This window comes from Mycobacterium sp. NGS63 (assembly GCF_059812295.1).
This window is the reverse complement of sequence record NZ_JCALCJ010000003.1, coordinates 498393-554446: the sequence shown is the minus strand read 5'-3', so window position 1 is coordinate 554446 and position 56054 is coordinate 498393. Positions and strand designations below refer to the sequence as shown.

Annotated in this window: 59 protein-coding genes and 1 pseudogene (2 of these 60 cut by a window edge); 31 read left to right on the top strand and 29 right to left on the bottom strand. The window is 67.7% G+C overall.

Annotated features, from left to right (window positions below):
- The 7 genes from AC5Y4Z_RS09660 to AC5Y4Z_RS09630 form a co-directional block, all read left to right on the top strand.
- Window positions 1-1167: the 3' portion of an acyl-CoA reductase gene (locus tag AC5Y4Z_RS09660; protein ID WP_499963325.1), read on the top strand. It extends 234 nt beyond the left edge of the window; only the last 1167 of its 1401 coding nucleotides appear in the window; the start codon falls outside the window, past its left edge; it ends in the stop codon at window positions 1165-1167.
- Window positions 1168-1267: 100 nt separating this feature from the next.
- Window positions 1268-2224 (top strand): LLM class F420-dependent oxidoreductase, encoded by a 957-nt coding sequence (locus AC5Y4Z_RS09655; RefSeq protein WP_499962977.1) that lies wholly within the window; start codon window positions 1268-1270, stop codon window positions 2222-2224.
- A gap of 32 nt (window positions 2225-2256) precedes the next feature.
- Window positions 2257-3798 (top strand): AMP-binding protein, encoded by a 1542-nt coding sequence (locus tag AC5Y4Z_RS09650; protein ID WP_499963323.1) that lies wholly within the window; start codon window positions 2257-2259, stop codon window positions 3796-3798.
- Between the two features lie 349 nt (window positions 3799-4147).
- Window positions 4148-5239 (top strand): amidohydrolase family protein, encoded by a 1092-nt coding sequence (locus AC5Y4Z_RS09645; RefSeq protein ID WP_499962975.1) that lies wholly within the window; start codon window positions 4148-4150, stop codon window positions 5237-5239.
- 36 nt (window positions 5240-5275) lie between these two features.
- On the top strand, window positions 5276-6421 hold the full coding sequence (locus AC5Y4Z_RS09640) for an amidohydrolase family protein (RefSeq protein ID WP_499962973.1): 1146 nt from the start codon (window positions 5276-5278) through the stop codon (window positions 6419-6421).
- Between the two features lies 1 nt (window position 6422).
- Window positions 6423-6818, top strand: a complete 396-nt coding sequence (locus tag AC5Y4Z_RS09635) for a Rieske (2Fe-2S) protein (protein ID WP_499962971.1) — start codon at window positions 6423-6425, stop codon at window positions 6816-6818.
- 16 nt (window positions 6819-6834) lie between these two features.
- Entirely contained in the window at window positions 6835-7701 is an 867-nt protein-coding gene (locus AC5Y4Z_RS09630; RefSeq protein WP_499962968.1) for an alpha/beta fold hydrolase, read from the top strand.
- A gap of 5 nt (window positions 7702-7706) precedes the next feature.
- Here AC5Y4Z_RS09630 and AC5Y4Z_RS09625 read toward each other — a convergent pair whose 3' ends face one another.
- Window positions 7707-8180: a hypothetical protein gene (locus AC5Y4Z_RS09625; protein WP_499962966.1), complete on the bottom strand. Its 474-nt coding sequence runs from the start codon at window positions 8178-8180 to the stop codon at window positions 7707-7709.
- 36 nt (window positions 8181-8216) lie between these two features.
- Between AC5Y4Z_RS09625 and AC5Y4Z_RS09620 the strand changes: the two genes are divergently transcribed.
- Genes AC5Y4Z_RS09620 through AC5Y4Z_RS09610 form a run of 3 tightly spaced genes read left to right on the top strand, consistent with a single transcriptional unit; the run spans window position 8217 to window position 11005 of the window.
- Entirely contained in the window at window positions 8217-9512 is a 1296-nt protein-coding gene (locus AC5Y4Z_RS09620) for an NADH-ubiquinone oxidoreductase-F iron-sulfur binding region domain-containing protein (RefSeq protein ID WP_499962964.1), read from the top strand.
- A complete protein-coding gene (locus tag AC5Y4Z_RS09615; protein WP_499962962.1) occupies window positions 9509-9805 on the top strand; it encodes a ferredoxin in 297 nt (98 codons plus the stop codon). Before AC5Y4Z_RS09620 ends, AC5Y4Z_RS09615 begins: the two co-directional genes overlap by 4 nt.
- A 24-nt stretch (window positions 9806-9829) precedes the next feature.
- On the top strand, window positions 9830-11005 hold the full coding sequence (locus AC5Y4Z_RS09610; RefSeq protein WP_499962960.1) for an acyl-CoA dehydrogenase family protein: 1176 nt from the start codon (window positions 9830-9832) through the stop codon (window positions 11003-11005).
- Here the strand turns inward: AC5Y4Z_RS09610 and AC5Y4Z_RS09605 are convergent, their stop codons facing one another.
- Genes AC5Y4Z_RS09605 through AC5Y4Z_RS09595 form a run of 3 tightly spaced genes read right to left on the bottom strand, consistent with a single transcriptional unit; the run spans window position 11006 to window position 13680 of the window.
- On the bottom strand, window positions 11006-11962 hold the full coding sequence (locus AC5Y4Z_RS09605; protein WP_499962958.1) for a TIGR03564 family F420-dependent LLM class oxidoreductase: 957 nt from the start codon (window positions 11960-11962) through the stop codon (window positions 11006-11008).
- A gap of 12 nt (window positions 11963-11974) precedes the next feature.
- Complete coding sequence (locus AC5Y4Z_RS09600) at window positions 11975-12718, bottom strand: hypothetical protein (protein ID WP_499963321.1); 744 nt, start codon at window positions 12716-12718, stop codon at window positions 11975-11977.
- Between the two features lie 11 nt (window positions 12719-12729).
- The gene (locus tag AC5Y4Z_RS09595; protein WP_499962956.1) at window positions 12730-13680 is read right to left on the bottom strand and encodes an NAD-dependent epimerase/dehydratase family protein; all 951 of its coding nucleotides are present in this window, start codon (window positions 13678-13680) and stop codon (window positions 12730-12732) included.
- Window positions 13681-13745: 65 nt separating this feature from the next.
- Between AC5Y4Z_RS09595 and AC5Y4Z_RS09590 the strand changes: the two genes are divergently transcribed.
- The 5 genes from AC5Y4Z_RS09590 (at window position 13746) to AC5Y4Z_RS09570 (ending at window position 18606) form a co-directional block, all read left to right on the top strand.
- Window positions 13746-15401 carry a thiolase C-terminal domain-containing protein gene (locus AC5Y4Z_RS09590; protein WP_499962954.1) on the top strand — a complete coding sequence of 552 codons (1656 nt, stop codon included), beginning with the start codon at window positions 13746-13748 and terminating at the stop codon, window positions 15399-15401.
- Complete coding sequence (locus AC5Y4Z_RS09585) at window positions 15398-16297, top strand: alpha/beta hydrolase (RefSeq protein WP_499962952.1); 900 nt, start codon at window positions 15398-15400, stop codon at window positions 16295-16297. The genes AC5Y4Z_RS09590 and AC5Y4Z_RS09585 overlap by 4 nt, the downstream gene beginning before the upstream one ends.
- Complete coding sequence (locus AC5Y4Z_RS09580) at window positions 16294-17109, top strand: NAD(P)-dependent oxidoreductase (protein WP_499962950.1); 816 nt, start codon at window positions 16294-16296, stop codon at window positions 17107-17109. The genes AC5Y4Z_RS09585 and AC5Y4Z_RS09580 overlap by 4 nt, the downstream gene beginning before the upstream one ends.
- A gap of 106 nt (window positions 17110-17215) precedes the next feature.
- Complete coding sequence (locus tag AC5Y4Z_RS09575) at window positions 17216-18418, top strand: cytochrome P450 (RefSeq protein ID WP_499962948.1); 1203 nt, start codon at window positions 17216-17218, stop codon at window positions 18416-18418.
- A complete protein-coding gene (locus tag AC5Y4Z_RS09570) occupies window positions 18415-18606 on the top strand; it encodes a ferredoxin (protein ID WP_499962946.1) in 192 nt (63 codons plus the stop codon). The genes AC5Y4Z_RS09575 and AC5Y4Z_RS09570 overlap by 4 nt, the downstream gene beginning before the upstream one ends.
- Before the next feature lie 26 nt (window positions 18607-18632).
- On the opposite strand, the gene AC5Y4Z_RS09565 is transcribed toward AC5Y4Z_RS09570, so the two are convergent.
- The 10 genes from AC5Y4Z_RS09565 to AC5Y4Z_RS09520 all read right to left on the bottom strand — a co-directional run bounded on the left by AC5Y4Z_RS09565 (window position 18633) and on the right by AC5Y4Z_RS09520 (window position 27051).
- Window positions 18633-18866, bottom strand: coding sequence for a DUF1330 domain-containing protein (locus AC5Y4Z_RS09565; protein ID WP_499963319.1), 234 nt, complete (start codon window positions 18864-18866; stop codon window positions 18633-18635).
- 65 nt (window positions 18867-18931) lie between these two features.
- A complete protein-coding gene (locus AC5Y4Z_RS09560) occupies window positions 18932-19126 on the bottom strand; it encodes a ferredoxin (protein ID WP_499962944.1) in 195 nt (64 codons plus the stop codon).
- Window positions 19123-20394: a cytochrome P450 gene (locus AC5Y4Z_RS09555; RefSeq protein ID WP_499962942.1), complete on the bottom strand. Its 1272-nt coding sequence runs from the start codon at window positions 20392-20394 to the stop codon at window positions 19123-19125. Before AC5Y4Z_RS09555 ends, AC5Y4Z_RS09560 begins: the two co-directional genes overlap by 4 nt.
- A 105-nt stretch (window positions 20395-20499) precedes the next feature.
- A complete protein-coding gene (locus AC5Y4Z_RS09550) occupies window positions 20500-21024 on the bottom strand; it encodes a hypothetical protein (RefSeq protein ID WP_499962940.1) in 525 nt (174 codons plus the stop codon).
- Window positions 21021-21647: a TetR/AcrR family transcriptional regulator gene (locus AC5Y4Z_RS09545; protein WP_499962937.1), complete on the bottom strand. Its 627-nt coding sequence runs from the start codon at window positions 21645-21647 to the stop codon at window positions 21021-21023. Before AC5Y4Z_RS09545 ends, AC5Y4Z_RS09550 begins: the two co-directional genes overlap by 4 nt.
- A gap of 105 nt (window positions 21648-21752) precedes the next feature.
- Window positions 21753-22898, bottom strand: coding sequence for a thiolase family protein (locus AC5Y4Z_RS09540; RefSeq protein ID WP_499962935.1), 1146 nt, complete (start codon window positions 22896-22898; stop codon window positions 21753-21755).
- A complete protein-coding gene (locus AC5Y4Z_RS09535; RefSeq protein ID WP_499962933.1) occupies window positions 22891-23724 on the bottom strand; it encodes an enoyl-CoA hydratase/isomerase family protein in 834 nt (277 codons plus the stop codon). The genes AC5Y4Z_RS09540 and AC5Y4Z_RS09535 overlap by 8 nt, the downstream gene beginning before the upstream one ends.
- Window positions 23721-24482: an SDR family NAD(P)-dependent oxidoreductase gene (locus tag AC5Y4Z_RS09530; protein ID WP_499962931.1), complete on the bottom strand. Its 762-nt coding sequence runs from the start codon at window positions 24480-24482 to the stop codon at window positions 23721-23723. Before AC5Y4Z_RS09530 ends, AC5Y4Z_RS09535 begins: the two co-directional genes overlap by 4 nt.
- A complete protein-coding gene (locus tag AC5Y4Z_RS09525; protein ID WP_499962929.1) occupies window positions 24482-25648 on the bottom strand; it encodes an acyl-CoA dehydrogenase family protein in 1167 nt (388 codons plus the stop codon). The genes AC5Y4Z_RS09530 and AC5Y4Z_RS09525 overlap by 1 nt, the downstream gene beginning before the upstream one ends.
- A 104-nt stretch (window positions 25649-25752) precedes the next feature.
- Window positions 25753-27051: an amidohydrolase family protein gene (locus AC5Y4Z_RS09520; RefSeq protein WP_499962927.1), complete on the bottom strand. Its 1299-nt coding sequence runs from the start codon at window positions 27049-27051 to the stop codon at window positions 25753-25755.
- Between the two features lie 390 nt (window positions 27052-27441).
- Between AC5Y4Z_RS09520 and AC5Y4Z_RS09515 the strand changes: the two genes are divergently transcribed.
- From AC5Y4Z_RS09515 to AC5Y4Z_RS09480, 8 genes are read left to right on the top strand one after another with little or no spacing between them, the layout of a single operon-like run.
- The gene (locus AC5Y4Z_RS09515; RefSeq protein WP_499962925.1) at window positions 27442-27960 is read left to right on the top strand and encodes a carboxymuconolactone decarboxylase family protein; all 519 of its coding nucleotides are present in this window, start codon (window positions 27442-27444) and stop codon (window positions 27958-27960) included.
- Window positions 27961-27964: 4 nt separating this feature from the next.
- Entirely contained in the window at window positions 27965-29239 is a 1275-nt protein-coding gene (locus AC5Y4Z_RS09510) for an aromatic ring-hydroxylating oxygenase subunit alpha (RefSeq protein ID WP_499962922.1), read from the top strand.
- The gene (locus tag AC5Y4Z_RS09505) at window positions 29226-29558 is read left to right on the top strand and encodes a hypothetical protein (RefSeq protein WP_499962920.1); all 333 of its coding nucleotides are present in this window, start codon (window positions 29226-29228) and stop codon (window positions 29556-29558) included. The genes AC5Y4Z_RS09510 and AC5Y4Z_RS09505 overlap by 14 nt, the downstream gene beginning before the upstream one ends.
- Before the next feature lie 3 nt (window positions 29559-29561).
- The gene (locus AC5Y4Z_RS09500; RefSeq protein WP_499962918.1) at window positions 29562-30791 is read left to right on the top strand and encodes a metal-dependent hydrolase family protein; all 1230 of its coding nucleotides are present in this window, start codon (window positions 29562-29564) and stop codon (window positions 30789-30791) included.
- On the top strand, window positions 30763-31194 hold the full coding sequence (locus AC5Y4Z_RS09495; protein ID WP_499962917.1) for a nuclear transport factor 2 family protein: 432 nt from the start codon (window positions 30763-30765) through the stop codon (window positions 31192-31194). Before AC5Y4Z_RS09500 ends, AC5Y4Z_RS09495 begins: the two co-directional genes overlap by 29 nt.
- A gap of 11 nt (window positions 31195-31205) precedes the next feature.
- Window positions 31206-32303 (top strand): acyl-CoA dehydrogenase family protein, encoded by a 1098-nt coding sequence (locus tag AC5Y4Z_RS09490; protein ID WP_499962915.1) that lies wholly within the window; start codon window positions 31206-31208, stop codon window positions 32301-32303.
- 3 nt (window positions 32304-32306) lie between these two features.
- The gene (locus AC5Y4Z_RS09485; protein WP_499962913.1) at window positions 32307-33131 is read left to right on the top strand and encodes an acyl-CoA dehydrogenase family protein; all 825 of its coding nucleotides are present in this window, start codon (window positions 32307-32309) and stop codon (window positions 33129-33131) included.
- Between the two features lie 55 nt (window positions 33132-33186).
- Window positions 33187-33450 carry a DUF4190 domain-containing protein gene (locus AC5Y4Z_RS09480; protein WP_499962911.1) on the top strand — a complete coding sequence of 88 codons (264 nt, stop codon included), beginning with the start codon at window positions 33187-33189 and terminating at the stop codon, window positions 33448-33450.
- Here AC5Y4Z_RS09480 and AC5Y4Z_RS09475 read toward each other — a convergent pair.
- Window positions 33447-34622: an acyl-CoA dehydrogenase family protein gene (locus AC5Y4Z_RS09475; protein WP_499962909.1), complete on the bottom strand. Its 1176-nt coding sequence runs from the start codon at window positions 34620-34622 to the stop codon at window positions 33447-33449. The two genes, AC5Y4Z_RS09480 and AC5Y4Z_RS09475, sit on opposite strands and share 4 nt — an antisense overlap.
- A 219-nt stretch (window positions 34623-34841) precedes the next feature.
- Between AC5Y4Z_RS09475 and AC5Y4Z_RS09470 the strand changes: the two genes are divergently transcribed.
- The 4 genes from AC5Y4Z_RS09470 (at window position 34842) to AC5Y4Z_RS09455 (ending at window position 38631) form a co-directional block, all read left to right on the top strand.
- Window positions 34842-35492: a TetR/AcrR family transcriptional regulator gene (locus AC5Y4Z_RS09470; protein WP_499962907.1), complete on the top strand. Its 651-nt coding sequence runs from the start codon at window positions 34842-34844 to the stop codon at window positions 35490-35492.
- Window positions 35493-35700: 208 nt separating this feature from the next.
- Complete coding sequence (locus AC5Y4Z_RS09465) at window positions 35701-36903, top strand: cytochrome P450 (protein ID WP_499962905.1); 1203 nt, start codon at window positions 35701-35703, stop codon at window positions 36901-36903.
- A gap of 34 nt (window positions 36904-36937) precedes the next feature.
- Window positions 36938-37786: a mycofactocin-coupled SDR family oxidoreductase gene (locus AC5Y4Z_RS09460; protein WP_499962903.1), complete on the top strand. Its 849-nt coding sequence runs from the start codon at window positions 36938-36940 to the stop codon at window positions 37784-37786.
- 11 nt (window positions 37787-37797) lie between these two features.
- Window positions 37798-38631 carry an SDR family NAD(P)-dependent oxidoreductase gene (locus tag AC5Y4Z_RS09455; protein ID WP_499962901.1) on the top strand — a complete coding sequence of 278 codons (834 nt, stop codon included), beginning with the start codon at window positions 37798-37800 and terminating at the stop codon, window positions 38629-38631.
- Here AC5Y4Z_RS09455 and AC5Y4Z_RS09450 read toward each other — a convergent pair whose 3' ends face one another.
- The 9 genes and pseudogenes from AC5Y4Z_RS09450 to AC5Y4Z_RS09410 all read right to left on the bottom strand — a co-directional run bounded on the left by AC5Y4Z_RS09450 (window position 38632) and on the right by AC5Y4Z_RS09410 (window position 48449).
- The gene (locus AC5Y4Z_RS09450; RefSeq protein ID WP_499963317.1) at window positions 38632-39387 is read right to left on the bottom strand and encodes a hypothetical protein; all 756 of its coding nucleotides are present in this window, start codon (window positions 39385-39387) and stop codon (window positions 38632-38634) included.
- A gap of 39 nt (window positions 39388-39426) precedes the next feature.
- Window positions 39427-39993, bottom strand: a pseudogene (locus AC5Y4Z_RS09445) (PPE family protein); the annotation flags it as partial.
- Window positions 39994-40313: 320 nt separating this feature from the next.
- The gene (locus tag AC5Y4Z_RS09440; RefSeq protein WP_499962899.1) at window positions 40314-42755 is read right to left on the bottom strand and encodes a CaiB/BaiF CoA transferase family protein; all 2442 of its coding nucleotides are present in this window, start codon (window positions 42753-42755) and stop codon (window positions 40314-40316) included.
- Window positions 42752-43873, bottom strand: coding sequence for a M24 family metallopeptidase (locus tag AC5Y4Z_RS09435; RefSeq protein WP_499962897.1), 1122 nt, complete (start codon window positions 43871-43873; stop codon window positions 42752-42754). The genes AC5Y4Z_RS09440 and AC5Y4Z_RS09435 overlap by 4 nt, the downstream gene beginning before the upstream one ends.
- Window positions 43863-45041 carry a M24 family metallopeptidase gene (locus AC5Y4Z_RS09430; protein WP_499963314.1) on the bottom strand — a complete coding sequence of 393 codons (1179 nt, stop codon included), beginning with the start codon at window positions 45039-45041 and terminating at the stop codon, window positions 43863-43865. The genes AC5Y4Z_RS09435 and AC5Y4Z_RS09430 overlap by 11 nt, the downstream gene beginning before the upstream one ends.
- Window positions 45042-45112: 71 nt before the next feature.
- Window positions 45113-46174, bottom strand: coding sequence for an amidohydrolase family protein (locus AC5Y4Z_RS09425; RefSeq protein ID WP_499963312.1), 1062 nt, complete (start codon window positions 46172-46174; stop codon window positions 45113-45115).
- A 160-nt stretch (window positions 46175-46334) separates the two neighbouring features.
- Window positions 46335-47576 carry a cytochrome P450 gene (locus AC5Y4Z_RS09420; RefSeq protein ID WP_499962895.1) on the bottom strand — a complete coding sequence of 414 codons (1242 nt, stop codon included), beginning with the start codon at window positions 47574-47576 and terminating at the stop codon, window positions 46335-46337.
- Between the two features lies 1 nt (window position 47577).
- Window positions 47578-47772 carry a ferredoxin gene (locus AC5Y4Z_RS09415; RefSeq protein ID WP_067327441.1) on the bottom strand — a complete coding sequence of 65 codons (195 nt, stop codon included), beginning with the start codon at window positions 47770-47772 and terminating at the stop codon, window positions 47578-47580.
- Window positions 47773-47783: 11 nt separating this feature from the next.
- Window positions 47784-48449 carry a TetR/AcrR family transcriptional regulator gene (locus AC5Y4Z_RS09410; RefSeq protein WP_499962893.1) on the bottom strand — a complete coding sequence of 222 codons (666 nt, stop codon included), beginning with the start codon at window positions 48447-48449 and terminating at the stop codon, window positions 47784-47786.
- A 111-nt stretch (window positions 48450-48560) separates the two neighbouring features.
- On the opposite strand from AC5Y4Z_RS09410, the gene AC5Y4Z_RS09405 reads away from it, so the two are divergent.
- Window positions 48561-48806: a FitA-like ribbon-helix-helix domain-containing protein gene (locus AC5Y4Z_RS09405; RefSeq protein WP_499962891.1), complete on the top strand. Its 246-nt coding sequence runs from the start codon at window positions 48561-48563 to the stop codon at window positions 48804-48806.
- Window positions 48793-49188: a type II toxin-antitoxin system VapC family toxin gene (locus AC5Y4Z_RS09400; RefSeq protein ID WP_499962888.1), complete on the top strand. Its 396-nt coding sequence runs from the start codon at window positions 48793-48795 to the stop codon at window positions 49186-49188. Before AC5Y4Z_RS09405 ends, AC5Y4Z_RS09400 begins: the two co-directional genes overlap by 14 nt.
- Here the strand turns inward: AC5Y4Z_RS09400 and AC5Y4Z_RS09395 are convergent, their stop codons facing one another.
- Window positions 49189-50010: an SDR family NAD(P)-dependent oxidoreductase gene (locus AC5Y4Z_RS09395; RefSeq protein ID WP_499962886.1), complete on the bottom strand. Its 822-nt coding sequence runs from the start codon at window positions 50008-50010 to the stop codon at window positions 49189-49191.
- A gap of 146 nt (window positions 50011-50156) precedes the next feature.
- On the opposite strand from AC5Y4Z_RS09395, the gene AC5Y4Z_RS09390 reads away from it, so the two are divergent.
- Window positions 50157-50912, top strand: a complete 756-nt coding sequence (locus AC5Y4Z_RS09390; RefSeq protein WP_499962883.1) for an SDR family oxidoreductase — start codon at window positions 50157-50159, stop codon at window positions 50910-50912.
- A gap of 189 nt (window positions 50913-51101) precedes the next feature.
- On the top strand, window positions 51102-52682 hold the full coding sequence (locus AC5Y4Z_RS09385; RefSeq protein WP_499962881.1) for a multicopper oxidase family protein: 1581 nt from the start codon (window positions 51102-51104) through the stop codon (window positions 52680-52682).
- On the opposite strand, the gene AC5Y4Z_RS09380 is transcribed toward AC5Y4Z_RS09385, so the two are convergent.
- The 4 genes in view from AC5Y4Z_RS09380 to AC5Y4Z_RS09365 are tightly spaced (at most 31 nt apart) and all read right to left on the bottom strand, a layout consistent with a single transcriptional unit that may run on beyond the window.
- Entirely contained in the window at window positions 52670-53500 is an 831-nt protein-coding gene (locus tag AC5Y4Z_RS09380; RefSeq protein WP_499962878.1) for an alpha/beta fold hydrolase, read from the bottom strand. The two genes, AC5Y4Z_RS09385 and AC5Y4Z_RS09380, sit on opposite strands and share 13 nt — an antisense overlap.
- A complete protein-coding gene (locus AC5Y4Z_RS09375; protein ID WP_499962876.1) occupies window positions 53500-54492 on the bottom strand; it encodes a cyclase family protein in 993 nt (330 codons plus the stop codon). Before AC5Y4Z_RS09375 ends, AC5Y4Z_RS09380 begins: the two co-directional genes overlap by 1 nt.
- Complete coding sequence (locus AC5Y4Z_RS09370) at window positions 54480-55307, bottom strand: coniferyl-alcohol dehydrogenase (RefSeq protein ID WP_499962874.1); 828 nt, start codon at window positions 55305-55307, stop codon at window positions 54480-54482. The genes AC5Y4Z_RS09375 and AC5Y4Z_RS09370 overlap by 13 nt, the downstream gene beginning before the upstream one ends.
- A gap of 31 nt (window positions 55308-55338) precedes the next feature.
- On the bottom strand, window positions 55339-56054 hold the 3' portion of the coding sequence (locus AC5Y4Z_RS09365; protein ID WP_499962872.1) for an LLM class flavin-dependent oxidoreductase. 604 nt of this gene lie beyond the right edge of the window; the window shows 716 of its 1320 coding nt (coding positions 605-1320); its start codon lies off the right edge, out of view — the gene reads right to left on this strand; it ends in the stop codon at window positions 55339-55341.

Sequence of the window (56054 nt, the reverse complement as noted above, 5' to 3'; positions counted from 1 at the left end):
CGCAACCCGTACCTGCGGGAGTGTCTGGAGTACATCGCCGCGACCAACCCCTTGCCGCGGCGGGTCGTGGAAAACCTCTACCGCGAGGCGCCCTACTATCTCAACCGATCGCTGCTGGAAAGCATGGTCGACTCCAACTTCGCCAATCGCGATGCGCTCGACGGCTGGGTCGAGCGGGTCGACCCATATGGCAGCAAGTTGGCCGTGCGGGCGTTCCCGCCTCGGATCGTGCACATGTTGGCCGGCAATGCGCCCGCGGGCTGCATAGCGTCGATCGCCCAGGGCGCGCTTGTCAAGGGCGTGAACCTGTTCAAGATGCCCTCGAGCGACCCGTTCACCACCGTCGCGGTGCTGCGCACGATGGCCGATGTCGACGCGTCGCATCCCGTCGTCCGCTCGATGACCGCGGTGTACTGGGCGGGCGGCGACGAGTCGATCGAGCGCACGCTCTATCGTCCGCAGTATTTCGACAAGATCGTGGCCTGGGGCGGCGGGCCGGCGATCAACAACGTCATCAGGTATCTGGGACCCGGGATCCAGCTGGTGTCGTTCGATCCCAAATCGTCGATCTCCATGATCGGCCGCGAGGTCTTCGTCGCAGACGGCGCCGTCGACGAGGTCGCGGAACGGCTTGCGGCCGACACGACCGTGTTCAACCAGGAGGCCTGCCTGGCAAGTCGGTTCGTGTTTATCGAGGGCGAGCGAACCGAAATCGAGACGTTCTGCGCCAAGTTCGCCGATCGTCTGGGTGTGGATCGCGACTACGCATCCGCGGTGGCTCAACCGTTACCATCCGACGTCCGCGAGGAAGTCGAGGTCCTTTCGGCGATGGGCGATGTGAAAGTGTGGGGCCGCTACGACGGCAGCGGACTAGTGGTCCTTTCGGACACACCGGTGAATTTCCACCCCTCGAACAAGACGTCCAATGTCGTCATGGTCGACTCCCTCGACGACGCGGTTCGCTACGTCAACGTCGCGACGCAGACCATCGGGGTCTATCCGTTTGAGCGCAAGGCCGCACTGCGCGACCGCCTGGCCGCTGCGGGTGCGCAACGCTTGTGCCGCTTGGGAACCGCAAACGCGCACGCCCTGGGCAGCCCGCACGACGCGATGTATCCCCTGCAGCGCCTGGTCCACTGGATGGCCGACGACGACGTCAACATCTGACGGGAGACCGAATGCCAGAGAAGCGACTGTCGCATCAGCACAACTCATCTCGCCGCGTGACCATATGAACGACGCTGTGGCGTGCGGTGGTGATTGAACAGTGCGCGTCGGAGTGATGATCGGCGCTGAGCGTGGCGGCTCGGCGCGCAAGGTGTCCGGAATGCTCGACGAGATCGCGTGGGCCGAAGACGCGGGGCTCGACACGGTCTGGGTTCCGCAGGTGCCCACCGACTTCGACGCGCTGGTCGCCGTGACCCTGATGGGTGCCCACACCACCCGCATCGAGTTCCTCACCGCCGTGGTCCCTTTGCAGGCCCAGCATCCCATTGCGCTGGCCCGCCAGGCATTGTCGGTACACGCCGCCACGGGCGGACGCCTGACGCTCGGTGTCGGTCCCTCGCATCACTGGATCGTGCGCGACATGCTCGGGTTGCCCTATGACCGGCCGGCTGCGTACACCCGTGACTATCTCGAGGTCCTGAATGCCGCCCTGAGCGGCGCTAACTCCGTCGATATCGAGAACGAGGAGTTTCGGGTCCACAACCCGTTGGACCTGCCGCCGGTGTCTCGCCTGCCCGTCCTGCTCGCCGCGCTGGGACCCGTGATGCTGCGGTTGGCCGGTGAACACGCGGACGGCACCGTTCTGTGGATGGCGGACGAGCGCGCAATCGGCGAGCACGTCGTGCCGCGCATCACCAAGGCCGCCGACAACGCGGGCCGCCCGGCGCCGCGTGTCGTCGCCGGCCTACCGGTATGCCTGTGTAGCTCAGGGGAGGTCGCGGCCGCCCGCGAGCGTGCCAACCGCATTCTCGCCGAGGCCGAAACCTCGCCGAACTATCAGCGACTGTTGGAGCACTGCGACGCCAGGGACGTCGGTGATCTGCTCGCGGCGGGCGACGAGTCCGCCATCCTCGCGCGGTTCCGTCGGTTCGCCGACGCCGGTGTCACCGATCTGTGTGTCCGGTTCATGCCCATCGGCACCGGGCGCGACGAATTGCTCGCGTCGAAGCGCCGGACACAACAAGCGGTCGCCGCACTGGCCGGGCAGCTGCGCTGAGCCGACGGTGCATGACTCGACATGACGCGAATATGAGGAATATTCCGACCGGGCTCGCCGAGCGCTACGAGCGAGAGGGTTGGTGGACGCCGGACACGGTAGGCCAACTGCTGGCCGGCGGGCTCCGGACCCATTCCGATATCCCGTTCCGGGTCCATTCCGCGGTGCGGCCGTGGTCGGGGACGTTCTGTGACGTCGAGCGAACCGCACGCAGGCTCGCCGCGGGATTGCGGGCACGCGGCGTCGGTCCCGACGACGTGATCGCATTCCAGTTGCCCAACTGGATGGAAGCCGCCGCGACCTTCTGGGCATCGGCGTTCCTCGGCGCGGTGGTGGTTCCGATCGTCCACTTTTACGGCCGAAAGGAATTGGCGCACATTCTGGCGACGGTGCGCCCGAGGGTCTTCGTCACCGCCGAGAAATTCGGCCGGATGTCGTACGCCGGCGACCTGTGTTCGCAGGTGCCGATCGTCGGGGTGGTGGAGCAGGACTTCGATGATCTGCTTGCCCCCGAGCCGATGGCGAACACCATCGCAACCGACCCCCGCAATCCGGCGCTGATCGCGTTCACGTCCGGCACCACCAGCACGCCCAAGGGCGTCATTCACAGCCATCAGACGCTGTGCTGCGAGGCGCGGCAATTCGCCGGCGCGCTGCCCGCCGACCGCGGCAGGCAGCTCACCGTGGCGCCCGTCGGGCACTTCATCGGCATGGTCAACGCTTTCCTGCTCCCGGTGCTCGAGGGCTCCCCGGTGAACCTCGCCGATACCTGGGATCCGACCCAGATGCTGGAGCTGATGGACAGCGATGGCCTTTCCGTCGGTGGCGGGCCGCCCTATTTCATTACGAGCTTGCTCGACCACCCCGATCTGCGGCCCGAGCACCTGCAGTACCTGAAATACGCCGGACTCGGCGGGTCGGCGGTGCCTGCCTCGGTCGCCCGACGGCTAACCGATCTCGGCATCACCGTGTTCCGCGCCTATGGCAGCACCGAACACCCATCGATGACTCGTTCCGCGCACACCGCGCCGGAGCACAAGCGGCTGTTCACCGACGGCAAGCCGGAGCCCGGCGTGGAGATCCGATTGGAATCCGACGGCGAAATCTACAGCCGCGGACCGGATCTCTGCGTGGGCTACACCGACGAGGCGTTGACGCGTGGCGCGTTTGACGACGAGGGCTGGTACCGCACCGGCGACGTCGGCGTGATCGACGACGACGGCTACCTGACGATCACCGACCGGAAGGCCGACTTCATCATCCGGGGCGGCGAGAACATCAGCGCACTGGAAGTCGAGGAAACGCTGCTGGCGATGCCCGCGGTCGCGGAGGCAGCGGTCGTGGCAGTAGCCGACCCACGTTTGGGCGAACGTGTCGCGGCCGTCCTGCGCATCAAGCGCGGCGACGCCATGCCCACGCTGGCACAGACCCGCGCCCACTTCGGCCGACTTGGTATCGCCAGGCAGAAGTGGCCGGAGGAACTTCATCAGGTCGACGAATATCCGCGCACAGCCAGTGGCAAAATCCAAAAGCACCTGTTACGCAAGGCGATTGCCTCTCGGCCGCCGCTTTGACGGTTTTGGTGGCATGAGGGACAGATCGGCGGCACTCGGCATCGGCCGTCGCGCCTAGGTCCCCGGGCGACGCGGCTCCATGCCGAACGCCGGCCCCGTCTGGGCAATCGCCCCGCGGCGTCGCGCCGATTCTCCCGCCGCGGGCGGCGCACATCCCGGAGAATGATATTATCGCTAGACAAGAACGGCACTTGCTTTTTCGTTCCGAAAACCAGCGACTACCAGGCGCGATGACTAATCGAAACGCTTACCGAAAATCCATTGATCGGCCCCCGACGAGAATGTTAGATTATCTATCCGATGGCCCGGCCGGGGTCGCTTTGGCTGCCGGGGCCGAAGGGTGGCATTCGTGATCGAACACGCTGACGGAACCCGCACGCCGCTGATCGACGCCAGCGTGCACATCTTCTGTCGGTCCAACAAGGACCTGCGCTCGTTTTTGCGTGAGCCGTTCAAGAGCCGCGGCTTCCCCGACTACGAGATGGACTGGTACGGCGCGCCGGGCGGCGAGTACGCGCCCAACACCGAGGGCCCGGACCGCCGGTACCCGGGGTCGGACCCGGAATTCGTTGCCGAGGAACTGTTTTCGAAGCGCGGCGTCGACGTGGCGATCCTGCACCCGATGGGCCGCGGCATCATGCCGGACCGGCACCTGGGCAGCGCGCTGCACGCCGCCCACAACGAGATGATGGTGTCGCGCTGGCTGGACTCCGGCGAATTCGGTACGCGGTTCCGCGGCACCATCCGGGTCAACCCCGACGACGTCGCCGGCGCGCTGCGCGAGATCGATAAGTGGCGCACACACCCGCGGGTGGTGCAGATCGGCGTCCCGCTGCAATCCCGCGAGCTGTACGGCAAGCCGCAGTTCTGGCCGTTGTGGGAGGCCGCCGCCGAGGCCAACCTGCCGGTGGCCGTGCACATCGAGACCGGCGAGGGGATCGGCTTCCCGCCGACGCCGTCCGGGCACACCCAGACCTACGAGCAATACGTCGGCTTCATGGCGCTGAACTACCTCTACCACCTGATGAACATGATCGCCGAGGGCGTGTTCGAGCGGTTCCCGGCGCTGAAATTCGTGTGGGCCGACGGCGCCGCCGACTTCGTGACGCCGTTCATGTGGCGGATGGACACGTTCGGCCGGCCCCACCTGGAGCAGACGCCGTGGGCGCCCCGCATCCCCAGCGACTACCTGCCCGACCATGTGTATTTCGTCCAGGGCAGCCTCGACGGTCCGCCTGACGCCGACTTCGCCGGCGAGTGGTTCGGCTTCACCGGCAAGCAGGACATGGTGATGTTCGGCTCCAGCTATCCGCACTGGCAGTGCGGTGACGCCCGCAAGCTGCCCGGCGCGCTGTCCGCCGAGCAGCGCGACAAGCTGTGCTGGCGCAACGCGGCCGACCTGTACGGGATCGACATTTCGGTCGACCTCGCGGCGGGCTAGTCGCAGAATGAGGAAAGGGACACTGAGGAGGTCGAGATGACGCTCACCCACATGCAGGAACGGAAACCCGCCGCCGAGCGGATCGCCGTCCGGTGCGTCGACTCCGACGTGCACCCGGTGCCCAAACGCGGGGAGATCGCCCCGTATATCCCCGAACCGTGGCGGAGCAAATTCTTCCTCGACCACCGGGTCGGCGAACTGATCTACTACGACGCCCCCGACTACGCGCACGCCTTCGCGATGCGCACCGACACCTTCCCGCCGGACGGCGAATTCCCCGGCAGCGACCCGGACATGGCGTTTCGCCAGCTGATCATGGAGGCCGGCTCCGACATCGCGATCCTGGAACCCGCGGGCCGCACACCGCGGATCGGGGAGGCCCACCAGGCGTACTGCAGCGCCCTCAACGACTGGCAGGACAACCACTGGCTGGACAGCCACAACAACTGGCACGAGCGCTGGCGCGGTTCGATCTGCGTCGCGATCGAGGACCCCGAGGGCGCCGTCGAGCAGATCGAGAAGTGGGCCGGGCACCCATACATGGCCCAGATCCTGGTCAAGGCCGAGCCGCGGCCGTCATGGGGCCACCCGAAATACGACCCCATCTGGGCGGCGGCCACCAAGCACGACATCGTGGTGAGCTGCCACCTGTCGCGCAGCTGCTACGAGATGCTGCCGACGCCGCCGGTCGGCTTCCCCAGCTACAACCACGACTTCATGGTCACCTACTCGCTGCTGGCCGCAAACCAGGTGATGAGCATGGTGTTCGACGGTCTCTTCGACCGGTTCCCGACGCTGCGGATCGTGTTCGTCGAGCACGCGTTCACCTGGATCCTGCCGCTGATGTGGCGGATGGACTCGATCTACGAGGCCCGCAAGTCGCGGATGGAGATCAAGCGCAAGCCCTCGGAGTACGTCAAGGAACACATCAAGTTCACCACGCAGCCGCTGGACTACCCAGAGGACAAGACCGAGCTGACCCGCGCGCTGGAATGGATGGAGTGCGACAAGATACTGCTGTACTCCTCGGATTACCCGCACTGGACGTTCGACGACCCGCGCTGGCTGGTGAAGCACCTACCGAAGGCGGCGCGGGACGCGGTGATGTACAAGAACGGCATCGCGACCTATCACCTGCCGGAGACGGTTCCGGTGCTCGAGGGACAGGTTCGGGTGCTCTGAATTGGCGGAACAAACCCCGAAGCGGCCCCGCCTCGCCCAGGGCCGTGAGCACGCCGTCGCGACCGTAGACGAAATCCCGCCCGGCACACACAAGTTGGTGCCGATCGGACGGCACGGCGTGGGCGTCTATAACGTCAACGGCACCTTCTACGCCATCGCCAACTACTGCCCGCACCAGGGCGGCCCGCTGTGCTCGGGCCGGCCGCGCGGGCGCACGATCGTGGACGAGACAGCTCCGGGTGACTCGGTCATGGTGCGCGACCTGGAATACATCTATTGCCCGTGGCACCAATGGGGTTTCGAGCTGGCGACCGGCACGACCGCGGTCAAGCCCGAATGGAGTATCCGTACCTATCCGGTGCGCGTTGTCGGCAACGACGTTTTAGTACAGGCCTAACCACAGGAGAAATCGGGTGCCTTCTATTGAGATCAACGGGGGAAACGTTGTTTACGAGATCCTCGGTGACTCGGGCGATCTCATCGCCTTGACCCCGGGTGGCCGGTTCAGCATGGAGATCCCGGGCCTGCGCCCGCTGGCCGACGCGCTGGTGGCCGGTGGTTACCGGGTGCTGCTGTGGGACCGCCCCAATTGCGGCGCCTCCGACGTGCAGTTCTACGGCCAGAGCGAGTCGCACATGCGCGCCGAGACGCTGCACAAGCTGGTGACGGGGCTGGGCTTCGAGCGCTGCATTCTCGCCGGAGGATCCGGGGGCGCAAGGGATTCCATGCTGACCACGATGCTCTACCCCGAGATGGTCACCAAGCTCGTGGTGTGGAACATCGTCGGCGGCATCTACGGCACGTTCGTGCTCGGCTCCTTCTACATCGTCCCGAGCATTCTCGCGGTCCGCGGCACCGGAATGGACGGAGTGGTCAAGGTCTCGGAATGGCGTGAGCGCATCGAGGAGAACCCGAACAACAAGCAGCGCTTCCTCGACTTCGATCCTGATGAGTTCCTCAAGGTCATGCTGCGCTGGCTCAACGCGTTCGTGTCCAAGCCCGGGCAGACGATTCCGGGTGTCGAGGACGAGATGTTCGACCGGATCAAGGTCCCCACGTTGATCATTCGTGGCGGCGAGAACGACATGGACCATCCCAAGCGGACCTCACTGGAGGTCAGCTGCCTGATCAAGGGGTCCAAGCTCATCGACCCGCCCTGGCCGGAGGACGCCTGGGAGCGCGCATCGGAGGACCGCGCGGCGGGCAGGGTGCAGCACTTCAACATGTTCGACACCTGGGTGCAGGCCGCGCCCGCCATCCTGGAGTTCCTGGGTTCGTGACGGCGCTACCTGGTGCGAATATGGACCTCGCAGTTGAGCGAGGCCTCCAGGGCCGTGTGCACGCGGCTTTGAGGAATGCGTTCGAGGTCTTCCTCGCGCAGCGTCACGTATACGACGTCGAAGCCGTCGTCGCCGGGCAGCCGCTCGATGTCACCGGTGAGCCCGAACCCGGACAGCACGCCGTGCGCGTCGTCGTCGGTTCCCCGGCTGATGAACGTGACCACGCCGGGGACCGGGCTGGTGCCGAACACCTTGGCGCACAGCTCGATTGCGGCCCTGGTGGCCGTGGGGGCGTCGTGCGCCGGGATCAGCAGTTCGACTTCGCGACGGCCCTGGGGCCTGGCCGCGAGGTCGTTGTCGACCACCCCGGCGCCCGCACCGCCGGCGAGCTCGAGGAGCGCGGCCATGCCTTCTCGTAGTTGCGCCGGCGTGCACGCGCCCTGCGGGTCGACGTTGACGCGCACCACCGCAGTTCGCATGGGCGCCAGCCTAACCAAGACGACGGCGGGTCGGCCTTGAGCACCACGCAATCCACGACCATCAGCACCGGCACGGCGCCCGGGTGCCAAACCCGGCTGCTGCACGACCAGCCCGAGGACTTTGGGGCCTATCGGCGGTTTGGCGGATACCGTCCGCTCGCCGACCCCGACGGATTGCTGGGCGAGGTCGAGTCCAGCGGGCTGGTCGGCCGCGGCGGCGCCGCCTTTCCGCTGGCGGTGAAGCTCCGCGCGGTGCGCGACAACGGTCGCCTGGCCGGCGGCGCGGTCGTGGTCGCGAACGGCGAGGAGGGCGAGCCCGCGTCGATCAAGGACCGGTGGCTGCTGCGCAACCGGCCGCACCTGGTGCTGGACGGGCTGCGGCTCGCCGCCGCGGTCGTGGCCGCCGACCTCGCCTACGTCTACGTGTCGGACGCGGAGTCGGCGCACAGCGTCGAAACCGCGCTCGCCGAGCTCGATTCGGACGCGCTCGGCGGCCTCACGGTGCGCCTGTCGACCGTGCCGTTCGGCTACGTGGCCGGCGAGGAGACCGCGGCGGTCCGCGCGATCAACGGTGGCCCGGCCAAGCCGACGGACAAGCCGCCGCGCCCGTTCGAAGCGGGCGTCGACGACCGTCCCACCTTGGTGAGCAACGTCGAGACCCTGGCCAACCTGCCCTACCTGCAGGGCCAGGGCTCGGCCGCGTTCCGGGGCGAGGGCACGGCGCTGTCGCCCGGGACGTTCCTGGCCACCATCACCGGCGCCGGCCGGCCGCCAGTGCTGTACGAGCTTCCGCACGGCCTGCCCTTCACCGAACTGCTTGCCCTGCACGGTGTTTCGCCCGACCGGGTGCGCGGGGCGCTGATGGGCGGCTATTTCGCGGGCCTGCTCAATCGCACCGTGCTGGAGACCAGGCTGGACCACGAGACTTTTCGCGGTCTCGGCAGCGGCCTGGGCTGCGGCGCGATCTCGGTGATCACCGACGAGTGTCCCGTCGCCGTGGCGGCGTCGGTGCTGGCCTATTTCGACCGGGAAAACGCCGGTCAATGCGGTTCGTGTTTCAACGGAACGGCCGCGATGGCCGCCGTCGCCGGCGCGCTGCGCGACGGCGCCGCGACGACCGAAGACATCGACCGGCTGCGGCGCTGGTCGGTGGTGCTGCGCGGGCGCGGCGCGTGCGCGACCCTGGATGCCGCCACCAACGTGGCCGCCAGCCTGCTCGACCAGTTCCCGGACGACGTCGCCGCGCATCTCGACGGTCGTTGCCCGGACTGCGCCCGCGGCGCGTTCCGCGCCGATCGTCCCTACGAGGCCGAACCGGTGAGGCACGCATGAAAATCCGTTTGGACCGCACCGTTTGCGACGGTTTCGGCATCTGCGCCAAGCACGCACCGAAGTACTTCTCGCTCGACGACTGGGGCTACGCGTGCGTCATCGGCGACGGGACGGTCGCCGACGAAGACCGCGACGACGTCATGCGCGCGCTGCTGGACTGCCCGGTGCACGCCATCGCCGAGATCGGCGATCGCACGTCCCGTGCCCGTCAGCTGCCGCTCGCCGACGCCGAGGACCCCGCCGAACATCTCAAAACCGAAGAGAACGAGGCGGAGTGGGGATTCACGCGATGAGCCGTCCCCGCTCCGGTTTGCGCCGTGCAACTCACCTTTGACGCCGAGGTCGAAGCCTTCCGGGCGGAGTTCGTCAGCTTTCTGACCGAGCACCTGCCCCCGGAGGCGCAGGCCACCGAGCGGCCGTCCTCGACGTCGCACGTGCCCGAATGGTCGCGCCGCTGGCAGGCGCTGCAGTTCGACCACGGGTGGCTGCTGCCGGGAAACCCGCCGGAATTCGGCGGCCGCAACGCCAACATCCTGCAGCAGTTCGTGCACCGCGAGGAGCTGTCGCGGCGGCGGATCTATCACTGTTTCAATCCCCAGGGCGTCGGCATCATCGCCGCCTCGCTGCTGTCGTTCGGGACCGACGAGCAGAAGCGCCGCTGGGCGGTGCCGATCCTGCGCGCCGAGCTGACCGCGTCGCTGGGCATGAGCGAACCGGGTGCCGGCTCCGATCTGGCCGGGCTGTCGACCAGGGCCGAGTCGGTCGGTGACGAATTCGTGGTCAACGGGCAGAAGGTGTGGACCTCCGGCGCCCACGACGCCGACGTCATCCTCACGTTCGTGCGCACCGACCCAAACGCCCCCAAGCACAAGGGAATCAGCGCGCTACTCATCCCGACCGACACGCCCGGCGTGGTGCGCCGGCCGTTCGCATCGGTCTACGACCGCGACGACCTGGACTTCAACGAGGTGTTCTTCACCGACGTGCGGGTGCCGGCGGACAACCTCGTGGGCCCGCTGAACGGCGGGTGGCGCGTCGCCAGCGGCTCGCTGGGTCACGAGCGCACCCTGATGTGGATGGCCTTCGCCAACCGGCTCGAGCAGCTGCTCGAGGACTACCGGCCGGCGGACGCGATGAACCGGGACCGCTACGCGACCATCGTGATGGACCACCACGCGCTGCGGCTGCTCGGTTCTGCGGCGCTGGGCCGCGCGGCCCGCGGCGACGTGGACGTGGCGGGCCTGTCCGTGCTGAAGGTTCTCGGTTCGGAAGCCGAACAGAACGCGCTGCGCCATGCGCTGGACGCGGCCGGCTGCGACGGCCTGCGCGACAAGGCGCTGACGGCCGCGTACAACCCTTATGCCCCAACCCTGTTCACCGCGAGCTGGTTCAGCCGATACATCAGCTCCTACGCGGGCACGATCGCGGGCGGCACCTCGGAGATCCAGCGCAACATCATCGCCCAGCGGGTGCTGGGCCTGCCCGCGCGCTGATCACAAATCGGGGCACAGCGACGACAGGAACTCCTGGGTCCGTTGCCGCGACTCGCCGCGTTCCGTTGCGTCCTTGCCCAACGGGACAATTCGCGCCGCCAGGTCGGTGGCGCCCGCATCGCGGTAGCGGCGCAAGCGGGCCAGGATGGCCGCCTCGTCGCCCGCGGCCATGGTGTCGCCGACGTCCTCGGCGTCGCCGTGCTCCAGCAGTCGCACATAGTTCGGGGAGAAGTCCGCGTGCCCGAGCACCTCGCTGGCGTAGGCGCGGGCGGCGTCGGTCTCGCCGTTCGAGCAGAGGGCGACCGGAACACCCGCGACGATCCGTGGCGCGGGCCGCCCGGCCCGGCCGGCCGCCGCGGTAATGCGTGGGGCGACGTGGTCGCCGATCGCCCGCTCGTCCGCCATCCACAGGATGGTGCCGCCGGCTCGCTCGCCCGCGAGCTGCAGCATCGTCGGCCCGAGCGCGGACAACAGGATCGGAACCCCGTGTGCGTCAGTCACATCCACCGGTGAGTGGACGCAATAGTTGGCGTTGTCGACATCGACGGTCCCCGGCCCGGAGAACGATGCGTCGAGGACGTCGAGATAGTCGCCCATCAATCGCGCGGGCCGATCGTAGGGCAATCCCAGTTGGCCGTTGACGATCCAGTGGTGCGAGGGACCGATGCCGAGCGTGAACCGTCCGCCGCAGGCGACCTGGGTGGTCAACGCCTGCTGCGCCATGATCATCGGGTGGCGGGTCTGGATCGGGACGACCGCCGTCCCGAGTTCGATGCGATCGGTGGCCTGCCCGATCAGCGTGACGGCCGTCATCGCGTCGAGGTAGCCGGGGACCTGGGGCATCCAGAACGTGGTGAAACCCGCGCGTTCGGCGGCGACGCCATCGGCGACCAGCCCGGGCAGCCGGTCCCCGCGCGGGCGCTCCTTGTCGGAGCCCACCATCACGCCGACGCGCATGTGTCCCGGTCCCTAGGGGACATACCGGTCCCATTCGTACGGCACCACCGCGAAAAACGGTGCGGCGAAGACGGGTTCGAAGCCCGCCTCGCGCCACCGGTCGGCCAGCACGGGCCGCAGCCGTTCGGCGGTGGCGACCGGGTCGTCGTCGAGGAAGCAATACGTGATCGACTGTCCCCCTTGCGCGCTGGCCAGGCTCGCGTCGACCCGCCGCGACACGGCCGACCAGACACCGGCGACGCCGTCGACCGCGACGAGCGAGTCCACCGGCGCCGAGCCCCGCTCCACGATCAGGAACGCGCCCCGCACCGGCAGCCACGGCAGCACGTCCGACCCGACCTTGACCCGCGCCGCGGCCGCCTTGCTGCGCACCTCGTACACGCCCCGTTCCACCGGCGGCAGCAGCGGCAGCTTGCGGCCGGCGTCGCCGAGCGCCGTGGACAGCTCGTTGAACCCGCGCAACCCGGCCGCGTCGGTGAAGAAGTACGTCATCACGTGGTCGACCGCGTCCAACGGCCCGTCGGTGACGGGACGCGCGGCGCGGCAGGCCGGCGTGGACACCAACCGCAACGAGGCGCGCACCGCGGCCAGCCGGTGTTGCTCCGGGCGGTGGTCGAGGGTGTGCCAGCGCAGGTAATCGGCGTCTATCCCGTCGGGATGGCGGGTCGCCATGGACACGAACAGCGTGGTGATCTCGCCGCGCCCAACGGCGAGGACGCCGGGGACCTCGTCCGATGGCAACCCGGGAAGCTGCATCGCATCCGTCCTCATCGTGTCGAATCGTGTTCGGCCAGCGGTATTTCGGGGTGGCGGGCCGCGATCATGCGCCGGAAGCCTTCGCGCCACGGGACTTTCGTGGTTCCGAGGACGTCGTGCATGTGGGCGACATCCGGCCATAGCGGGGTGTGCGCGTCGGTCGTGTATTCGAACACCGGCTCGACCCCGACAAGACGGCCCATGAAGGCGCAGTACTCCTCGACGCTGACCGTCTCACTGCCGGCCCAGTTCACCACGACCGGCGGCACCGCGGCGACTTCCATGGCGCGGATACCGAGTTCCACGTAATCGTCCTCATAGATCGGGTTGTAGTTGTTCGGCTTGTCGGGATGCAGCCGAATCGGCTTGCCCGCCAACATCGCATCCAGCCGATCGGCGGGCGCGCCGCCCTCCGGCCCATACGTCGAACAGATCCGGATGATGGTCAGCGGAATCCGATGGTGCCGCGCGATCCACGTGCAGACGGCCTCCGCGGCAACCTTCGAGAAGCTGTAGTTCGCGCGCAACGGCGCCCCCGGCGGATCAGTCTCGGTCAGCGGCCGCTGGCCCTGGTAGGCGTAGATCGACCCGGTCGAGCAGAACACGAAACCCTTTGCGGCGCGGCAGTGGTAGAGCAGTTCGCCCGACATCTGCGCGTTGGTTTCCACGCACCGGCCCCAGTCGTCCGTGCCCGCGTCGACGGCCGCATGAAAGACATAGTCGAAGTCGTGCGGGAGGTCGGCGAAGTCACCCGCGGCGATGTCGAGAGCGACGGGTTTGATGCCCGCGCCGACGAGGCGTTCCCGCGCCGCGGGATCTTTCAGGCGGGCCGCGCCCCACACCTCGTTTCCCGCCGCCGCCAGGGCCCGCGCGATGGGGAACGCGATCTTGCCCGTCGCCCCGGTGACGAGGATCTTCTGTGCGTCGAGCAACCAGCCCTCCCGGTCGACGGCCTGGATCATGCCTGCTTGCGGATGATAACGTAATTCTCCGATTTGTATAACGGGCCTACCGGCCAGGAGGTGACGTGTCCGCAGCACCGGGACGACCGCTGCCCCTGATCACGCTGGACAACGAATTCTTCTGGACCTCGGGGGCCGACGGCACGCTGCGGTTCCAGGAATGCACGAGCTGCCAATCGCTGATCCACCCGCCGGCCCCGGTGTGCCGGTACTGCCGGTCCCAAGACCTGGGCGTGCGGGCCGTCTCCGGCAAGGCGACGCTCGCCGGGTTCACCGTCAACCACCGATTCAGCCTGCCTGGGATGCCCGCGCCCTACGTCGTCGCGCAGGTGGCGATCGCCGAAGATCCGCGGGTCCGCCTGACCACCAACATCGTGGAGTGCGATCCGGACCGGCTCGAGCTCGGCCAGCAGGTGGAGGTCACCTTCGAGCAGATCGAGGACGTCTGGCTGCCGCTGTTCCGGCCGGTTCCGGGTGCCGAGCCCGGCCCGCTGCCGGCCGACGAGATCGCGCCGGAGCGCTTCGGCGAACACGTCCGGCCCATGCTGACCGCGGAGAAGTTCGAGGACAAGGTCGCCCTGACCGGAATCGGCATGTCGCCGATCGGGCGGCGGCTGATGCAGCCGCCGCTGGCGCTGACGGTGCAGGCGTGCGAGGCGGCGATCGCCGACGCCGGCCTGACGTACGCGGACATCGACGGCCTGTCCACCTACCCCGGCGCGATCAACGTCGCCGGCTTCGGGGAGGGCGGCGTCACCGCGCTCGAGGCCGCGCTGGGCATCCGCCCGGCGTGGCACAACGGCGCCATGGAGACGTTCGGCCCGGGCGGCTCGGTGATTGCCGCGATGCTCGCGGTCGCCTGCGGGCTGGCGCGTCACGTGCTGTGCTTCCGGACGCTGTGGGAGGCCACCCACGGCGAGCTGATGAAGCAGGGCAAGATCGCCCCCTCGATGGGCCGCACCGCCGGGTGGACCTTCCCGTTCGGCGCCACGTCGGCCGCGCACACCCTGGCGATGAACGCGCAGCGGCACTTTCATCGCTACGGCACGACGAAGGAGACGCTGGGCTGGATCGCGCTGAACCAGCGCGCCAACGCCGAGCTGAACCCGTCGGCGATCTACCGCACCCCGATGACGATGGACGACTACCTCAGCGCGCGGCCCATCACCACCCCGTTCGGCCTCTACGACTGCGACGTGCCGTGCGACGGCGCGATCGCCGTGATCGTCTCCGCCGTCGACGCCGCCCGCGATCTGGCCAAGCCGCCCGTACTGGTGGAGGCGGTCGGCACGCAGATCGTCGAGCGGATCGACTGGGACCAGAGCACCCTGACCCACGAGCCGCAGGTGCTGGGCCAGGCCGCGCACGTGTGGACGCGCACCTCGCTGCGGCCGGCCGACGTCGACGTCGCCGAGCTGTACGACGGGTTCACCATGAACTGCCTGTCCTGGATTGAGGCGCTTGGCTTTTGCGGGATCGGCGAGGCGAAGGAGTTTCTCGACGGCGGCAAGAACATCGCCCGCGACGGGCAACTGCCGCTCAACACGCACGGGGGCCAGCTGTCGCACGGCCGCACCCACGGCATGGGCCTGCTGCACGAGGCGGTCAGCCAGCTGCGCGGCGAGGCCGGCGACCGGCAGGTCGCCGGCGCCCGCGTCGGCGTGGTCAGCAGCGGGGGCCTCACCCCCAGCGGCGTGCTCCTGCTGCGGGCCGACACATGACGGTCCGGCCCCGGCTGGTGATCGTCGACGGCGTGCCGATGTCGGCACTGGTCGCCGAGGCGGACAATCCGAGGGCCGTGATCGTGGCCATCCACGGCGGCGGCACCACCGCGGTCTACTTCGACTGCCCGGGCCACCCGTCCTTCTCGTTGTTACGGTCCGGCGCGGCAGCGGGATTCACGGTCGTGGCCCTCGATCGTCCCGGCTACGGCAGCTCCGCCCCGTATCCCGAGGCGATGGCCCGGCCCGAACAGCGCGTCGATTTGGCCTACGGCGCGGTGGATCGCATCCTCGGGCAAAAGCCCCGCGGCGCCGGCCTGTTCGTGATGGGCCACTCGGGCGGCTGCGAGCTGGCGATGCGGATGGCCGCCGACGAGCGCGGCGCCGACCTGCTGGGCGTCGAGCTGGCGGGCACCGGACGGCACTACCACCCCGCGGCCCGGGAAATCCTGAAAACCGCTACCCGGGAACGCCGCCCGGCGGGCCTGCGCGAGCTGTTGTGGCACCCGGAGCGGCTGTACCCGCCCGAGGTCCTCAACGGCGCCACCGTGTCCCCGACGGCCCCCTCGTACGAAGACCAGATGGTCTCGGATTGGGCCCGCCACACCTTCCCGACGCTGGCCCCCGCGATCCGCGTCCCGGTGCACTTCAGCATCGCCGAGCACGAAAAGGTCTGGCAGACCGACGATTCGGCCATGGACGAGATCACGGCACTGTTCGCCGGCTCGCCGCGGTTCACCGTCCACCGGCAGGCCGGAGCGGGACACAACGTCAGCCTCGGGCACAGCGCCTTGGACTACCACGCGGAGATCCTGTCGTTCGCGGACGAATGCGTCGCCGCCCGAGCGAACCCCGCTGAAACCGAAGCCGCAGCGGGCGACCTGGAGACCGGGTGAAAGTCGGATTCATCGGGCTGGGCAGCCAGGGCAGCCCCATGGCGCGGCGGATCGTCGGGGGCGGCTACCAGACCACGCTGTGGGCGCGCAGACCCGCGACCCTCGAGCCGTTCGCGGATACCCCGGCGGCGGTCGCCGCGTCACCGGCCCAGCTCGGCGCGTCCAGCGATCTGGTCTGCCTGTGCGTCGTCGGCGACGCCGACATCGAAGAAATCACCGGCGGCGAGGACGGGCTGCTGGCGGCGATGAAAGCCGGCAGCATCATCGCGATACATAGCACCGTGCACCCCGACACGTGCCAGAAGCTGGCGAAAAGGGCTAAGCGCAAAGGCGTTTCGGTCGTCGACGCGCCGGTCAGCGGCGGTGGCCCGGCGGCACGCGACGGCCGGCTGCTGGTGATGGTCGGCGGCGACGCCGACGCCGTCGAGCGCTGCCGTCCGGTCTTCGAAACCTACGCCGACCCCGTCGTTCACCTGGGCGGGGTGGGAACCGGACAAACCACCAAGCTGCTGAACAACCTGCTGTTCACCGCCAACCTGGGCACGGCGGCCGCCGCCCTGACGCTGGCCGATTCGCTGGGCATCGCCGCGGATCGGCTGGTCGAGGTCGTCTCGCGCGGCAGCGGGAACAGCTTCGCGCTCAACGCGCTTGGCGGGGTCGGCGGCCTGGATCGCCTGGCCGGGTTGGCGGGCACGCTGCTGCGAAAGGACGTCCGGTTGATCGCCGAGCTCGCCGAACGGGCCGCGACGAACCCGGGGGCCGTGCTCGACGCGGCCGACGCGACGCTGGCGTCGATGGGTCACCCACGATGAGATGACAGCGTTTCGGTCTTTTCGCCCCGTCATGAAACCGCTACCGTTAGCGTTACAGTCAGGCAATCCGCTGTAACGGTTCCAGCCCGCCGCCGAGGAGGATGCAATGACCAGAGCCAAGGTCGTCTTCGATCCGTTTTCCCAGGAATTCTTCGATGGCGCGTGGGACACGTACCGGCGGATGCAGGAAGAGGCGCCGGTCTATTACAGCGAGGAATACGACTTCTATGCGCTGACTCGGCACGACGACGTGGCGGCGGGCCTGAAGGATTTCGAAACCTATTCGTCGGCCTACGGCATCGACCTGTCGATGGTGCGCTCCGGGGAACGGCCCCCGCAGTCGATCATCTTCATGGATCCCCCCGACCATCGCCACATGCGCAGCCTGCTCAACAAGGTCTTCACGCCGCGGGCCATCGAATCGCAGCGGCAGATGGTGACCGAGAAGATCGAGAAGTACCTCTCCGCGGCCGATCCGGACCGGTTCGACGTGGTGCAAAACTTCTCCGGCCCGTTCCCCGTCGAGGTGATCACGACCATGCTGGGGGTGCCCGAGGAGCACGCGCAGCAGGTGCGGCACTGGATCGACGAGGGATTGACCCGCGAACCCGGCCAGGTCGAAGTCGGCGAGAAGGGCATGCAGGCCAACATCAACACCGCGATGCTCTACTACGACCTGCTGATGCAGCGCCGCGCCGAGCCGCGCGACGATTTGTTCACCAAGCTCATCGAGGCGGAGATGGACTGCGAGAACGGGGAGAAGCGGAAGCTCGACGACCTCGAAATAGCCGGTTTCGCAACGCTGTTGGGCGGCGCCGGCGCCGAGACCGTCACCAAGCTGGTCGGCAACGCACCCGTCGTCTTCGCCCGCTTCCCCGAGCAGTGGCAGAAGCTACTCGACGACCGCAGCAAGATCCCCGCCGCGGTCGAGGAGCTGCTGCGCTACGAGGCACCGTCGCAATACCAGGTCCGCCGCTCGATGAAAGACGTTCACCTGCACGGCGTCACGATTCCGGCCGGAAAGCCGATCTTCCTCATCAACGGCGCGGCCAACCGCGACCCCGACGCCTGGACCGATCCCGACAAGTTCGACATCGATCGCGACCGGACCGAGGCGCAGAACATGGGCTTCGGCTACGGGATTCACAGCTGCCTGGGCGCCGCCCTGGCGCGCATGGAAAGCGCGATCGCGCTGGACAAGCTGCTCGACTTCATGCCGCGCTACGAAGTGGACTGGTCGGCATGCGAACGCGTCCAGATGCAGAACGTCGCAGGATGGAAACACGTACCGGTGAGGGTGCTGCCATGAGAATCGAAGTGGACTGGGGTCTGTGCGAGAGCAACGGGGTGTGCATGGGCATCAATCCCGAGGTCTTTCATCTCGGTGACGACGACATGCTGACCGTCTTGCAGCCGGAGGTCACCCCGGAGATCGAGTCGGACGTGCGCGAGGCCGTCCGCCAGTGCCCCCGGCAGGCGATCTCGATCGTCGAGTAGCGATTCAGCCTCTGGCCGAGGGCATTTCAAAACCCGCTGAGGATGACCGCATTGCAGTCGGCCGCGGCCTGCCGCAGCTTCGCCGCCTTCTGGTAGGCCTCGGACTCGTACCACGCACGGGCCGCGTCCACGGATTCGAATTCCAGCACCACGGTCTGGTCGCCGTGCCAGCCGCCCTCGAGCACCGCGGGCTTGGTGTCCACCGCGAGCACCTTGACGCCGCCCATCGCCGCGCCCGCCGCCTGGGCGTAGGCCTTCATGCCCTCGGGATCCTTGATCGCCTCGGTCAGGATGACGTAGCCTTTGGGCACTCGAATCTCCTTCGCTAGCTGGGTTTCTCGCTGATGGCCTGCTCGGGGCAGCACTCGATGGCCTCGCGGGTCGCGGCCTCGAACTCCGGCGGCACATCGGTGTCGATCGCCACCGAGTAACCGTCTTCAGTCAGGGTGAACACCTCCGGGCACAACGTCACACACACGCCGTGGCCGCGGCAGCACTGATCGTCAACCCAGACCTTCATGCCGGAGTGAACTCCAGGTGCAGCTCGGTCAGGCCGCGCAGGATGTACGTCGGAACGTATTGGTAGCGGCGGTCATTCGCCGGACCGTGAACGTTCTCGTCGATCCTGATGTCGGACGTCCGGTCCAGCAGCCGCTCGAGCGCCACCCGGGTCTCGGCGCGCGCCAGCGGTGCGCCGGGGCAACTGTGGATTCCCCGCCCGAACGAGATGTGCTGGCGGGCGTTCTTGCGGGCCGGGTCGAACGTGGCGGGGTCTTCGAAGCGGCGCGGATCCCGGTTGGCGGCCGCCTGCACGATCATCACGGTGGTGCCCGCCGGCAGGTCGACCCCACCGACGTTGACGGGCACCCGGTTCATCCGGAAGTCGCCCTTGACCGGGCTCTCGTGGCGCAGCGACTCCTCGATGAAGTTCGGCAGCAGGCCGCGGTCCTTGCGCAACCGCTGCTGGATGTCCGGCCGCTCCGCGATGGTCTGCAACGCGGCGCCGAGCAGCCGCACGGTGGTCTCCTGGCCCGCGGAGAAGACGTTGCTGGCGACTCGCGCCACGTCTTCGACGTCGGGAATCGTGCCGTCGGGAAAGGTGGCGGTCGCCAGGCCGGTCAGCACGTCGTCGCGGGGCTCGCGGCGGCGGTCGCGGACGTAGTCGGAGAACAGGCCGTAAAGGAATTCCAGCGGGCTGTGGGCCAGCGATCCCTTGGTGCCCCCGATGCCGCCGCCCGCATGCTCGGCGATGCCCTTGACGAACTTGTCGCGGTCCTCCATCGGCACTCCGAGCAGGTCGGCGATGACCAGCAGCGTGAACGGGCCGGCGAAGCCCTTGATCCATTCGCCGCGCCCGGGCGCCAGGAAGTCGTCGAGCGCCTGGTCGGCCAGTGCCCACATGGCGTCCTCGTTCTCCTTGAGGCGCTTGGGGGTGATCAGCCGCATCATCAGCGAGCGGTGGTTGGTGTGGGTCGGGGGGTCGAGCGTGGGCAGCTGGTCGCTGAACGGAAGTTCGTCGCGGTGCTTCTCGATCAGCTCGGTCACGTCGTCACCCTCGAGGGGCACCGGAAAGCCGGGGAACGGGCCCGTCACCGAGATGCACGAGGACCATGTCTCAGCGTCGTTCAGCACGGCGCACGCCTCGTCCCAGCCGGTCACCATGGTGACCCCGTGGTGGGCTTCGGGGGTCACGGGGCACCGCCGCCGCAGCGCCTCGTAGTAGGGGTAGGGGTCTTCGATGAGCTCGCTGCCGCGGAAGAAGTCCATCTCGGTGAAATCGTTCACCATCTAGCTCCGTTCGAATCTCTACTAGTGAGAATGTGCCTCTCAGAGATGAGTATTACATTTTCACACGCCGTCGCCGGCGTCAACGAAGGGGGTGGCTGCGGCTACCTACCCGGCCGGAACCAGATCCGCGGCGACCGACGGGCGCGCCAGCAGTCCGCTCCGGAAGCTTTCGGCGTCCCCGATCGAACCGAGCGGCACCGCCTCGACGCCCAGGGCGGCGGCGAGCGCCCGCGCTTTGAAGTTCTTAGCGGCCATGCTCAGCCGGTGCTGCACCAGGCCGAGGCTGTCGTCGAGCTCGGCGGGCCACGTTTCGCCCCACAGCGTGACCTCCGTGGCGCCCTGATCGAGCGCCTGCAAAAGGCCTTGGCGCACCCGCGGGTCGCAACCGAACAGATCCGCGGCGGCCGCCAGCGCCTGGGGACGGGGACGGGATTCCGTCGCCGCCAGGGCGTCCTCCAGGTGGAGGGTCCGGGCGCCGAGGATCTGCAGCGGCCGGGAGTCGGAACCGTCGGCCTCCGTCAGCAGCACGGTGACGTCCCATCCCGCCATTGCCCGGTCGAACAGCCAGCCGCCGGCGAACCGCACCACGTCGACGACGCCGGCGGCGACGACGTCGAGCCGGTACCTCATGTCTGCGTCCCCGTCGGCCCCATCGTCCCTGGCGTCGCGAAGTCCCGGGCCAGCGCCTCCGCGTACTCCTTGAACACATCGCTGAGGGGTATCGAAGGGTCGAGCAACCATATTGTTTCCATTCCGTGGACGAAGGCGAGAATTTCCAGCGCCTTGACGGCGGGCTCGATGTCGGTGCGGTACCGGCCGTCGGCCTGACCGCGCCGGATGAGCTCGGCGACGATGTCGATGGCTTCCTGCTGGCGCGACAGCATGCGGTCGTGCAGCGGAGCGTCCGGGAGGATGTTTTCGACCAGCAGCACCGTGAAGGTGCCCACCATTTCGGGCGCGCGGTTGAAGCGATCGGCGACCCGGGCGATCTCTACCAGGAGGTCGCCGGTGCGGTCGGCATGAGAGTCGTCGTCGAGGTCGCGCGCGTCCAGCACCGCGTGCAGCAGCTGCTCCTTGGATTCGAAATGGTGCAGCAGCCCGGCCGGGGTGACCCCGGCCTCGCCGGCGATCTGGGCCAGGGTGGTGTTGCGCCACCCGTTGCGCGTCAGCAGGCGCTGCGCGACGTCCAGGATGCGCTGCTTGCGGTCCTCACCCTTAGCGAGAAGCGTGTCGTATCGCCGTGCGACGGCCACCGGACTCCTTGTCGATTGGCGGCGTGAACCAACCTAGTGAACACACAGTAGGTTGGTTTGACCGCTGTGACAAGGGTCTCAGGGACGCCGTTTTTGCGGCGGGGGTCAGCCGACGAGCTCGACCAGGGTGGCGTTGGCCGTGCCGCCGCCCTCGCACATCGTCTGCAGGCCGTAGCGGATCCCGTTGTCACGCATGTGGTGCGCCATGCGCGTCATCAGCACCGCGCCGGAGGCGCCCAGCGGATGGCCCAGCGCGATGGCGCCGCCCAGCGGGTTGACCACCCGCGGATCGGCCCCCGTTTCGGCCAGCCAGGCCAGCGGGACCGGGGCGAACGCCTCGTTGACCTCGAAGACCCCGACGTCGGCGAGCGAGACGCCGGCCTTGGTCAGCACCTTCTCGGTCGCCGGGATGGGCCCGGTGAGCATCAGCACCGGGTCCGCGCCGGTGACGGCGCCGGCCCGATAGCGCACCAGCGGCGTCAAACCCAGCTCGACGGCCAGCTCCGAGGTGGTCACCAGCAGTGCGGCCGCGCCGTCGGAAATCTGCGAGGAGTTGCCCGCGTGGATCACGCCGTCCTCGACGAACGCCGGCTTGAGACCCGCCAGCTTCTCGGCCGTGGTGCCCCGGCGCACGCCCTCGTCGGCGACCACGGTGCCATCGTCGGTGAACACCGCGACGATCTGATCGGTGAAGGCGCCGGCGTCCTGGGCGGCCGCCGCGCGCTCGTGGGACTGGACCGAGTATTCGTCGAGCTGTCCGCGGGAGAAGCCCCACTTCTTGGCGATCATCTCCGCCGACAGGCCCTGATTGAAGGAGAAATCGTCATAGCGCGCAAGGACTTTCGGCCCGTAGGGCATGCCGGTCGCCCGGGCGGCGCCCAACGGGACGCGGCTCATCACCTCGACACCCCCGGCGACGACGACATCCTGCTGGCCCGACATCACCGCATGCACGGCGAAATCGAGCGCCTGCTGACTGGAACCGCACGCCCGGTTGACCGTGGTCCCGGGGATGGTTTCCGGCCAGCCGGCCGCCAGGACCGCGTAGCGGCCGATGTTGCTGGACTGGTCGCCGACCTGGGACACGCACCCCCAGATCACGTCGTCGACGACCTCCGGTCCGACTCCGGCGCGTTCCAGCAGTTCGTTGAGCACGACCGCGGACAGGTCGGCGGCGTGCATGCCGGACAACCCCCCGTTGCGCTTCCCTACTGCCGTCCGTACCGCCTCGACGATGACTGTCTCACGCATCCGTACTCCGATTCCCTTCGCTGGGTCTTGGAACCGCCCACCGACCAGTAAACGACGGCTCCCGTCGCTCGGCGAAGGCGGCATAGGCGGCCGCGGCGTCCGCGGTCGCGAAGTTGCCGACCTGGGCGCGGGCCTCGTTGGCCAGCGCGTCGCGCATGGTGCGGTCGGCGCCCTCGTTCAGCAGGGCCTTGGTCTGGGCGAGCGCGAACGGCGGGCCGGCGGCCAGCCGGTCGGCGACTTCGTCGACGAACGCGTCGATCTCCGACGCGGACACCACCCAGGTAACCAGGTTCAGGGCCTGGGCTTCGGCGGCGTCGATCGTCTCGGCGAGCAACGCGAGCCGCTTCGCCTGTTGCAGGCCAACGAGTTTCGGCAACAGCCACGAACCGCCGAGGTCGATCGACAGGCCCCGCTTGGAAAAGATCTGGCAGAACGTCGATTCCGGGGTCGCCACCACCAGATCGCAGCCCAGCGCCAGGTTCCATCCGGCGCCGACGGCCACCCCGGTCACCTTGGCGACCGTCGGGATCGGCAGCTCGTGCAGCGCCAGCGCCACGTCGGTGAGGCGCTGCAGCTTGTGTTTCGGATGCACGTCGTCGGGCACCGAGATGTCGGCGCCGGAGCAGAAGCTCCCGCCCGCACCGGTGATCACCAGCGCGCGCACGCCGCCGTCGCGGCCGGCGTCGTCGATCGCATCGCGCAACACGATCCACAACTCGGGGTTGATCGCGTTCTTGCGGTGCGGACGGTTGAGGGTCAGCGTCCGAACGCCGTCGCGGTCGTCGGACAGCAGGACCGGCCCGTCGGTCCCGGGCGGTGGCGTCACATCACCATGCCGCCGTCGACCGGCAACACCTGCCCGGTGATGTACGACGCGGCATCGGAGGCCAGAAAGACAAACGCGCCCGCCACCTCCTCGGGTTCGGCCCAGCGCTTCAACGGAATTCGGGTCATCATGTTGGCGGCGAACTTCTCGTTGGTGCGGATGGTCTCGGTCATGCGCGTGGCCGCCAGCGGCGCCAGCGCGTTGACCAGGATGTTGTTGCGCGCCATCTCCCGCGCCAGCGACTTGGTGAACCCGATGATGCTGGCCTTGGCCGCGGAGTAGTTCACCTGGCCCAGGGTGCCGGTGATCCCGGCCGACGAGACGACGTTGATGATTCGGCCGGTGCCGTCCTTGGGCAGGAAGCCCAGCGCGGCCTGGGTGCAGTGAAACGCGCCCATGAGGTGGATGTCGAGCACCCGGTGGAAGCTCTCGTCGGTGAGGTCGGCGAACATCGCCGGGGCGGTCACGCCGGCGTTGTTGACCAGGATGTGCAGCGTCCCCTCGGTGAGCCCGGCGGCGCGTCCGGCCGCGGCGTCGGCCGCCTGCCGGTCGCGCACGTCCAGCGCGACTCCGTCGGCCTTGCCCCCGCTGTCGCAAATGGCTTGCGCGACAACCGAAGCCGCGTCGCCGTCGACGTCGGTGACCAGCACCGCCGCGCCGGCGTCGGCCAACGCCCGCGCGACCGCCGCCCCGATCCCGCTCCCGGCCCCGGTCACCAACGCCGATCGGCCGGTGAGGTCGAACAGCGGATTGGTCATCAATAGCTCCTCGGCAGTTTCAGGACGTTAGCTCCCAGGAAATTCAGAATCATCTCCTGGCTGACCGGTGCGATCTTCATCAGCCGGGCCTCGCGGAAGTAGCGCGTGATGTGGTACTCCTCCGCGTAGCCCATGCCGCCGTGGGTCTGCAACGCGCGGTCCGCGGCGGCGAAGCCGGCGTCGGCGCACAGGTATTTGGCGGTATTGGCCTCGCGCCCACAGGGTTTGCCGTTGTCGTAGAGCCAGGTGGCCTTGCGCAGCATCAGCTCGGCGGCGTCGAGGCGGGCCAGCGAGTCGGCCAGCGGGAACTGCAGGCCCTGGTTCATGCCGATGGGCCGGCCGAAGACCTCGCGCTCATTGCCGTACTTGACCGCCTTGTCGAGTGCCACCCGCCCGATGCCGAGCGCCTCGGCGGCGATCAGCATCCGTTCGGGGTTGAGACCGTCCAAAATGTACTGAAATCCCTTGCCCTCCTCGCCGATTCGATCCTCGACGGGCACCTCGAGGTTGTCGATGAACAGCTCGTTGGAGCTGACGGCGTTGCGGCCCATCTTGCGGATCGGGCGAATGTCGACGCGGCTGCGGTCGAGGTCGGTGATGAACAGCGTCATCCCGTCGGTCTTCTTGGTGACTTCCTCATAGCTCTGGGTGCGCGTCAGCAGCAGGATCTTGTCGGACTCCATGGCCTTGGAGATCCACACCTTGCGGCCGTTGACGATGTAGCGGTCGCCGTCGCGTTTGGCGAACGTGGTGATGCGCGACGTGTCGAGCCCGGCGCCGGGCTCGGTGACCCCGAAGCAGACGTGCACCTCCCCGGTAGCGACCCGGGGCAGGGTGCGGGCCTTGAGTTCGTCGGAGCCGTGCACCACCACCGGCTGCATGCCGAAGATCGACAGGTGGATCGAGCTGGCCGCGTTCATCGCGCCGCCGGACTTGGCGACCTCCTCGAGCAGGATGGTGGCCTCGGTGATCCCGAGGCCGTGGCCGCCGTACTCGGTCGGGATCGTCATGCCCAGCCAGCCGCCGTCGGCGATGGCCTTGTAGAACTCGGTCGGAAACTCGTGTGCCTGGTCTTTTTCCATCCAGTACTGGTCGTCGAACTTGCGGGCCAACTCGGCGACAGACCGGCGGATCAGCTCCTGGTCCTCGGTCAGCTCGAAATTCATTCCACCCACTGGTGGCACCTTTCTTCCTCAGCGCGAGCAGACGCAAAAGCACCTAATCCGTTGGCGTGTCGGGTGCTTTTGCGTCTGCTCGGCGCCAGTGTTGCTCAGTCTGTGTTGCCGGTGAGCGCTTTCGCGTTGGCCGCGAAATCCGCGAACGACGCGCCGCCTCGGCTGTCCTTTTCGTGGCCCTGCGCCTTGATGGACACGTCGTGCCCCTCGGCGGCCTTGCGCAGCGCACCGACGGTCGCCTGTTCGCGCGAAATGTGAGTGAACGGGTCGAACGAGTACCACCGCATGGCGTTCTCGTAGGTCATCTTCTTGATCTCGTCGTCCGGCACGTTGTTCAGCGACAGGACGTCCCAAAGTTCTTCGGGCGCACCGGGCCACATGGAGTCGCTGTGGGGGTAGTCGGCTTCCCAGCAGATGTTGTCGATGCCGATCTCGTTGCGCAGCGCCACACCGACCTTGTCGCTGATGAAGCAGGTCAGGAAGTGGTCGCGGAAAACCTCGCTGGGCAGCTTGCCCTTGAAGTCCTGATGCGTCCAGGCGGAGTGCATCTCGTAGGTCCGGTCCGCGCGCTCCAGGAAGTAGGGGATCCAGCCCGTTCCGCCCTCGGAGAGCGCGATCTTGAGGTCCGGGTACTCCTTGATGGGCCGCGACCACAACAGGTCGGCGGCGGCCTGCACGATGTTCATCGGCTGCAGCGTGATCATCACGTCCATCGGCGCGTCGGGTGCGGTGATGGCCAGCCGGCCCGAGGAGCCGATGTGGACGTTCATGACGGTGTCGGTGTCCACCAAGGCCTTCCACAGCGGGTTCCAGTACTCGTCGTGGAAGCTGGGATATCCCATCGCGGCCGGGTTCTCGGTGAAGGTCAGCGCGTGCACGCCCTTCTTGGATACCCGGCGCACCTCGGCGGCGCACGCCTCGGCATCCCAGATCACCGGGATCGCCATCGGAATGAACCGCGCCGGGTAGGCGCCGCACCATTCGTCGATGTGCCAGTCGTTGTAGGCCCGCACCAGCGCGATCGAGAAGTCGTTGTCTTCGGTGGCGAACAGCCGCCCGGCGAAGCCGGGGAACGACGGGAAGCAGATCGAGGCCAGGATGCCTCCGGCGTTCATGTCCTTGACGCGCTCGTCGACGTTGTAGCAACCCGGCCGGATCTCGTCGAGCCCGGTCGGCTCGATGCCGTACTCCTCCTTGGGCCGCCCGGCGACCGCGTTGAGCGCCACGTTGGGGATGACGGTGTCGCGGAACTTCCACATGTCCGAGCCGTCGGGGTTGTGCACCAGCCGCGGCGCGTCGTCCAGGTACTTCGATGGCAGGTGGTTCTTGAACATGTTCGGCGGCTCGACCGTGTGGTCGTCCACGCTGATCAGGATCATGTCCTCTTTGTTCATGGCATTCCTCTCCAACTGGGACGCGCCGCTCCCGCGCGGCCTCGGCGAACCACCGCCCGGCGCCAAGATCACTATTTTGAAAACTATCTTCTCGCGGAGCGAGAATCAACATCCATCGGCGCCGCCGGCCCACGACGCGAGCCTGACCAGCGACGACGGCGACCAGTCGGATTGCGGGGCCCACGCAGGGACTACGGCGACAAACGCGAGCGGACGCGCGCCTCCGCGCGGCCGTGCAAACATGAACGCTCGCCGCGCGGCCCCCGACGGCCGCCCCAGCCCGCCGGCATTGACCAGGCGAGCGAATCGTGCAACTCTATTGGTTGGAAATGAGAATATGATTCTCTTTCACCGAGAGCTAGTCGAGAGTACGCCGAGAGGAGCCCGTTGATGCGGTTGCAGCCGCTACCCGCTGAGCGGTGGGACGAGGCTACCCAGCAGGCGCTTTCGGCCATGCGGAACGCGGACACCAACAACGCCCTTTCCACGCTGGCGCACCACCCGGCGCTGGCCAAGGCGTTCCTTCGATTCAACGTCCACCTCTTGATGTCCTCGACGCTCCCGACGCGCATCCGTGAACTGGCCATCCTGCGGGTGGCGCATCTTTGCGACTGCGCCTACGAGTGGACCCACCACGTGGCGATGGCCAAGGACGAGGGGATCACCGACGACGAGATCGCCGCGGTGCAAAGTGGTGGCGACCATTTCGACACGTTCGAGCAAGCGGTGCTCACCGGCGTCGACGAACTCATCGACAAGTCTGTGTTGTCCGACGAGACCTGGGCGGCGCTCGGCGAGCGCCTGGACGACCGCCAGCGCATGGACTTCGTCTTCACGGTCGGCTGCTACACCCTGCTGGCCATGGCCTTCAACACTTTTGGCGTACAGCTCGAGAACGAGAAAGGTTAGAGCCTTGCCCCACTTCCCGAAGCCGGCCGCCGGCAGCTGGACAGAGAACTATCCCGAACTGGGCACCGAACCGGTCGACTACAGCGACTCGATCGATCCCGCATTCTTCGACGCCGAGCGCGAGGCGGTCTTCAAGCGCACGTGGCTCAACGTCGGAAGGGTCAACCGGTTGCCCCGCACCGGCAGCTACTTCACCAGGGAACTGCCCTCGGCGGGTCCCGGCACGTCGGTGATCATCGTCAAGACCAAGGACGGGTCGGTCAAGGCGTATCACAACGTCTGCCGACATCGCGGAAACAAGCTGGTGTGGAACGACTTTCCCAACGAGGAGACCTCCGGTACCTGCCGGCAGTTCACCTGCAAGTACCACGCCTGGCGCTACAGCCTCGACGGCGACCTGACCTTCATCCAGCAGGAAGAAGAGTTCTTCAACGTCGATAAGGCCGACTACGGCCTGGCACCGGTGCGCTGCGAAGTGTGGGAAGGCTTCATCTTCATCAACTTCGACGACAACGCGGCGCCGCTGGTCGACTACCTCGGACCGCTGGCCAAGAGCATCGAGGGCTATCCCTTCGGCGAGATGACGGAGACCTACTCCTACCGGGCCGAGGTCGGCAGCAACTGGAAGCTGTTCATCGACGCCTTCATCGAGTTCTACCACGCGCCGATCCTGCACCAGGGGCAGTACACCAAGGAAGAGGCAGCCAAGATCCAGAAGTTCGGCTACGAGGCGCTGCACTACGAGGTGGCCGGCCCACACAACCTCCAGTCGACCTGGGGCGGTCAGGCACCGCCTTCGGACATGTCCATGGTCAAGCCGATGGACCAAGTGTTGCGCAGCGGGCTGTTCGGCCCGTGGGACAAGCCGGAGATCATCGAAAAGCTGGAGCTGCCACCGGGTGTCAACGTGAAGAAGGTGCCGCAGTGGGGTATCGACTCGTGGCTCTTCTACCCGAACTTCATGCTGCTGATCTGGGAGCCGGGCTGGTTTTTGACCTATCACTACTGGCCCACCGCCGTGAACAAGCACATCTTCGAGTGCACGCTGTATTTCGTGCCGCCGCGTAACGCGCGGGAGCGGCTGGCCCAGGAGCTGGCCGCGGTCACGTTCAAGGAATACGCGCTGCAGGACGCCAACACGCTGGAAGCGACCCAGACCATGATCGGCACCCGGGCCGTCAAGGACTTCCTGCTGTGCGATCAGGAGGTCCTGATCCGCCACTTGCACAAGGTCAACAGGGACTACGTAAAGGAATTCAGCCACAATGGCCACAACTAGTTTGCCCGGCGAATTTGCCGACCTGGAACCGTATTTGGAGTGGGACCTTGCCACCGAACCCGAACGCTACGCCAAGCGGCTGGCGTCTACGATGGCCGAGATGCAGGCGTTCTATGACGTGGCGTTCCCCCGCCTCAACGACGCCATCGCCTACTGCGACAAGTTCCCGCTCGACGACCTGCCCGACGACGCGCGCACACTGATGCACATGATGCAGTCGCTGGTCATGGTCTCGTTTCCGATCGAGGCCTGGAAGCAGCCGCGCGTGCCCGACAGCGGTGCGGCGTGGGTGGAACTGATTCGGGAACCGGTGATTTAAGAGGTGGTAACGCTCAAGGCCGCCGGGCTGCTCGACGTCGACGCCGGCGAGATCGTGCGGCCCGGCATCGTGCGGGTCGACGGCGACCGGATCGTCGGTGTCGGCGAATCGGGCCCCGACGACTCCGCCATCGATCTGGGCGACGCGATCCTGCTGCCGGGCCTGATGGACATGGAGGTCAACCTCCTGATGGGCGGGCGCGGGGAAAAGCCCGGGCTGTCCCAGGTTCAGGATGACCCGCCGACGCGGATGCTGCGTGCGGTCGGCAACGCCCGTCGCACGTTGCGCGCCGGGTTCACCACCGTGCGCAACCTGGGCCTGTTCGTCAAGACCGGCGGCTACCTGCTGGATGTCGCGCTGGGTAAGGCCATCGACGCGGGCTGGATCGACGGGCCCCGCATCGTGCCCGCCGGACACGCCATCACCCCCACCGGGGGGCATCTGGACCCGACGATGTTCGCCGCGTTCGCACCGCACGTCTTGGACCTGACGGTCGAGGAGGGCATCGCCAACGGAATCGACGAGATCCGCCGGGCCGTGCGTTACCAGATCAAGCACGGCGCCGAGCTGATCAAGGTCTGCTGCTCGGGCGGGGTGATGTCGCTGACGGGCCCCCCTGGCGCGCAGCACTATTCGGACGAGGAACTGCGCGCGATCGTCGACGAGGCGCACCGCCGCGGCCTGCGAGTCGCCGCGCACACGCACGGCGCCGAGGCGGTCATGCACGCGGTCGCGGCCGGTATCGACTGCATCGAGCACGGGTTCCTCATCGACGACGACGCGATCGCCAGCATGGTCGAGCACGGCACCTTCTTGGTGTCCACCCGGCGCCTGGCCGAGGGGATGGACGTCTCGCACGCTCCGCCCGAACTGCAGGCCAAGGCCGCCGAGATGTTCCCGAAGTCGCGCACCTCGATACTGGCCGCCTACGAAGCCGGCGTGAAGATCGCGGTCGGCACCGACGCGCCCGCGATCCCCCACGGCCGCAACGCCGACGAGCTGGTCACCCTCGTCGAGTGGGGCCTGCCGCCGTTGGCGGTGCTGCGCGCGGCGACGGTGACCGCCGCCGAGCTGATCAACGCGACCGACCGCGGCCGACTAGCGCCGGGCCAGCTTGCCGATATCATCGCGGTGCCGGGAAACCCGTTGGACGACATCACCGTTACCCGCAACGTCAGCTTCGTCATGAAAGGCGGCAAGGTCTATGTCGACGGATCAGCCAAGCAGGACTGACGACCTCGTCGAGATCCAGCAGCTGCTCGCCCGCTACGCGGTGACCATCACCCAGGAGGACATCGACGGCCTGATCGGCGTGTTCACGCCGGACGGAACCTACAGCGCCTTCGGCGACACCTACCGGCTCGACCGGTTCCCCGAGCTGGTGGCCGCGGCGCCAAAGGGCTTGTTTCTCACCGGAACTGCGCTGGTCGACATCGACGGCGACGCGGCGAGCGGCACCCAGCCGCTGTGCTTCATCGACCACGCTACCCACGACATGCGCATCGGCTACTACCGCGACACCTACGCCCGCACCGCCGACGGGTGGCGGCTGAAGACCCGTGCCATGACGTTCATCCGCCGCAGCGGCGTGCACGATTCCGGCCGCCCGCACGCCGTGGGCCGTCCGCAGCCCTGAAAAGCCGAGCCGTGGATGTCGAGGAGTTCCGGACGGGCCTGCGGGCGTGGCTCGATCAGCACGACCTGACCCCGGGACCCGACCACTCGCTGCAGGACCACATGCGGCAATTCGCCCGGGTCAGCCGGGCGCTCTACGACGCCGATTGGATGCGCTACGGCTGGCCCGTCGAAGTCGGCGGGCTGGGCGGGCCGGCGCTGCTTCGCGCGATCGTCGGCGAAGAGGTGGTCGGCCGCCGGCTCGCCGAGCCCGGGCCCTATTCGATGCTCGAGGTGCTGGCGCCCACCATGATCGACTACGCCCCCGCCGAACTCGCCGCCGAGATGGTGCCGCGCCTGCTCAGCGGTGAGGAGCAGTGGTGCCAAGGGTTTTCGGAACCGGGGTCGGGCAGCGACCTGGCCTCGCTGACGACGCGGGCGGTCCAGGACGGCGACAACTGGATCGTCAACGGGCAGAAGGTCTGGACCAGCTTCGCGCAGTTTTCCACGCGCTGCGTCCTGCTCACCCGTACCGCGCCCGGCCACGACGGGATCACCGCCTTCTTCGTCGACCTGGACACGCCCGGCATCACCATCCGGCCGCTGCGCACGATGCACGGCGTCGACGAGTTCTGCGAGGTGTACTACGACGACGTGGTGATCCCCGCGAGCCGGATGCTCGGCAAGCCGGGAGACGGCTGGCGGCTCGCGATGGACCTGCTGCCCTACGAGCGCTCCACCTGCTTCTGGCAGCGCATCGCCTACCTGTACTCCCGCTTCGACGAACTCATCAGCGAAACTTCAGCAGCGTCCGACCCTGACGAATCCGCCCTGGGCTCCGCCTATCTGGCGCTGCACACGCTGCGCTGCCGATCCCGCGACACCCAGCACCGGCTGGGCGCCGGCGCCCGACTGGGGCCCGACACCTCCATCGACAAGGTCTTACTCGCCAGCGCCGAACAACGGCTCTACGACACCGTCCGTGACCTGTTGCCCGGGACGCTGGAGCTCGACGACACACCGTGGCGTTCGGAATACCTGTACTCGCGCGCCTCTACCATCTACGGCGGCACCGCCGAGATCCAGCGCAACATCATCGCCCGCCGGCTGCTCGACCTCGGGAAGGAGTGAACCGTGGACCCCTCGACCGATCCTGAGTCACTGCGCCTGCTGGCCGATTCGCTGCGCACCACGATGACCGACGTCGCCTCCGGCGCCAAGCTCGACGCGGCGCTGACCGAACTCGGCTGGCACGACATGCTGGACGAAATACCCGACATCGCAATCCCTTTGGTGTTCCGACTGCTCGGCGAGACGGGCGCGCACGCCGGCGTGCTCAACGACGTGGTGCTGCGCGCGAACGGAGAGACGCCCGGGGGCGCCGCCACGCTGCCGTTCGCCGGCGGCTCCTGGGTGGTGTGGGAGCGCGGCGACGGCTGCGACTCGGCGATCGACGACCTGCTGCCGATACATCGGGTGGCGCAAGGCAATCCGCTGGCACCGGACGCGCTGCACGCGGGGCGTCGGGCGCTGGGCTGGTGGTTGGTCGGCGCCGGCCGCGCGATGCTGTCGCTGGCGCGCCAGCACGCCCTGGACCGCGTCCAATTTGGCAGGCACATCAGCTCGTTTCAGGCGATCCGGCACCGGCTGGCCGAAACACTCGTCGCCATCGAGGGCGCCGAGGCGACCCTGAACGCCACCACCAGCGTCCCGGACGACGCCGACGGGCTGGCCTCACTGCTCGCCAAGGCCGCGGCCGGGCAGGCGGCGCTGACCGCCGCGCGCCACTGTCAGCAGGTGCTCGGCGGCATCGGGTTCACCGCCGAGCATCCGCTGCACCACCACGTCAAGCGGTCGCTGATCCTCGACGGGCTCCTGGGTAGCGCGCGCGAACTCACCCACCAGGCCGGAGCCACGCTGCGCGCCAAGGGATTTGCGCCGAGGCTGGCGCAGCTGTAACGGAGGGGCCCGACCGCACGCGTAGACTCGTCTGCAACTACGAGGATGGGACGCGATGAGTCACCCCGGCACGCCCCGAAACGAGGTCGGCGTCGCCTCGCTGCTCGTGGGCCTGGTCGCGCTGCTCACCTGCTGGCTGCTGATCGGGGTGCCATTCGGCATAGCGGCGGTGATCACCGGCGATGTCGCCCGCAGGAGGGTGCAGCGTGGCGAAGCGAACAATCCGCGAATCGCAATGGCCGGCATGGTGTTAGGGGCGGTGTCGATCGCGTTGGGGCTCGTCGCGATCGGCTATTACGCGTGGTCGGACGCCCGCTAGTTGCGCGGCAGGCCGAGCACCCGTTCGGCGATGATGTTCCGCTGGATCTCGGACGTGCCGCCGGCGATCGTCGCGGCGAAAGTCCGCGCGTAGCGGTCGAACCAGCTGCGGTAGTGGCTGTCCAGGTTCAGCGCGGCGAACGGGGCGGTGACCGCGTGGTACTCGAGACCCTCTGGGCCCGCGGCGTTGAGCGCGTCCTCGCAGGCGCGTTGCAGCGCCTCCGAACCGAGCAGCTTGAGCACCGACTGGGCGGGCACGTCCTCGTCGCCGCGGGCGGCCCGGGCCAGCGTCGCCGATCCCATCAGCTTCACCGCGTAACAGTCCATGACCAGGGTGGCGTAGCGATCCCGCTGCACGGCCCCCGACGGGCCGAAGTCGACGGTCATCGCGTGCAACATCTCGGCGTAGTCCATCCACAGCATCGCGCGTTCGTGCCCCAGCGAACCCGTCGCCACCCGCCAGCCGGCGTTGAGCTCGCCGACCAGGTTCTCCGCCGGCACACGCGCGTCGGTGAAGAACACCTCGTTGAAGTCGACATCCTCGCGGTCGGACACCGAGGCGAACGGGCGGCAGACCACGCCCGGGGTGTCGGTCGGAATGAGTAAAACGCTGATGCCCTTGTGTTTTGGGGCTTCGGGGTCGGTGCGCACGAAGGTCAACAACACGTCCGCGTCGTGGGCGCCCGACGTCCACACCTTCTGTCCGTTGACGACGAAGTGGTCTCCGTCCAGCACCGCCCGTGTCTTCAGTGACGCCAGGTCCGATCCCGCGCCGGGCTCGCTCATTCCGAGTGACGCGGTGATCTCGGCCCGCAGAATCGGCACCGCCCACCGCCGCTTTTGCTCCGGGGTGCCGAACGTCAACAGCGACGCGGCGATGATGCCCACACCCTGGGGATTGAAACTCTGATAGATGCGCCGCCGCCCCAACTCCTCCATGTACACGTACTGCTGTAACAGCGTGGCGTTGCGGCCACCGAATTCGGGCGGGTTTCCGGGCAGCAGCCACCCGGTGTCGAACAGCAGCCGCTGCCAGCGCCGCGCCCAGTCCGGGATGTGCGAGCTCGAGCGCGGTCGCTCGAGGGCCTCGGCGTCGGAGGGCAGGTGGGCGTCCAGAAACGCCACGAAGTCGGCGCGGAACGCCTCGACGTCGGCGTCAAACGTCAGCTGCACAGCGCTCCTTGCGGGGTGGTTTCCGGATTCTCCGGGATGGCGCGTTCTGCTCTTGCAGATTTCGCTTCCATACACACGTGTAAGAGAATAGTATTCTCGTCGTGAGAAAGTTACAATCTCCGACACGACGTCCATAGGGGGTCGAGCGCACCGATGGCACGGCGTTCTCCGGTAGAGTCCAACCATGTTCTCCCCACGCGGCAATCGTCCGAGCCGCCTGTGACCAGCCCGAGCGAGGAACCGGCCTGGAAGCAACGGGCCGTCGAAAGATCCATCAAGACCGCGAAATTGCGCGCCGCGCAGCGCGTTCAGCGCTTCCTCGACGCGGCGCAGGCGATCATCATCGAGAAGGGCAGCACCGACTTCACCGTGCAGGAGGTCGTGGACCGGTCCCGGCAGTCGCTGCGCAGCTTCTATCTGCAGTTCGACGGCAAACACGAGTTGCTGCTCGCCCTGTTCGAGGACGCGTTGAGCCGGTCGGCCGACCAGATCCGCGCCGCCACCGAAAGTCACAGCGACCCGCTGGAGCGGCTCAAAGTCGCCGTCGAGCTGTTGTACGAGGCTTCGCGCCCCGACCCGAGCGCCAAGCGCCCGTTGTTCACCGACTTTGCGCCACGGTTGCTGGTCACCCACCCCGCCGAGGTCAAGATCGCCCACGCACCGCTGCTGGCGTTGCTCACCGAGCTCATGGAGGCCGCCGCCGCCGGCGGGAAGCTGCGCGCCGAGATCAACCCGAAGCGGGTGGCCGCCATGACCATGCAGACGGTCATGTTCATTGCGCAGTCCAGCGGCGGCTCCGACGACGCGACGGTGCACCCCATCACCGCCGACGAGGTGTGGGACTTCTGCTCGCGCGGATTCGTCGGCTAGTTCGTTCGCTGCGCCGCTCGCCATCGCTGAGCTGAGCAAATAGCGCACGGCGGTTGCCTCACGAGAATCATATTCTCTAATATCTAGAACCAGAACTAGCCGAAACGGATTCGTCGTTGACACCTGTTGGTGACCGATGACAGAGTTCACAGGCGGCACGATCCGCGATCCCGGGCGAACGCGGTTCCCGAGAGGTGATTGATTACCCGTGACAGTGAGCGCGGCCAGCGAAATCTACTTCGATCCGTACGACGTGGGACTCAACGCCGACCCGTATCCGATGTTTGCCCGGCTGCGCGAAGAGTCGCCGCTGTACTACAACGAGCAGCACGACTTCTACGCGCTGAGCCGGTTCGACGACGTCGACGACGCGTTGGTCGACTACCAGACCTTCAGCTCGGCCAAGGGCGCGATCCTGGAAATCATCAAGGCCAATATCGACATCCCGCCGGGCACCGTCATTTTCGAGGATCCTCCGATCCATGACATCCACCGCAAGTTGCTGTCGCGGATGTTCACCCCGCGCAAGATCAACGAGCTCGAGCCCAAGATCCGCGAATTCTGCGCGCGTAGTCTGGATCCGCTGATCGGCGCGGACCGGTTCGACTTCGTTGCCGACCTCGGCGCGCAAATGCCCATGCGGGTGATCGGCATGTTGCTCGGCGTTCCCGAGGAAGATCAAGAAGCCGCACGCGATTTCGCGAACGCGCAGATGCGCACCGAGGCCGGCAAGCCGATGGATACCAGCGCCGAGGGCATGGTCAACCCCGAATTCTTCGGCCAGTTCATCGATTGGCGCGCCGAGCACCCCTCCGACGACATCATGACGGAACTCCTCAACGCCGAGTTCGAGGACGAGACCGGGACCGTTCGCAGGCTAACCCGCGACGAACTGCTCACCTATGTCAGCGTGGTGTCCGGCGCCGGCAACGAGACCACGACGCGCCTGATCGGCTGGACCGGCAAGGTGCTGGCCGAGCATCCCGATCAGCGGCGTGCCCTGGTGGAAGACCGATCGCTGATTCCCGCTGCCATCGAGGAGCTGCTGCGTTTCGAGCCGCCGGCCCCGCACGTGTCGCGCTATGTCACCCGCGACATCGAGTACTACGGCCAGCGGGTGCCCGAAGGCAGCGTCATGATGATGCTGATCGGAGCGGCCAACCGCGACCACCGCCAATTCCCGCCGGACGGCGACGTTTTCGACATCCGCCGCGAAGCACGCCAACACCTGACGTTCAGCCTCGGCACCCACTACTGCCTCGGCTCCGCGCTCGCGCGCCTCGAGGGCCGCATCGCCCTCGAAGAGATCCTCAAGCGCTTCCCCGAGTGGGACGTCGACCTCACCGAGGCCAAGCTCTCCCCGACGTCCACCGTGCGGGGCTGGGAGTCAATGCCGGCCGTTCTGCGCTGAACGTGCCGGTTCGATCAACGAATTGAGGTAGCCAATGACTGGACGTGTTGAGGGCAAGGTCGCTTTCATCACCGGGGCGGCACGCGGTCAGGGCCGCAGCCACGCGGTGCGGTTGGCAGAGGAGGGCGCCGACATCATCGCCGTCGACATCTGCAAGCCCATCCGTGAAGGCCTCACGGACACGGCGATTCCCGCGTCGACGCCCGAGGACCTGGCGGAGACCGCCGACCTCGTCAAGGGCCACAACCGCAGGATCGTCACCGCCGAGGTCGACGTGCGTGACTTCGCCGCGCTGAAGGCCGCCGTGGACAGCGGCGTCGAGCAGCTGGGCCGGCTGGACATCATCGTGGCGAACGCCGGCATCGGCAACGGCGGCGAAACGCTGGACAAGACCAGCGAAGAGGACTGGACGGAGATGATCGACGTCAACCTGTCCGGAGTGTGGAAGTCCGTGAAAGCCGGTGTCCCACACATTCTGGCCGGTGGCCGTGGCGGGTCGATCATCCTCACCAGCTCGGTCGGCGGACTCAAGGCCTATCCGCACACCGGCCACTATGTCGCGGCGAAGCATGGGGTCGTCGGGCTGATGCGGGCCTTCGGAGTTGAGCTGGGGCAGCACATGATTCGCGTGAACTCCGTGCACCCCACGCATGTGAGCACGGCGATGATCATGAACGAGGGCACGTGGAAGATGTTCCGGCCCGACCTGGAGAACCCCGGCCCGGACGACATGGCGCCGATCTGCCAGATGTTCCACACGCTGCCGGTCCCGTGGGTCGATCCCATCGACATCAGCAACGCGGTGCTGTTCTTCGCCTCCGACGAGTCCCGCTACGTCACCGGCGTCACCCTGCCCATCGATGCGGGCAGCTGCTTGAAATAGGGTTCCGTCCTATGGACGGTTTTGCAGGGCGCGCGGCGGTGGTGACCGGCGGAGCGAGTGGCATCGGCTTGGCCACCGCCACCGAGTTTGCCCGCCGCGGCGCGCGGCTGGTGCTCGCCGACGTCGATCAGCCCGCGCTGGAACAGGCCGTGGCACGGCTGCGCGACGAGGGTTTCGACGCGCACGGCGTGATGTGCGACGTGCGGCATCTCGAGGAGATGGCGCACCTCGCCGACGAGGCGTTCCGCCTGCTGGGCCAGGTCGACGTGGTCTTCAGCAACGCGGGCATCGTCGTGGCCGGCCCGATCGCGCAGATGACCCACGACGACTGGCGCTGGGTGATCGACATCGACCTGTGGGGCAACATCCACGCCGTCGAGGCGTTCGTGCCGAGGCTGCTCGAGCAGGGCACGGGCGGCCACATCGCGTTCACCGCGTCGTTCGCCGGTCTGGTGCCCAACGCCGGGCTCGGCGCGTACGGCGTGGCCAAGTATGGCGTTGTCGCCCTGGCCGAGACGTTGGCCCGCGAGGTCAAGGACAGCGGCATCGGCGTATCGGTGCTGTGCCCGATGGTCGTCGAGACCAAGCTGGTGTCCAACTCGGAACGCATCCGCGGCGCCGACTACGGGCTGGCCTCGACGCCCGACGTCACGGCGGGCTTCGGCCTGCCTGCGCAGGACGACAGCGTCGGCGTCGACGACGTCGCCCGGCTGACGGCGGACGCGATCCTGGCGAACCGGTTGTACGTCCTGCCGCACGAGGCGGCCCGGGGCTCCGTCAAGCGCCGCTTCGAGCGGATCGACCGGACGTTCGACGACCAGGCCGCCGAGGGCTGGCGGCACTAGCTAATAACTAGGCTCGGGCTTAGCGGTGGGCGGCGGGACGATCCCATCCTGGTTCCCCAATTGCGCAGCCAACTGCGCGAGTTGCTCCTGCAGCCCCGGCGGCAACTGCGAATATATCGTCATCAGCTCTTGCACCAGCGCCGGATTGTTCTGCGCCAGGTTCACCAAGTCCTGCACTAAAGCCGGATTGTTCAGCAACAACGTCGATATGTCATTGAAGACCACGGGATTTTGCAATAGCCCCAATGCGCCGGCCAATAGCGTGTGATTGCCCGCGACCGTCGTCACCAGGTTGTTCAAAACCGCGGGATTGCCCGCGAGCAACGTCACGACGTCGTTCAACACGGTCGGATTGGCCGCAACCGTCCCTATCGCGTCGACAAACGCCGTCGGATTCCCGGCCAGCGCCACGATTCCCTGGGCCACCACGCCGTCGGCGGCCTGCCCGACGGCCGCGGTCGCGCCGTCGACCGCATGCGCGACGGTCGCGACGGCGCCGGTGGCGACCTGTCGCATGGCCGCCACGGCGGGACGGACCGCGGTCTCAACCTGTTTGGCGCCCGCGGCCATGGCCGCCCCGACCGGAGTTTCCCTCAGCGCTTTGACCGCGGGCGCGGCGGCCTTCGCCACCTCGCCCGACGCCGTCGTCGCCACCTTCGCGACCGCTGCGGTGCCGGTGGACATGGTGGTGGCGACCGTGCCGAGCGTGGTCGCGAGCTGCGCGCCCATCGGCTTGACGGCACTGATGATGGTCACGGAAATGAGGGACGCGATCAACCCGTACTCGATCGAGGTGGCCGCGGGGCTGGCCGCGGCCGCCGCCGTCACCTGACCCGGCAGGGCTTGCAGCGCCTGCTGCCAGGGCGACAGCTGCGCGGCGGCCGCCGACGCCCCGCCGTGGTAACCCACCATCGCCGCCACATCCTGGGCCCACATCTGTTCGTATTCGGCCTCTTTCGCCGCGATCGCGGGGGCGTTGAACCCGAACAGGTTCGACACCACCAGCGACACCAGCTGATTGCGGTTGGCCACGACGGCGAGCGGATGCACCACCGCGGCGCGCGCGGCCTCGAACGCGGAGACGACGGCTTTGACCTGGGCGGCCACCCCTCCGGCCTGGGCCGCGGCGACGCCGAGCCACTGCGCGTACGGGGCCGCCGCGGCCGTCATCGCCTGCGAAGCCGGCCCCTGCCACGACGCACCCACCAATCCCGAGGTCACCGACGAGAACGAGTCCGCCGCCGAGCCCAGCTCACCGGCCAGCCCATCCCAGGCCGCCGCGGCGGCCAGCATCGGCCCCGAGCCGGCACCGGAATACATCTGCGCCGAATTGATCTCCGGCGACGACGTCAAGAAACTCATCACGCCCGTCCTTTCCCTGTTGCATTTCTCGGCCCCGCTCGCCGAGAACCCTCGGCGCCCGGTCGACAATTGACGCACCAGATGCCAAGAAACTGTATGAGACCCGTGTCGAATTGTCAGGATTTTTCGCGAACGTCATTTACGTATTCGCGGCACTGAAAAAGCGGCGAATTGCGCTGAGTTAGGCGGAAATCGGGGCCAAATCGATACCGCAAGTTATCGCATCGCCGCGCAAACCATCGCAAATGCCGCCCACTCGCCCGCCGCAACAAACTCGGGGCCAAGTCAACCCCGGGTGCTGCGGCGCCACACCGAGCCCGTCAGGTGGGCGCGCGCATGGCCGGTGCGCTGCCGATCACGCCGTCGGCTTCCAGGCCCGCGATCTCCGCGGGGCTCAGGCCAAGCTCGGACAGCAATTCGTGGTTGTGTTGCCCGAGGGTCGGGGCGGGACTGGCGTGGAACAGCGCCGGGCCGCCGGAGAGTCGCATCGGGACGGTGCTGAGCCTCGCCTTGCCGCTCAGCGGGTGGTCGACTTCCTCGAAGAAGTTCCGGTACGCGAGCTGCTCGAGCTCGGTTTGGCGGTGGGGTTGCATCACCTTGCCCACCGGTACGCCCGCGCTCCACAAGGTGGTCACGACGTCGTCAGCGCTGCGGTGGTCACACCATGCGGCGAGCCGTTCGTCGATCAGGTCCTGACGCGCGCGACGTCCGGCCTCGGTCGACAGCGCGGGATCCGTTGCCCACGAGGGTGATCCCAGCGCGTCCCCCAAACGTTCCCACTGGCTGTCGGATTCCACCGCGATCGCGACCCAGCAGTCGACCCGGCCGAATTCGTCGACGTCGGAGGTGCGGTAGAGGTTCTGCGGCGACGCGGTGGGTCCGCGGTTGCCGGCGCGTTGCAGCACCGCGCCGTACGCGGTGTGCTCGATGATCTGCTCGGCGGAGATGCTCAGCGCGGCATCCACCATCGCCGCCTCGACCAGCACCCCCTGCCCGGTGCGACGGCGGTGCTCCAGCGCCAGCATCAAGGCGTTGAGCGCGTGCACGCCGGCGTTGGGGTCGCCGATCGAATACGGCTCGTAGGGCGAGCGGTCGGGATACCCGGTCAGCCAGCTCAGGCCCGACGCCGACTCGATCGCGTACGCGAACGCGGGGTTGTCGCGCCACGGCCCGTCGAGCCCGAACCCGGGCATGCGCAGCATCACCGCGTCGGGCCGAACCGCTTGGACCGCCGCGAAATCCAACCCGACCTGGTCCAGCACCCGGGGGGTAAAGTTCTCGACGATCACATCGCACGTCGCGATGAACCGCAGCAACAGCTCCCGCCCCCGCGGCTTCTGCAGGTCCAGCGCCAGGCCCCTCTTGTTGGTGTTCAGCGCCGCAAAGATCGGCGACTTGTCCCACCATTGCCTTTCGCTGACCGGTATTCCGGCGATCAGCCGGGTGCCGTCCGGGCGGCGGGCCGACTCCACGTGGATGACGTCGGCGCCGAGCATGGCCAGAAAGTGCGTGCAGCACGGCCCGGCCCAGAACGTCGTCATGTCCAAGACCCGAAGACCGCTGAAGGGCAATCGGTCCGGTGATTCGGGGGCCGTCGGTGCGGGGCGCGGCGACGGCTGCGCGTCGCGGTGCAGGGCGGTGTGTTCGCCCAGCCGCGGCGCCGGACCCGGTCGGCGCAGCGCCGCGGGCCGCATCCGGTAGGGGTGGTTGGGCTGGTGGAAGTCTCCGCGAGGGTTGCGCACGAACGAGCCGCGTTCGGCGAAGTGATCCAATGACGCGATATTGGCGCCGTTGGCGACCGGTGCGTTGGGAATGCGGAACGCCGTTGCGAGGTCGCGGATCTCGTCGACCAGGTTGGCCTCGACCCAGGCGTAGATGTCTTCGGCGTGGACGTTGGCCTGCTCGGTGATCGTCAGCGGTGATTCCTCGTCGATCCACTCGGGGTGACCGACCATCGCGCACAGGTCGAACCATTGCTGCGCGGTGCCGCAGCCGAGGTCGACCAGGCCGTCCTTCGCCTGGGCCACGCCCGGCACCGTGAGCCGCCTCGCGTCGCGCCACGGCCGACCGAGCATTTCGAAGTAGGTCACCGGATAGTAAGTCAGGCAAAGGATTTGGGATTCCAGCATCGACAGGTCTATCAGTTCCCCTGGTTGCGTCGCATCACCGCGACCGAACCGCGAGGCCATGATCGCGGCGCTCGCGTAGGCTCCCGCCATGTACTCGCCGACGCGCCCGCCGACGAAGACGGGCGCCCGTTCGGGCAATCCACGTCCCAGCCCGACGATCCCGCCCGACCACGCCTGCAGCGTGAATTCGGTTGCCGCCCGGTCCTTCCACGGACCCTCCAGCCCGAACGGCGTGATCGAGGCGACGGTCAGGTGCGGGTGGTCACGGTGGATGGCGGCGGGGGTAATTCGCGCGTGTTCGGCCAGCATCGAACCCCGCGTCCAGACCACCGCGTCGGCCGCGGCCAGCAATCGGGTGACCATCTCGAGGTCTTCGCCGAGGTCGGGGTCGGCGACCACGCTGTGCTTGGATCCGGACAGGTAGCTGAACAGCGCGCCGTCGGCGCCGGCGGGGATGGCGGCGCCCGACGCGGACCACCGCCGCAGCGGATCACCCTCGGGCGGTTCGACTTTGATGACCTCGGCGCCGCCGTCGGCGAGGAGTTTGGTGCAGTAGGCGCCCGCTATTCCGGTGGACAGGTCGACCACCGTGTAGCCGGTCAGGGGTGGATCGACGCGCGGCCCTTCACTCATGCCTGCCATGACGGGCTCGAGGTCAGCACTTCCGGGCCGTCGGCGTTGATCAACACCGCTTCCCGGCCGAAGACCGCGCCGACGCCCTGTTCCCAGACGTAGCCCGTCACCGCCAGCACCATTCCCGGCTCCAATCGCTCGGCCGCCGCGCTCCGGGGCAGGTGCTGGGTGACGACGGGCGGGTCGAAGCCCATGCCCAGGCCGCGGGCCACCGGCATCGGCGGCGCGGGCTCCCCCACCGCCGCGTAGGCGGCCAGCAGCTCGTCGGCCGCGGCGCCGGGCCGGCAGGCCGCGAACAGGCTGGCCCACAACCTATCCCAGCGCCGGTAGAGGGCGGCCCCGTCGGCGTTGCCCACCGGCCAGGTCCGGCCTACCTCGCCGACGTAGCCGCCCGCCAGCACGCCGGCCGAGAAGGCGACCAGGTCGCCTTCGCCGACGCGGCGGTCGCCGCCACGCCGGGCGACGCGCCATGGGTGTTCATGCGAAGTCACCCACGCGACATCCTGATTCGACGGGGTGCTCACCCCGCCGGCCGCCACCGCTTCCAGCAGCACCCCGGCCAGCAGCTGTTCGCTCACGCCGGGCCGCAGCTCGGATACCGCGGCGGCCAGGCCGGACTCGGCGACCGCGATCGCCTCCCGCAGGGCCCGCACCTCGTCGGCCGTCTTGACGCGCCGGGCGGCGCGCATGGCGAGCTCCCCGTCGACCAGGTCGGCGTTCGGGAATGCCGTCGGCAGCAGTTGCGCGAAAGCCGGTGACAGCGCGTCGGTCCCGACACGGCGCGCGGTGGGCGCGCCGTCGATGCGCTGCAGCGCGGCGATGGTATTCATCGGGTTCCACGAGATGCCGTACAGGTTCTCGTGGGGGATGTCGTCGGGGACGCCCTCGTCCCACGTGCTGAGCAGATGGATCGCGCCCGTTTCGCGCACCAGCACGCAGGTCGGCCCGAAGGGCCGGGTCCCGGCGACCCACAGCTGCGGCACGCCGGTCACGTACCGGACGTTGGCCTGCCGGCCGAGGACCAGGACGTCGAGGCCGTGCGCCGCCATCTGCTCGAGGGCCCGCTGGCGGCGCCCGGAGCGCAGTGTGCGATCGTCTGGGCGAACCTCAACTGACATGGTGGCCATAGGGGTTGTACGGGTAGTCGGTCAATTTGATCCAGCCGTCGTCGGTGATCACCAAAACCTCTTCGCTGCGGTAGCCGCCGGTGCCGTCCTCCCACACCACGGGCTCGAGAACGAGCACCATCCCGGATTGCAGGACAAAATTCTCGTCGAACTCCTGGCCGAGATCCGTTCCGATCATGGGCATTTCGGCGGCGTTGACGCCGATGCCGTGGCCGAGGTAGAAGTGCGGCAGCCACGGCTTGGTGCCGCCGTTGGCCTTGATTGCGGCCCGGCCCAGATCCGCCGCGGTGGCACCGGCCTTGGCCACGTCCAGCACGGCGGTCATGATCTCGAACCATTTGTCGAACTGCGCCTGCTGGCGCGGCGATGGGTCGCGGCCGACGATCCAGGTGCGCCCGAAGTCCGAGCAGTAGCCGTGATAGGTGATGCTGACGTCGGTCCACAGCACGTCGCCTTCGGCGAGTTCGCGTTCGGTGCTCAGCAGCGGCAGCGCCAGGTCGCCGTGCGTGGTCCACACCCCCTCGGCCTTGCTCGGCGGCATGACCTGCCAGATGGGTTCCAGCATGCTGGCTGTGGCGCCCAGTTCGAACGCCCGCCGCAAAAAGCTGGCCGACAGGTCGATCTGGCGGATGCCGGGGGCCAGCGCCTGGTAGACGTCGACCATCGCCTCGTCGGTGATCCGGATGGCGGTGCGCATGCACGACAGTTCGTCGGGCGTCTTGATCCCCTTGGCGGCGGCGACGACGGCGCTGGCGTCCGCGGGGGCGCCGCCGGGGAACAGCACCTTGTGGGCGCGGGACATGGCGCCGGTGAACTCGTCCACCGCGACCTTCGCCCCGGCCGGGATCAGGTCGGCCAGTGTGCGGGCGAAATTCTCGACGCCCTCGTCGAATTCGAGGTAGACCGGCCCGTGCAGGTGATCGGTGGGCAGGTCCGACTCCAGCGAAGCACCCTCGCGAAACGGCAGGAACAAATGCGGCGACTCGTCGCCGGCGACCACCACCGCCACGGGCCGCTCGACGTAGGACAGCCCGGCGTCGCCCAGCGGCCAACTGGTACCCGTCGCATACACCACCGCGTTGTTGCCCAGCAGGACCATCGCGTCGATGCCGCGTTCGGCCATCGCCGAACGCAGCCGCGCCCCCGTCTCGCGGCGCATGCGCGCCAGGTCGGGCGTCTCGGGAATCACCAGCGCACTACTGGTGGCGCCACCCGGCTGAGCGAAAGTGGTCACAAGCCAAGGAATTCCGTGATGTTGCCGCTGACGACCCGTGCCGCGTCCGCCGGCCCGAGGGCCTCGACGACGGCGGCCAGGGACTTCTCCGAATAGCCGTACGTGCTCTCATTGTGCGGGTAGTCGCTGGACCACATCACCTTGTCCACGCCGATCTTGTCGATCAGCTGCAGGCCCAGGGGGTCGACCATGAACGAGGCGCTCATGTGCGTGTCCCAGTAGTAGCGCACGTCGTGCTCCAGCGGCCGGTTGAACATGTGCTGGTAGGAGGCGACTAGGTGCTCGGCGTCCTGCAGCGCCCACGGCACCCAGGAGATCCCGCCCTCGAACCAGCCGATCCGCAGGCCCGGGTGGTCGTCGAGAATGCCGGTGAACAGGTACTTGGCGAATTGTTCGCGGAAGCCGTCGATGTTGATCATCATGCCGACCACCACGCTGTTGTACTGGCACGGGGTCTTCGGCGGGGTTTCGCCGATGTGGTGGGCGATCGGGAGTCCGGCGGCCTCGATCTCGTCCCAGACCGGCTTCATCGCGGCGCTGCCGTAGTCGATGATGTTGCCGTCGTCGTCCTTGCCGGGATTCAGCGGCAGCAGGAACGTCTTGAGCCCCAACGACTTCAGCTCGTCCAGCGTGCGCCGCGTGCCCTGCGGGTCCCACCAGTTGATCAGCCCGGCGCCGTAGAAGTGGCCGTCGGAGCGCTCCTGGAGCTCGGCGATGTACTCGTTGTAGATGCGGAACGCGAGTTCGCGAAGCTTCTTGTCGGGGTAGTGGAACAGCGCCAGCACCGCGTTGGGGAAGGCCAGTTCCTTGTCCACGCCGTCGTCGTGCAGCTCCTGAATCCGGGCCTCGATGTTGGTACTGGCGGCGCCGGGCAGGTCGTCGTACTGCATCAGCACCGCGCTGAAGTCACCCGGCAGGAACGACTGGCCCTTCCGGCCGACCTGATACGCGCCTTCCTCGTACCAGATCCGCGGCGCCTTCTCCTTGAGCTCGTCCGGGAAACGCTCGTAGAAGATGTCCGCGGCGAGCGAGATGTGGTTGTCCGCGGAGAAGACCACGGTGCCGTCGGGCAGTCCCACGTTGCTGCCGCTCGCGTGCCCACGGCGATCCTTCGGCGCGCCAAAGCCTCCCGGCGGATAGAGCGAAACGGTGCTTGCTTGAGTCGTCATGATTGACCCTCCATTCGGGATCGGCTTCTTCGAGAGTAGTCAGCCTGCGTTACCAGGTCACCGGAAGTTCGTAGACGCCGTAGGCCAACCGGTCGTCCTTGAACGGCACGTCCTCGATCGGGATGGCCAGCGCCAGCGTCGGGATGCGGCGGAACAGCGTGCGGTAGACGATTTGCAGCTCCGCGCGCGCCAGCTGCTGCCCGACGCATTGGTGCCGGCCGTAGCCGAACGCGACGTTGCGGTCCGCCCCCGACCGGTGCACGTACAGCCGATCGGGCTCGGTGAAGGCGTGCCGATCCCAGTTGGCGGGCGCCAGGTCGATGATGATGCCCTCGCCGGCCCGGATGACCTCGCCGGCGATGGCGATGTCTTCGAGGGCGACGCGGCGCTGCCCGTTCTGGATGATGCTCAGGTAGCGCAACAACTCCTCGACCGCGTTCGCCACGATCTTGGGATCTTCGGCGTCGCGGATAACGGCCAATTGGTGGGGATTTTCCAGCAACGCCAGCACGCCGAGCCCGATCATGTTCGAAGTGGTCTCGTGCCCGGCGATCAGCAGCCCGGTGCCCAGCTGCGCGGCCTCCTTCACGCTGAGCTCGCCGGCTTTGACGCGCTCGGCCAGGTCGGAAACCGCGTCCTCAGCGGGGTTTTCCATCTTGGCCTCGACCAGCTGCGCGAGGTACTTGTGCAGGCTCATCGCGCCTTTGACGGTGTCCTCACCAGTGGCGTAGCGCGCCAGCCCGACGTTGGCGTGGTGCTGGAACATGTCGGCGTCTTCGTAGGGCACGCCGAGGAGCTGGCTGATCACCAGCGAGGGGACCGGCAGCGCCAGCGCGGTGACGACATCGGCCGGTTGCGGCCCGGCGAGCATCGCGTCGATGTGCTCGTCGGTGAGCTGCTGGATGGTCGGCCGCAACGCTTCCACGCGTTTGAAGGTGAAGGGCTTGGACAGCATGCGCCGGAATCGGGTGTGCTCCTCGCCGTCGGAGGTGAAGACCGACCGCGGCCGCTTGTGCACGGTGGACAACATGCCGGCGTTCCAGTGCGGGAACCCCGGCGTCCGGTCGTCGACGCTGACGCGGGAATCCGAAAACAGCTCGCGCACTTGCTCGTAGCCCGTGATCAGCCACGGTGTGCTGCCGTCCCAGATCCGAACCCTGGACAGTGGCCTGGCCTCGGCGAGCGCCATGACGTCCGGCGGTGGGGCGAAGGGGCAGCCCGCATTCCGGGCCATCGGGTAGTCGGGGATCTCGGCCTCGGTGGTGGTGATGCTCGTCAACGTTTCCGACATGTCATTCCTCGATGTGGATGGCCAGGGCGGGGCACGCCGCCGCCGCGCGGCGCGCGCCCTCGGCCTGCTCGGCCGTGGGATTCGGATTGAGCAGGACGACCACACCGTCGTCGTCGCGCTGGTCGAACACCTCCGGCGCGTTCATGACGCAGTTCCCCGAGGATGCGCAAATGTTTTGGTCAACAGTCACTTTCATCTGCAGACGTCCTACTCGTACGGCGTCACGGGCGCCAGCCACAGGCCCACGATCGCGTCGATCAGGCCGGAAGCGGCCGCCCGCCAGGACGATTGGTGCATCGATGAACCCGTCACCAACGCGCGTTCGCGGTCGGCGCAGGTGTGCATCAACAGGTTGCGGGCCATGATGTTGCGTTCGAAACGCACCTCGGCCGGCAGGTTGGGCAGGCAGCTGTTGATGCCGTCGACGACCTGAACCAGCGACGGGGAGCTCAGTGCGCCCTTGACGATGATGTTGTAGTACGCCGGATCGGTCATCGCCTGCGCCGCGAAGCGCGCATACCAGGTTGGGTTACCCAGGTCGGCCAGATGGTCGGTGAGGGGCCGCACCAGGCAGGCCACCCAGTCGCGCATCTCGACGGGACCGCCGGAGTCCACCAGCTCGGCCACCATCTGTTCGCGAAGCCGCTCGACGGGGCCCCGGTGTTTCTGCTCGATGGCGCGCACCAGGTCGGCCTTGGTGCCGAAGTGGTAGCCCACCGCGGCGTTGTTGCCCTGCCCGGCGGCCTCGCTGACCTGCCGATTCGACACCGCGAACATGCCGTGCTCGGCATACAGGCGCTCGGCCGCCACCAGGATCGCCTCCTGGGTGGAGCTGGCCCGCTCGGTGCGGACGGCCCGGCCTGCGGTGGTCATTCCGCTAGTCAACCGCGGTGCTCGCATTAAGTCAAGCGCTTGATTTAAAGTGCCGACAGCCGGCATCGATAGCGCATGTAGAGTTGCATCTACGCATGATACGATGCGGTTATGCCCAAAACGGTCCAGATCCGGGACCTCGACGACGAGGTGTACGCGGCGTTGGTACGGCGCGCGGCAGAAGAGGGCATTTCGGTTCCCGAGCTGCTGCGCCGGGAGGCTGCCCGGTTGGCCGCACGGCCGTCGGTTGCACAGTGGCTGGCGCGCACCGGCCGCCGCCCGTCGGCGGTATCCACATCCGAGGTGCTGGCGACATTGGACGAGTGGCGGGGCGACTGGCCCGATGCTGGTCGTTGACGCATCTTGCCTGTTTGAAGTCGTCGCGGACACGCCGCGGTCGGGTGACATCGCGGCCCGCCTGGCAACCGACGTCGACCAGGTAGCGCCACACGTAATCGACGTCGAGGTGATGGGCGTCATCCGCGCTCAGCACTTGCGCGGACAGTTGGACGGCACAGCCGCCGCGCAGGCGGTCGCCGATCTGCGCGACTGGCCCGGAGAGCGATTCGGCCACCGTCCGCTGTTGGAGCGCGCGTGGCAGCTGCGCGACTCGGTCCGAGGCTGGGACGCGTTCTACGTGGCATTGGCCGAAGCTTTCGACGCGACGCTCCTGACGCTCGACGCGCGCCTGGCCCGTGCGCATGGGCCGGTCTGCCAGATTGAGGTTCTCGGACCCTGATCAGCCAGCGTTGCGTGACTCGCTGCGACGGCGGATCGGCTTGCCGGCGACGGTCCCGCCGTCCACCGGCAGCACGGTCCCGGTGACGTAGCGCGACCGGTCGGTCGCGAAATACAGTGCCGCCTCGGCGATGTCGTCGGGCGTGCCTTCGCGCTTCAGCGGGCGGTCGTCGCGCATCGTCTGACGAATCTGCGCCTCGAACCGCACGAGTTGCTCGGGATCCATGTCCAACGCCGACTTCGACACGATCGGCGTGGGGATGTTGCCCGGCGCGATGGCATTGACCCGAATCTCGTAGTGCGCGAATTCGATTGCCGCGCACTTGGTGAACTGGATGACGGCGGCCTTGGATGCGCGGTACGTCATCACGCCGGCGCCGGCCTGGATCCCGCCGATCGAGGTCACGTTGATGATCGATCCCCCACCGTGTTCGGCCATGTGCCGGCCGGCTTCTCGGGTGCCCGCCATCACGCCGAGGACGTTGACCCCCATGACGCGGTGAAAATCGGCGAGGTCGTCGTCGAAGAACCGGCGATGCATCTTGCTCGAGACCCCGGCGTTGTTCACGATGACGTGCAAACCACCGAACTTCTCGACGGTCGCCGCCACCAGCGCGCTCACCTGTTCGGGATCGGACACGTCGGTACGGCGGAAGCAGGCGTCGGCCCCCAGTCCCGCCGCGAGGGCTTCACCCTGATCGGTTTCGACGTCGGCGATGACGACACGCGCGCCCTCGGCGACGAATCTCTCGACCATGCCGCGGCCCAGACCGGACGCACCGCCGGTGACGACGGCTACCTTGCCCGCGAGTTCGTTGACCACACGACGAGTTAATCGGTGGCGGCGGCGTTAAGTCAAGCAGTTGATTTAAGCTGGCGGGCGCGCCGTCTTCCACCCCGGTTCCATTGCCGGGGCGCCGGGGACGATGCTGTGATGGCCAGTCATCACACAATTCGGGAGGCTCGATAGTGAAAATTCTGGTCGTCGGCGGCACCGGACTCATTGGCTCGCAGGTCATCGCCAATCTGGCGCAGCTGGGGCACGAGGCCCTTTCGGCCTCACCGCGCTCGGGTGTCAACAGCGTCACCGGCGAAGGCCTCGCCGAAGCGGTGGCGGGCGTGCACACGGTGGTGGACGTGTCCAACTCGCCTTCGTTCGACGACGAACCCGTGCTGCACTTCTTCACGGCGTCGACCAAGAACCTGCTCGCCGCCGAGGGCGTGGCCGGCGTGCGGCACCACGTCGCGCTCTCGATCGTCGGTGCCGACCGTGCCCCGGACAGCGGCTACATGCGGGCCAAGGTTGCCCAGGAGAAGTTGATCGAGGAATCGGCGATCCCCTATTCGGTCGTGCGGGCAACGCAGTTCTTCGAATTCGTCACCGCCATCGCCGATTCGGCCACCGAGGGCGACACGGTCCGCCTGCCGCAGGGGGCGTTCCAGCCCATCGCCGCCAAGGACGTTGCCACGGCCGTCGCCGGCGCGGCGATCAGCGGTCCCACCAACGGCTTCACCAATATCGCCGGCCCCGAAAAGCGTGGCATGGACGAGTTCATCCGCGCGGCGCTCGCCGCATCCGGCGATCCACGCCGAGTGGTCGGTGACCCCGACGCCCGCTACTTCGGCACGCGGCTCGATGAGCACACCATCGTTCCGATCGAGGGCGAGGACCCGACGATTTACCCCACCCGCTTCAACGATTGGCTGGCCTCGCAGAACACGTAGCGCCGCGCATTCGACGGCGCCGTCTCGATTCGGGTCGACGTCACTGTGCCCGAGGGCATCTCGGATCCCCTCCGCGGCGAGCAATGCATAGCCATGCGATGTTTGGCCGTGCCGGTGCTTGCCATCCGGCGAACGGCCCTGCACGGTGTAAGGCGCGGGGGCGAACCGACCGGAGACGAGGAGTGTTGAATGCCTGTGCAGCCCGCGAGCGGCGCCCCCTTCGACCGGGCGCGTCTCACCCGGCGCGGCTTCCTGGCCGCCGGAGTGGCCGGCGGGATGGCGCTGGCGGCGTGCGGCCAATCGAAGTCCCAGGTATCCGGCGTCTCCGCTCAGCTGGCCGCCGCCATCGCGGCGGCCGAGGCGGCCCGGCCGCACAGTGGGCGCACCGTGACCGCCAGCCTGACGCCGCAGCAGGCGCAAGTCGACCTCGGTGGTCCGGTGGTTCGTACGTTGGCCTACGGCAACAGCATCCCGGGACCGCTGATCCGCGCCAAGATCGGTGACGAACTCGTCGTCACCGTCTCGAACCGTCTCGACCATCCGACGTCGGTGCACTGGCACGGCGTAGCACTGCGCAACGACATGGACGGCGCCGCGCCCGCCACCCCGAACATCCCGTCGGGCCAAGACTTCACCTACCGCTTCTCCGTCCCGAATGCGGGCACCTATTGGGCCCATCCGCACACCGGCCTCGACGCGGACATGGGTCTGTATCTGCCGGTCGTCGTCGACGACCCGACCGAAGGCAACTACGACACCGAATGGATTGTCGTCCTCGATGATTGGACCGACGGCGCCGGAAAAAGCCCGCAGCAGCTCTACGACGAACTGACGAGCCCGAACAAGCCGAGCATGTCGAGCATGCCCGCGCCGACGACGACACCGAGCTCGCCAACCTCGTCGACCACTGCGCCGTCCGGGATGCCCGGGATGTCCGGGAACGGCGGCGGCAAGAGCGAGCTGCTCGGCGGCGACGCCGGCGACATCGACTACCCGTACTACCTGGTCAACGGCCGAATTGCGGCGGCTCCCACCACCTTCAACGCCAAGCCGGGCCAGCGCATCAGGATCCGCTTCATCAACGCCGGCTCGGACACGGCGTTTCGCGTCGCGCTGGCCGGCCATTCGATGACGGTCACCCACACTGACGGCTACCCCGTGGTGCCCACTGAGGTCGACGCACTGCTCATCGGGATGGCCGAGCGCTACGACGTCATGGTTACCGCCGCCGACGGCGTCTTCCCGCTGGTCGCGGTTGCGGAAGGCAAGAACGCCGTGGCGCGCGCGCTGCTGTCAACCGCCGCCGGGAGCTCGCCCGACCCCGATTTTCAGCCGGACCAGCTCAGCCAGCGGGTGGGCACCGTGGAAATGTTCACGGCCACAACGCCGGTCAACCTGGGTCGCCCGCAGCCGGGCCTCGACCTGCCCGTCGTACTGGGCGGCAACATGGCGCAATACAACTGGACGATCAACGGCAAGGCCTACAGCAGCAAGGCTGACCCGCTGCATATCCGGCAAGGCGAACGGCCCACCATCACCTTCGACAATCCGACGATGATGTACCATCCAATTCACCTGCACGGCCACACTTTCCAAGTGATCAGGGACGACGGCGGTCTCGGCCCGCGCAAAGACACCGTCATCGTGCTGCCCAAGCAGCGGATGCGCGCGGTGCTAGTAGCCGACAACCCTGGCCTGTGGATGTTGCACTGCCACAACACCTACCACCAGGAGGCCGGGATGCAGACCCGGCTGGACTACGTGTTCTGAGCCGTCGCGAAAAAGTCGAGCAGCAACTCGTTGACCGTCGACGACTGCTCGATCTGGGGGCAATGACCGGCGTTGTCTACCACCACCGAGCGACCACCGTCGATCTGTTTGGCGATCGATGCGGCCCAGCCGGAGGGAAGGAGCTTGTCCTCGCCCCCTTCGACGACCAGGGTCGGCACGCCGATGCGCTCGTACGCCCGGCTGCTCGGCGGGGTCGCGGACGCCGTCGCGCCGGGGCGGCGAAAACGCGCCGCCGCCACCGCTTCCCACGCGCCGGGCGCGGTGCTCGACGCGTAGCGGCGCCCCACGTAGTCCTCGTCGGCCGGGTAGCCCGGATCGTGGAACAGCGCCTCGACGATGCGCCGCATCCCCGGCAGCGTGGCGTCGTACTGCTGCAGCGCGTCGAAATGCCGGTTCTGCTGGATCTCGCCGCCGCCGCAGATCAGCACCAGGGTGCGTATCGGCAACAGCGGGGTGTCGGATGTGATGTCGGTGAGTAGGTTGATGGCACCCATCGAATTGCCGACGAAGTGCGCCGAGTCGATGCCGAGCGCCTCGCAGAACCGCGCCACGTGTCGAATCCGCATGCCGCGGCCGTCGACGAAGTCGATGACCTTCGCCGACTCGCCGAATCCCAGCTGGTCCGGCGCCAGCACCCGGTGGCGGGTGGCGAGCGCGGCGATGTTGCGTTCCCAGCCGAGTTCGGCGCTGCCGCCGAACTCGCCGCCGTGCAGCAGCACCACGGGGTCGCCCTCGCCGGCCTCGAGGTAACTGGTCGTCAGCCCGTCGACCAGCGTGCTCTTGCGCTCAAGGCCCATCACTTGAGCGCGATCGGGTTCACCGGGGAGCCCACGGCGCCAACGACTCTCAGCGGCGGCGCGATGAGCTGGAACTCGTAGACGCCGTCCTCCGCGCAGTCCTCCGCCAGCGCGGTGAGGTCCCAGTACTCGCCGAAGATCATCCCCATGTCGCGCAGGCACAGCAGGTGCAGGGGGAAGGTTATTCCCTCGACGGCGGATACCAGGTCTTCGACCTGCAGGTTGTCGGCCGCGACCGCCGCGACCTCGCGATCGTGCAGCCACGACGCGCAGCGCCAGTCCAGCCCCGAGTAGCCCTCGGTTTTGTTGCCCGTCTGCAGAAACCTTGTCCACCAACCGGTCCGGATCAACACGATGTCGCCGGACCCGACCGTCACGCCCTGCGCGCGAACGACGTCGTCGAGCTCCTCGGGGGTGATCGGGTTCCCGGCTTCGAGGAAGACGTCCGCGCCGCGGTGCCGAACCAGATCGAGCAGCACGCCGCGCGACGTGATGCCCTTGACGTCGACCTTGTCGATGCCGCAGTGGAAGGCACCCATGCTGGTCACCGAATCCGCCGGAAAGCCGTTGTAGAGCCGGTCGTCGTAGTAGACGTGCGACAGGGCGTCCCACTGGCTGGCCGCCTGCAGCGGCATGATGATCATGTCGTCGTTGAAGCGGAACGGGTTGTCGGCCGTCATGTAGCCACTCAGCTGCTTGGCCAACGGGTTTCGCGCCCAATCCGGGCCGTATTTGGCCAGCGTGTGCACGTCGCCGCCGTCCACGGTCATGACGTGCACGGGGTTGTGCCGAAACTCGAAGGCGCCCTGCGGGCCGGACGCGCCGAAGTCCACGCCGAGCGGGAACACCTTGCCGTGCCGGACCAGGCCCGCGGCTTGGGCGACCTTGTCCGCGGTGATGAAGTTCAGCGTGCCGAGCTCGTCGTCGTCGCCCCACCGCCCCCAGTTGGAGACGTCGCGTGCGACCTTCCGAAAGTCGGTCAAGCTGGCCACGGAGCCCGTCCTTCCTCGAGTTCACGGGCGATCGCCGCGCCCACGTTTCCGCCGTCGACCCACAGCACCTGACCCGAGATGTAGCTGGCCGCAGGGCTGTTCAGAAACAATAGGACCGCGGCCTGCTCTTCGGGCCGCGAGACGCGGCCCAGCGGCTTGGGTATGTCGTCGAGGAAGCCCTGCCCGTAGGCCGTGCGCAGCTGGTCGAGGATGGGAGTCTCGGTGACCCCGGGGCCGGTGCAGTTGATCCGGATGCCCCGGGCGCCCAGCGGCGTGGCGCCGCGCATGGTGTAGAGGATGATCGCTTCCTTGGACAGCTGGTAGCCGGTTCCCACCGCATCGGGATGCCGGCGGCACCAGTCGATACCTTCTTGCATCGTCGCGGTTTTCAGCAGCGGGGCCACCTCCGGCAGATGTTCGCGGTAGCCGGCTGCCGCGAGCGAGGACACGCTGGCGATGGACGATCCGGCGGCCATCTTCGGGATCAGCGCCTCGGTGAGGTGCCGCGTTCCCAAAAAGTTGATGGTGACGACCAGAGTCGGGTTGCCGATTCCGGACGAGACGCCGGCGATATTGAACAGCGCGTCGACCGGACCGTCGATCGACGCCGCCGCGCGATCGATCGAGGCCGGGTCGGCGAGATCGAGCTCGTGAAAGTCGTTGAGTTCGTAGCCCGGGCGCAACTTGTCCAGCCCGACGACGTCGGCCCCGAGTTCGGCGAGTTGCCGCGCCACGTGTTCGCCGATGCCCGACGCGCATCCGGTCACCACCGCGCGGCGGCCGTCGTAGCGGCACAGCTCGTCGAATCGTCGCACCGCTCGTCCTAAATCGGGAGGGCCTCCGGCGTCACTTACCCTGCTCTTTGGCCTGCTGTTCCTCTTTGAGGCGCTGCGCCGCCTGGACGCGTCCCTCGTTGATTTCCGCCATGGCCTCGGGGATCTCACTGGCGGTGAACTTACCGCCCCGGCCGGTGGGTAGGCCACCGAACGAGTAGTTTTCGTCGAACTGCGGTGCGGTCGACTGCGGCCGGCGCGCCTCCACCTTCTCGATGACGGGCGCCAGCCGGGCGGCCTTGTCGGCGACCGCCTTCTCGTCGCGTTCGATGAACTCCGGCAGCACCTCCTTGCCCATCAGCTCGATCGATTCCATGGTGCCCTCGTGACTGCGCGGGTTGAGCAGCAGGATGATCTCGTCGACACCGCTTTCCTCGTAGCCGCGCAGGAATTCGCGCACCGTGGCGGGCGACCCGATTGCGCCGCGCCCGGGGCCGTAGGCCAGCGTCGGGTCCTTCTCGACCTCTTCGAGATATCGCTTCCAGACGCCGGTCCGGCCGGGGGTGTGCACGCCGGTCATGTAGTAGTGCATGATCCCGAACGAGAAGAATCCGCCGCCCTGGCCGAGGCGTTTCAGTGCTTCGTCGTCGCTCTTGGCGACCATCATCGACAGGTCGCCGCCGATGGCCAGGATGTTCGGGTTGATCCGCGGCGTGACGGGCACCCCGTTCTCCTCGAACTCCTTGTAGTAGCCGTTGACCCGTTCGGTGAGCGGCCCGGGACCGGTGT

Coding starts and splice junctions, on each gene's coding strand:
- AC5Y4Z_RS09650 (WP_499963323.1), top strand. CDS start 2,257: ATGAGGAATATTCCGACCGGGCTCGCCGAGCGCTACGAGCGAGAGGGT.
- AC5Y4Z_RS09640 (WP_499962973.1), top strand. CDS start 5,276: ATGACGCTCACCCACATGCAGGAACGGAAACCCGCCGCCGAGCGGATC.
- AC5Y4Z_RS09625 (WP_499962966.1), bottom strand. CDS start 8,180: ATGCGAACTGCGGTGGTGCGCGTCAACGTCGACCCGCAGGGCGCGTGC.
- AC5Y4Z_RS09615 (WP_499962962.1), top strand. CDS start 9,509: ATGAAAATCCGTTTGGACCGCACCGTTTGCGACGGTTTCGGCATCTGC.
- AC5Y4Z_RS09605 (WP_499962958.1), bottom strand. CDS start 11,962: ATGCGCGTCGGCGTGATGGTGGGCTCCGACAAGGAGCGCCCGCGCGGG.
- AC5Y4Z_RS09600 (WP_499963321.1), bottom strand. CDS start 12,718: ATGCAGCTTCCCGGGTTGCCATCGGACGAGGTCCCCGGCGTCCTCGCC.
- AC5Y4Z_RS09595 (WP_499962956.1), bottom strand. CDS start 13,680: ATGATCCAGGCCGTCGACCGGGAGGGCTGGTTGCTCGACGCACAGAAG.
- AC5Y4Z_RS09585 (WP_499962952.1), top strand. CDS start 15,398: ATGACGGTCCGGCCCCGGCTGGTGATCGTCGACGGCGTGCCGATGTCG.
- AC5Y4Z_RS09575 (WP_499962948.1), top strand. CDS start 17,216: ATGACCAGAGCCAAGGTCGTCTTCGATCCGTTTTCCCAGGAATTCTTC.
- AC5Y4Z_RS09570 (WP_499962946.1), top strand. CDS start 18,415: ATGAGAATCGAAGTGGACTGGGGTCTGTGCGAGAGCAACGGGGTGTGC.
- AC5Y4Z_RS09565 (WP_499963319.1), bottom strand. CDS start 18,866: ATGAAGGCCTACGCCCAGGCGGCGGGCGCGGCGATGGGCGGCGTCAAG.
- AC5Y4Z_RS09560 (WP_499962944.1), bottom strand. CDS start 19,126: ATGAAGGTCTGGGTTGACGATCAGTGCTGCCGCGGCCACGGCGTGTGT.
- AC5Y4Z_RS09555 (WP_499962942.1), bottom strand. CDS start 20,394: ATGGTGAACGATTTCACCGAGATGGACTTCTTCCGCGGCAGCGAGCTC.
- AC5Y4Z_RS09550 (WP_499962940.1), bottom strand. CDS start 21,024: ATGAGGTACCGGCTCGACGTCGTCGCCGCCGGCGTCGTCGACGTGGTG.
- AC5Y4Z_RS09540 (WP_499962935.1), bottom strand. CDS start 22,898: ATGCGTGAGACAGTCATCGTCGAGGCGGTACGGACGGCAGTAGGGAAG.
- AC5Y4Z_RS09530 (WP_499962931.1), bottom strand. CDS start 24,482: ATGACCAATCCGCTGTTCGACCTCACCGGCCGATCGGCGTTGGTGACC.
- AC5Y4Z_RS09525 (WP_499962929.1), bottom strand. CDS start 25,648: ATGAATTTCGAGCTGACCGAGGACCAGGAGCTGATCCGCCGGTCTGTC.
- AC5Y4Z_RS09520 (WP_499962927.1), bottom strand. CDS start 27,051: ATGAACAAAGAGGACATGATCCTGATCAGCGTGGACGACCACACGGTC.
- AC5Y4Z_RS09515 (WP_499962925.1), top strand. CDS start 27,442: ATGCGGTTGCAGCCGCTACCCGCTGAGCGGTGGGACGAGGCTACCCAG.
- AC5Y4Z_RS09505 (WP_499962920.1), top strand. CDS start 29,226: ATGGCCACAACTAGTTTGCCCGGCGAATTTGCCGACCTGGAACCGTAT.
- AC5Y4Z_RS09495 (WP_499962917.1), top strand. CDS start 30,763: ATGTCGACGGATCAGCCAAGCAGGACTGACGACCTCGTCGAGATCCAG.
- AC5Y4Z_RS09480 (WP_499962911.1), top strand. CDS start 33,187: ATGAGTCACCCCGGCACGCCCCGAAACGAGGTCGGCGTCGCCTCGCTG.
- AC5Y4Z_RS09460 (WP_499962903.1), top strand. CDS start 36,938: ATGACTGGACGTGTTGAGGGCAAGGTCGCTTTCATCACCGGGGCGGCA.
- AC5Y4Z_RS09455 (WP_499962901.1), top strand. CDS start 37,798: ATGGACGGTTTTGCAGGGCGCGCGGCGGTGGTGACCGGCGGAGCGAGT.
- AC5Y4Z_RS09440 (WP_499962899.1), bottom strand. CDS start 42,755: ATGAGTGAAGGGCCGCGCGTCGATCCACCCCTGACCGGCTACACGGTG.
- AC5Y4Z_RS09435 (WP_499962897.1), bottom strand. CDS start 43,873: ATGTCAGTTGAGGTTCGCCCAGACGATCGCACACTGCGCTCCGGGCGC.
- AC5Y4Z_RS09430 (WP_499963314.1), bottom strand. CDS start 45,041: ATGCGCCGCGAGACGGGGGCGCGGCTGCGTTCGGCGATGGCCGAACGC.
- AC5Y4Z_RS09420 (WP_499962895.1), bottom strand. CDS start 47,576: ATGTCGGAAACGTTGACGAGCATCACCACCACCGAGGCCGAGATCCCC.
- AC5Y4Z_RS09415 (WP_067327441.1), bottom strand. CDS start 47,772: ATGAAAGTGACTGTTGACCAAAACATTTGCGCATCCTCGGGGAACTGC.
- AC5Y4Z_RS09410 (WP_499962893.1), bottom strand. CDS start 48,449: ATGACCACCGCAGGCCGGGCCGTCCGCACCGAGCGGGCCAGCTCCACC.
- AC5Y4Z_RS09405 (WP_499962891.1), top strand. CDS start 48,561: ATGCCCAAAACGGTCCAGATCCGGGACCTCGACGACGAGGTGTACGCG.
- AC5Y4Z_RS09400 (WP_499962888.1), top strand. CDS start 48,793: ATGCTGGTCGTTGACGCATCTTGCCTGTTTGAAGTCGTCGCGGACACG.
- AC5Y4Z_RS09385 (WP_499962881.1), top strand. CDS start 51,102: ATGCCTGTGCAGCCCGCGAGCGGCGCCCCCTTCGACCGGGCGCGTCTC.
- AC5Y4Z_RS09380 (WP_499962878.1), bottom strand. CDS start 53,500: ATGGGCCTTGAGCGCAAGAGCACGCTGGTCGACGGGCTGACGACCAGT.